Annotated in this window: 52 protein-coding genes and 3 tRNA genes (2 of these 55 only partly in view); 38 read left to right on the top strand and 17 right to left on the bottom strand. The window is 61.6% G+C overall.

What is annotated here, in order from left to right; all coding sequences use genetic code 11:
* The 6 genes in view from lptG to U3654_RS07200 are tightly spaced (each overlapping or abutting the next) and all read left to right on the top strand, a layout consistent with a single transcriptional unit that may run on beyond the window.
* Positions 1–1062: the 3' portion of an LPS export ABC transporter permease LptG gene (gene lptG / locus U3654_RS07225; RefSeq protein ID WP_324754664.1), read on the top strand. It extends 30 nt beyond the left edge of the window; only the last 1062 of its 1092 coding nucleotides appear in the window; its start codon lies off the left edge, out of view; its stop codon occupies positions 1060–1062.
* A complete protein-coding gene (locus U3654_RS07220; RefSeq protein WP_324754663.1) occupies positions 1059–3272 on the top strand; it encodes an LPS-assembly protein LptD in 2214 nt (737 codons plus the stop codon). The genes lptG and U3654_RS07220 overlap by 4 nt, the downstream gene beginning before the upstream one ends.
* A complete protein-coding gene (locus tag U3654_RS07215) occupies positions 3269–4561 on the top strand; it encodes a peptidylprolyl isomerase (RefSeq protein ID WP_324754662.1) in 1293 nt (430 codons plus the stop codon). Before U3654_RS07220 ends, U3654_RS07215 begins: the two co-directional genes overlap by 4 nt.
* Positions 4561–5526: a 4-hydroxythreonine-4-phosphate dehydrogenase PdxA gene (gene pdxA / locus U3654_RS07210; RefSeq protein WP_324754661.1), complete on the top strand. Its 966-nt coding sequence runs from the start codon at positions 4561–4563 to the stop codon at positions 5524–5526. Before U3654_RS07215 ends, pdxA begins: the two co-directional genes overlap by 1 nt.
* Positions 5523–6356, top strand: a complete 834-nt coding sequence (gene rsmA / locus U3654_RS07205; protein WP_324754660.1) for a 16S rRNA (adenine(1518)-N(6)/adenine(1519)-N(6))-dimethyltransferase RsmA — start codon at positions 5523–5525, stop codon at positions 6354–6356. Before pdxA ends, rsmA begins: the two co-directional genes overlap by 4 nt.
* A complete protein-coding gene (locus tag U3654_RS07200) occupies positions 6353–6940 on the top strand; it encodes a nucleotidyltransferase family protein (RefSeq protein WP_324754659.1) in 588 nt (195 codons plus the stop codon). Before rsmA ends, U3654_RS07200 begins: the two co-directional genes overlap by 4 nt.
* Before the next feature lie 329 nt (positions 6941–7269).
* Here the strand turns inward: U3654_RS07200 and U3654_RS07195 are convergent.
* A tRNA-Leu gene (locus U3654_RS07195) sits at positions 7270–7353 on the bottom strand.
* Between the two features lie 173 nt (positions 7354–7526).
* Between U3654_RS07195 and U3654_RS07190 the strand changes: the two genes are divergently transcribed.
* From U3654_RS07190 to U3654_RS07180, 3 genes are all read left to right on the top strand, one after another.
* On the top strand, positions 7527–8105 hold the full coding sequence (locus U3654_RS07190; RefSeq protein WP_324754658.1) for a YqaA family protein: 579 nt from the start codon (positions 7527–7529) through the stop codon (positions 8103–8105).
* Positions 8106–8107: 2 nt separating this feature from the next.
* Entirely contained in the window at positions 8108–8575 is a 468-nt protein-coding gene (locus U3654_RS07185) for a disulfide bond formation protein B (RefSeq protein WP_324754657.1), read from the top strand.
* Positions 8576–8643: 68 nt separating this feature from the next.
* The gene (locus tag U3654_RS07180) at positions 8644–9642 is read left to right on the top strand and encodes an aromatic ring-hydroxylating dioxygenase subunit alpha (protein WP_324754656.1); all 999 of its coding nucleotides are present in this window, start codon (positions 8644–8646) and stop codon (positions 9640–9642) included.
* Positions 9643–9660: 18 nt separating this feature from the next.
* On the opposite strand, the gene U3654_RS07175 is transcribed toward U3654_RS07180, so the two are convergent.
* Positions 9661–10089 carry an Lrp/AsnC family transcriptional regulator gene (locus tag U3654_RS07175; protein ID WP_324754655.1) on the bottom strand — a complete coding sequence of 143 codons (429 nt, stop codon included), beginning with the start codon at positions 10087–10089 and terminating at the stop codon, positions 9661–9663.
* Positions 10090–10204: 115 nt separating this feature from the next.
* On the opposite strand from U3654_RS07175, the gene rocF reads away from it, so the two are divergent.
* Genes rocF through U3654_RS07160 form a run of 3 tightly spaced genes read left to right on the top strand, consistent with a single transcriptional unit; the run spans position 10205 to position 13124 of the window.
* Positions 10205–11134, top strand: coding sequence for an arginase (rocF, locus tag U3654_RS07170; protein ID WP_324754654.1), 930 nt, complete (start codon positions 10205–10207; stop codon positions 11132–11134).
* Positions 11131–12069: a citrulline utilization hydrolase CtlX gene (gene ctlX / locus U3654_RS07165; protein ID WP_324754653.1), complete on the top strand. Its 939-nt coding sequence runs from the start codon at positions 11131–11133 to the stop codon at positions 12067–12069. Before rocF ends, ctlX begins: the two co-directional genes overlap by 4 nt.
* A complete protein-coding gene (locus tag U3654_RS07160) occupies positions 12069–13124 on the top strand; it encodes an ornithine cyclodeaminase (RefSeq protein WP_324754652.1) in 1056 nt (351 codons plus the stop codon). The genes ctlX and U3654_RS07160 overlap by 1 nt, the downstream gene beginning before the upstream one ends.
* A gap of 242 nt (positions 13125–13366) precedes the next feature.
* Here the strand turns inward: U3654_RS07160 and U3654_RS07155 are convergent, their stop codons facing one another.
* Positions 13367–13618 (bottom strand): EF-hand domain-containing protein, encoded by a 252-nt coding sequence (locus U3654_RS07155; protein ID WP_324754651.1) that lies wholly within the window; start codon positions 13616–13618, stop codon positions 13367–13369.
* A gap of 263 nt (positions 13619–13881) precedes the next feature.
* On the opposite strand from U3654_RS07155, the gene U3654_RS07150 reads away from it, so the two are divergent.
* On the top strand, positions 13882–14418 hold the full coding sequence (locus tag U3654_RS07150; protein ID WP_324754650.1) for an RNA polymerase sigma factor: 537 nt from the start codon (positions 13882–13884) through the stop codon (positions 14416–14418).
* Here the strand turns inward: U3654_RS07150 and U3654_RS07145 are convergent.
* The 3 genes from U3654_RS07145 to U3654_RS07135 form a co-directional block, all read right to left on the bottom strand.
* A complete protein-coding gene (locus U3654_RS07145) occupies positions 14415–16478 on the bottom strand; it encodes an ABC transporter permease (RefSeq protein ID WP_324754649.1) in 2064 nt (687 codons plus the stop codon). The two genes, U3654_RS07150 and U3654_RS07145, sit on opposite strands and share 4 nt — an antisense overlap.
* The gene (locus U3654_RS07140) at positions 16475–17542 is read right to left on the bottom strand and encodes a betaine/proline/choline family ABC transporter ATP-binding protein (RefSeq protein WP_324754648.1); all 1068 of its coding nucleotides are present in this window, start codon (positions 17540–17542) and stop codon (positions 16475–16477) included. Before U3654_RS07140 ends, U3654_RS07145 begins: the two co-directional genes overlap by 4 nt.
* A 74-nt stretch (positions 17543–17616) precedes the next feature.
* The gene (locus tag U3654_RS07135) at positions 17617–18594 is read right to left on the bottom strand and encodes an ABC transporter substrate-binding protein (protein WP_324754647.1); all 978 of its coding nucleotides are present in this window, start codon (positions 18592–18594) and stop codon (positions 17617–17619) included.
* Positions 18595–18690: 96 nt separating this feature from the next.
* Here U3654_RS07135 and U3654_RS07130 point away from each other — a divergent pair, with 96 nt between their 5' ends.
* The 5 genes from U3654_RS07130 (at position 18691) to U3654_RS07110 (ending at position 23476) form a co-directional block, all read left to right on the top strand.
* Positions 18691–19698: a GlxA family transcriptional regulator gene (locus tag U3654_RS07130; protein ID WP_324754646.1), complete on the top strand. Its 1008-nt coding sequence runs from the start codon at positions 18691–18693 to the stop codon at positions 19696–19698.
* Between the two features lie 160 nt (positions 19699–19858).
* Complete coding sequence (locus tag U3654_RS07125) at positions 19859–21007, top strand: ring-hydroxylating oxygenase subunit alpha (RefSeq protein ID WP_324754645.1); 1149 nt, start codon at positions 19859–19861, stop codon at positions 21005–21007.
* Positions 21004–21795 (top strand): SDR family NAD(P)-dependent oxidoreductase, encoded by a 792-nt coding sequence (locus tag U3654_RS07120; protein WP_324754644.1) that lies wholly within the window; start codon positions 21004–21006, stop codon positions 21793–21795. The genes U3654_RS07125 and U3654_RS07120 overlap by 4 nt, the downstream gene beginning before the upstream one ends.
* Positions 21792–22544: an SDR family oxidoreductase gene (locus U3654_RS07115; RefSeq protein WP_324754643.1), complete on the top strand. Its 753-nt coding sequence runs from the start codon at positions 21792–21794 to the stop codon at positions 22542–22544. Before U3654_RS07120 ends, U3654_RS07115 begins: the two co-directional genes overlap by 4 nt.
* Positions 22544–23476, top strand: coding sequence for a 3-hydroxyacyl-CoA dehydrogenase NAD-binding domain-containing protein (locus U3654_RS07110; protein ID WP_324754642.1), 933 nt, complete (start codon positions 22544–22546; stop codon positions 23474–23476). Before U3654_RS07115 ends, U3654_RS07110 begins: the two co-directional genes overlap by 1 nt.
* Before the next feature lie 70 nt (positions 23477–23546).
* Here the strand turns inward: U3654_RS07110 and U3654_RS07105 are convergent, their stop codons facing one another.
* From U3654_RS07105 to U3654_RS07095, 3 genes are read right to left on the bottom strand one after another with little or no spacing between them, the layout of a single operon-like run.
* Positions 23547–24374, bottom strand: a complete 828-nt coding sequence (locus U3654_RS07105) for a substrate-binding domain-containing protein (protein ID WP_324754641.1) — start codon at positions 24372–24374, stop codon at positions 23547–23549.
* 35 nt (positions 24375–24409) lie between these two features.
* On the bottom strand, positions 24410–25126 hold the full coding sequence (locus tag U3654_RS07100; RefSeq protein ID WP_324754640.1) for an ATP-binding cassette domain-containing protein: 717 nt from the start codon (positions 25124–25126) through the stop codon (positions 24410–24412).
* Positions 25120–25824: an ABC transporter permease gene (locus U3654_RS07095; RefSeq protein ID WP_324754639.1), complete on the bottom strand. Its 705-nt coding sequence runs from the start codon at positions 25822–25824 to the stop codon at positions 25120–25122. The genes U3654_RS07100 and U3654_RS07095 overlap by 7 nt, the downstream gene beginning before the upstream one ends.
* A 270-nt stretch (positions 25825–26094) precedes the next feature.
* On the opposite strand from U3654_RS07095, the gene U3654_RS07090 reads away from it, so the two are divergent.
* The 4 genes from U3654_RS07090 to U3654_RS07075 are packed head-to-tail and all read left to right on the top strand — an operon-like array spanning position 26095 to position 29926.
* A complete protein-coding gene (locus U3654_RS07090) occupies positions 26095–26958 on the top strand; it encodes a xanthine dehydrogenase family protein subunit M (protein ID WP_324754638.1) in 864 nt (287 codons plus the stop codon).
* Positions 26955–27431: a (2Fe-2S)-binding protein gene (locus U3654_RS07085; RefSeq protein ID WP_324754637.1), complete on the top strand. Its 477-nt coding sequence runs from the start codon at positions 26955–26957 to the stop codon at positions 27429–27431. Before U3654_RS07090 ends, U3654_RS07085 begins: the two co-directional genes overlap by 4 nt.
* 1 nt (position 27432) lies before the next feature.
* Positions 27433–29676: a xanthine dehydrogenase family protein molybdopterin-binding subunit gene (locus U3654_RS07080; RefSeq protein ID WP_324754636.1), complete on the top strand. Its 2244-nt coding sequence runs from the start codon at positions 27433–27435 to the stop codon at positions 29674–29676.
* A gap of 4 nt (positions 29677–29680) precedes the next feature.
* A complete protein-coding gene (locus U3654_RS07075) occupies positions 29681–29926 on the top strand; it encodes a MoaD/ThiS family protein (RefSeq protein WP_324754635.1) in 246 nt (81 codons plus the stop codon).
* Between the two features lie 169 nt (positions 29927–30095).
* On the opposite strand, the gene U3654_RS07070 is transcribed toward U3654_RS07075, so the two are convergent.
* From U3654_RS07070 to U3654_RS07045, 6 genes are all read right to left on the bottom strand, one after another.
* Positions 30096–30674 (bottom strand): hypothetical protein, encoded by a 579-nt coding sequence (locus tag U3654_RS07070; RefSeq protein ID WP_324754634.1) that lies wholly within the window; start codon positions 30672–30674, stop codon positions 30096–30098.
* 450 nt (positions 30675–31124) lie between these two features.
* On the bottom strand, positions 31125–33632 hold the full coding sequence (locus tag U3654_RS07065) for an FAD-dependent oxidoreductase (RefSeq protein ID WP_324754633.1): 2508 nt from the start codon (positions 33630–33632) through the stop codon (positions 31125–31127).
* Positions 33633–33742: 110 nt separating this feature from the next.
* Positions 33743–34426: a hypothetical protein gene (locus U3654_RS07060; protein ID WP_324754632.1), complete on the bottom strand. Its 684-nt coding sequence runs from the start codon at positions 34424–34426 to the stop codon at positions 33743–33745.
* 70 nt (positions 34427–34496) lie between these two features.
* Entirely contained in the window at positions 34497–35693 is a 1197-nt protein-coding gene (locus U3654_RS07055) for a hypothetical protein (RefSeq protein WP_324754631.1), read from the bottom strand.
* Between the two features lie 92 nt (positions 35694–35785).
* Entirely contained in the window at positions 35786–37522 is a 1737-nt protein-coding gene (gene ggt / locus U3654_RS07050) for a gamma-glutamyltransferase (RefSeq protein WP_324754630.1), read from the bottom strand.
* Position 37523: 1 nt separating this feature from the next.
* Positions 37524–38504, bottom strand: coding sequence for a D-glycerate dehydrogenase (locus U3654_RS07045; protein WP_324754629.1), 981 nt, complete (start codon positions 38502–38504; stop codon positions 37524–37526).
* 105 nt (positions 38505–38609) lie between these two features.
* On the opposite strand from U3654_RS07045, the gene U3654_RS07040 reads away from it, so the two are divergent.
* From U3654_RS07040 to U3654_RS06990, 11 genes are all read left to right on the top strand, one after another.
* Positions 38610–39104, top strand: a complete 495-nt coding sequence (locus U3654_RS07040; RefSeq protein WP_324754628.1) for an SH3 domain-containing protein — start codon at positions 38610–38612, stop codon at positions 39102–39104.
* Positions 39105–39221: 117 nt separating this feature from the next.
* A tRNA-Gln gene (locus U3654_RS07035) sits at positions 39222–39296 on the top strand.
* Positions 39297–39947: 651 nt separating this feature from the next.
* The gene (locus U3654_RS07030; protein ID WP_324754627.1) at positions 39948–41546 is read left to right on the top strand and encodes an ABC transporter substrate-binding protein; all 1599 of its coding nucleotides are present in this window, start codon (positions 39948–39950) and stop codon (positions 41544–41546) included.
* Entirely contained in the window at positions 41546–42613 is a 1068-nt protein-coding gene (locus U3654_RS07025; protein WP_324754626.1) for an ABC transporter permease, read from the top strand. The genes U3654_RS07030 and U3654_RS07025 overlap by 1 nt, the downstream gene beginning before the upstream one ends.
* Positions 42610–43521, top strand: a complete 912-nt coding sequence (locus U3654_RS07020; protein ID WP_324754625.1) for an ABC transporter permease — start codon at positions 42610–42612, stop codon at positions 43519–43521. Before U3654_RS07025 ends, U3654_RS07020 begins: the two co-directional genes overlap by 4 nt.
* Positions 43518–44351, top strand: coding sequence for an ABC transporter ATP-binding protein (locus U3654_RS07015; RefSeq protein ID WP_324754624.1), 834 nt, complete (start codon positions 43518–43520; stop codon positions 44349–44351). Before U3654_RS07020 ends, U3654_RS07015 begins: the two co-directional genes overlap by 4 nt.
* Entirely contained in the window at positions 44348–45106 is a 759-nt protein-coding gene (locus U3654_RS07010) for an ABC transporter ATP-binding protein (RefSeq protein ID WP_324754623.1), read from the top strand. The genes U3654_RS07015 and U3654_RS07010 overlap by 4 nt, the downstream gene beginning before the upstream one ends.
* A gap of 1 nt (position 45107) precedes the next feature.
* Positions 45108–46175: a dipeptidase gene (locus tag U3654_RS07005; protein ID WP_324755245.1), complete on the top strand. Its 1068-nt coding sequence runs from the start codon at positions 45108–45110 to the stop codon at positions 46173–46175.
* A 529-nt stretch (positions 46176–46704) separates the two neighbouring features.
* The gene (locus tag U3654_RS07000) at positions 46705–47547 is read left to right on the top strand and encodes a PRC-barrel domain-containing protein (RefSeq protein WP_324754622.1); all 843 of its coding nucleotides are present in this window, start codon (positions 46705–46707) and stop codon (positions 47545–47547) included.
* A gap of 725 nt (positions 47548–48272) precedes the next feature.
* Complete coding sequence (locus tag U3654_RS06995) at positions 48273–49508, top strand: putative DNA modification/repair radical SAM protein (protein ID WP_324754621.1); 1236 nt, start codon at positions 48273–48275, stop codon at positions 49506–49508.
* Positions 49508–50926, top strand: coding sequence for a UdgX family uracil-DNA binding protein (locus U3654_RS06990; protein ID WP_324754620.1), 1419 nt, complete (start codon positions 49508–49510; stop codon positions 50924–50926). Before U3654_RS06995 ends, U3654_RS06990 begins: the two co-directional genes overlap by 1 nt.
* Before the next feature lie 274 nt (positions 50927–51200).
* Here U3654_RS06990 and U3654_RS06985 read toward each other — a convergent pair whose 3' ends face one another.
* The gene (locus U3654_RS06985) at positions 51201–51758 is read right to left on the bottom strand and encodes a hypothetical protein (protein ID WP_324754619.1); all 558 of its coding nucleotides are present in this window, start codon (positions 51756–51758) and stop codon (positions 51201–51203) included.
* Positions 51759–51860: 102 nt separating this feature from the next.
* Positions 51861–51935: transfer RNA gene (locus U3654_RS06980), tRNA-Asn, on the bottom strand.
* A gap of 400 nt (positions 51936–52335) precedes the next feature.
* On the opposite strand from U3654_RS06980, the gene U3654_RS06975 reads away from it, so the two are divergent.
* The 5 genes from U3654_RS06975 to U3654_RS06955 form a co-directional block, all read left to right on the top strand.
* Positions 52336–53535, top strand: a complete 1200-nt coding sequence (locus U3654_RS06975) for an aromatic ring-hydroxylating dioxygenase subunit alpha (protein ID WP_324754618.1) — start codon at positions 52336–52338, stop codon at positions 53533–53535.
* A gap of 64 nt (positions 53536–53599) precedes the next feature.
* A complete protein-coding gene (locus U3654_RS06970; protein WP_324754617.1) occupies positions 53600–54463 on the top strand; it encodes an ABC transporter permease in 864 nt (287 codons plus the stop codon).
* On the top strand, positions 54460–55296 hold the full coding sequence (locus U3654_RS06965; protein WP_324754616.1) for an ABC transporter permease: 837 nt from the start codon (positions 54460–54462) through the stop codon (positions 55294–55296). Before U3654_RS06970 ends, U3654_RS06965 begins: the two co-directional genes overlap by 4 nt.
* Positions 55297–55298: 2 nt before the next feature.
* Positions 55299–56402 carry an ABC transporter ATP-binding protein gene (locus tag U3654_RS06960; RefSeq protein WP_324754615.1) on the top strand — a complete coding sequence of 368 codons (1104 nt, stop codon included), beginning with the start codon at positions 55299–55301 and terminating at the stop codon, positions 56400–56402.
* Positions 56403–56408: 6 nt separating this feature from the next.
* A protein-coding gene (locus U3654_RS06955) for a methyltransferase domain-containing protein (RefSeq protein WP_324754614.1) crosses the window boundary here: on the top strand, positions 56409–56623 show its start. 559 nt of this gene lie beyond the right edge of the window; 215 of the gene's 774 nt are visible here — the first part of the coding sequence; it begins with the start codon at positions 56409–56411; its stop codon lies beyond the right edge, outside the window.

Raw genomic sequence — 56623 nt, 5'->3', positions numbered from 1 at the left:
TTCCTGTGGACCTACCTCGGCATTTCCTTCGTGTTCGTCGTGCTGCTGGGCCTTATCGACATGGTCGATGAGTTGCAGGATTTCCCCGAATTGCCCGTCTGGGACGTGGCTGAGATCGTGCTGCTGAACATCCCTCACGCCAATTACGAGATACTGCCACTGGTGATGATCCTCGCCTCTGTCGCCCTGTTCGTGCGCCTTGCCCGCTCGTCCGAGATGGTGGTTGTGCGCGCGTCGGGCCTGTCGGGGATTCGTGGAATCGGCGCGCCGGTGCTGATGGCGGCGCTGGTTGGATTGGTGTCGATCACGCTCTTTAACCCGATGGTTGCCGCATCGTCCAAGCGCTACCATGACCTTGTCGCCAGCTATAGGGACGACGGCACCAGCATCCTGGCGCTATCATCCGAGGGTCTGTGGCTGCGTCAGGGCAGCGCGCGGGGCCAGACCGTGATCCACGCGGTTTCTGCCAGTGCGGACGTATCAACGCTCTATGAGGCAACGTTCATCTCATTCTCGCCCGAGGGCGAGCCGATCCGCCGCATCTCGGCGCGCCGCGCGACGTTGGGCATAGGCCAGTGGGAACTGCAGGACGTCAAGCGCTGGCAACTCTCGGACCAGATCAATCCAGAGGCGGGCGCCGAGCGGATGGATTTTCTGGCCGTGCCGTCCGCCCTGACACGCGAGGGCATCGTCGACAGCTTTGGCAAGCCGGAATACATTCCAATCTGGGATTTACCCCGCTTTATATCGCAGCTTGAGGCGGCGGGATTTTCCGCGCGCCGCTACGCGGTCTGGTTCCAGATGGAGCTGGCGCGTCCCATATTCCTCATGGCGCTGGTGTTGATCGCTGCCGCGTTCACCCTGCGCCATGTGCGCACCACCAATACTGGCGTGTCGGTGCTGATTGCGATCATGCTGGGCTTTTCGCTGCATTATGTCCGAAATTTCGCGCAAGTGCTGGGCGAGAATGGACAAATTCCTGTCATCCTCGCGGCTTGGGCGCCGCCTGTGGCGTCATTGATGCTTGCACTTGGCATCGTGCTGCATATGGAGGACGGATGACATTGCGGTTTCGCCCCTTTGCCTTGGTTCTGGCCTTGCTGCCATTGCTCGCCACAGCGCTCGCCCCCGCGGCGCTCGATGCGCAGGTGCGCCGCCCGCCTGCGCGCGGCGCGGGCCCCGCGCTACTGATTGCCGACGACGTGCTGATCGAGGGCGACAAGACGCTAATCGCCAGCGGCAATGTCGAGGCGGTCTATGACGGCCAGCGCCTCAAGGCGCAGCGCATCACCTATGACCGCACCTCGGACCGGTTGGTGATCACCGGGCCGGTGACCCTATATGACGGGAACTACACCGTCGTTCTCGCGGACGCCGCCGAACTGGATCGCGATCTGAAAAACGGTATCCTGACCGGCGCGCGCGTCGTGATGGACGACCAGCTGCAACTGGCGGCCAATCAGGTCAGCCGCACGGATGGGCGCTATTCACAGCTCTACAAAGCAGCCGTCACCTCGTGCCAAGTCTGCGCCGACGGCAAGGCGCCGCTGTGGCAGATCCGCGCGCGCCGCGTGATCCATGACGCCGAGACGCGGCAGCTATTTCTGGATGGCGCGCAGTTCCGGGTCGGGAACGTGCCTATCGCCTATTTTCCGCGCCTGCGCCTGCCCGATCCGACGGTGACGCGGCTGACCGGGTTCCTGACCCCATCGCTCTATAATTCGACGCTGCTCGGGTTCGGCGTCAAGGTGCCCTATTTCATCCGCATCGGCGACAGCAAGGATCTGAAGCTGACGCCCTACTACACGACCAAGACGCGCACGCTGGAGTTCCGCTATCGCCAGGCGTTCGCCAATGGCGGGATCGAATTCGAGGGCGCGCTCAGCCGTGACGATCTGGCCCGGCGCGAAAATCGCGCCTATGTGTTCGGGCGTGGTGTGTTCGCCCTGCCTCAGGACTACGTGCTGCGCTTTCATATAGAGGCGGTCAAGGACGACGCCTATCTGGTTGATTACGGTTATTCGAACAAGGATCGCCTCGACAGCGAAATCTCGGTCGAGCGGGTTCGCCGGGATGAGTGGCGACACGCCGCGTTGACATATTTTCACACTCTGCGCGCGAGCGAGGACAACACGACCCTGCCAACCAGCGTCGCCAATTTCGACTACGAAAAGCGGTACTTTCCCACCCGCATAGGCGGCGAATTACGGTTTTCCGCTCAGGCGCATGGGCACTACCGCACGTCCTCGCTGCGCACTGACGGGCCGGACGTGGACCTCTTTGCCGACGGGCGCGATGTCGCCCGCCTGACCACCAGTGCCGACTGGCTGCGCAGTTGGACGCTGGGCGGCGGTGTTCGCGCCGCGGTTCAGACCGGCGTCGCGGTGGATCACATCAACGTAAGCGGCGCTGGCACCACGCCGCGCAGTCAGATCACCGAGGCAACACCCAGCGCCGCGCTGACGCTACGCTATCCGCTGGCAAAAACCACCGCGCGCGGCACCGTCCACATGATCGAGCCACTGATGCAGCTGGCCTGGATCGGCGGCAGCACGCCCTATATCGCCAATGACGAAAGCACGCGCACCGAATTCGACGAGGGAAACCTGTTGTCTCTTTCGCGCTTTGCCGCTGCCGATCGGCGCGAGCGGGGGGCGAGTGCGGCTTATGGCATCAGCTGGACGCGCTTCGCACCGGGCGGGCTGCGCAGCACGCTCAGCTTCGGCCAGATCGTGCGCGACCGTACCCAGCGCGAGGCGACGGGCGGACAGACGTTTTCGCTGTCGTCGGGCCTGCGCGGCAAAACATCGGACGTTCTTATCGCTGGCCAGATCGCGTCGGCAAACGGACTGACCCTCGCCGCACGCGGCCTCTTTGACGGCGCGTTCGACACCACCAAGGCCGAGGCTCGCGCCAGTTGGCGCAACGCCGCGCTGGATCTGGGCGCGACCTATATCTGGTTGCGCGCGGACCCGCAGGAGCAGCGGTCCAGCACGATCTCGGAATTTGCGATCGACGGATCCTACCGCCTGTCGCGACACTGGACCAGCAGCGCCGAATGGCGCTACAACATGGCCAGCGATCGCAGCGTCAACGCTGGTGTTGGCGTGACCTATACGAATGAATGCGTTGATGTTACGCTTTCGGCCTCGCGCCGCTTCACCTCTTCCACTATCCTTGAACCGTCGACGGATTTTTCGCTGACCGTCGGCCTGCGTGGCTTCAGTGCCCGCGCCGAGGACAAAAGCTATGTTCGGGAATGCAAGAAATGAACTCACTTACGACCTCCGCCACCTCTGCCTTTCGCGGGCTCAGCCTTGCCCTTGCCTTGTCGCTGGCCGTGCCAGGCATCGCCCATGCGCAGGGGCTCTTTGACCCTGTGGTCAAGGTTAACGGCACCGCCGTCACCCGCTATGAGCTGGACCAGCGCACCAAGCTTCTCAGGCTGTTGCGCGCGCCCGCCGATCCTGCGCGCCTCGCACGTCAGCAGCTGATCGAGGACCGGCTCAAGGCCGAGGCGGCCGACGCCCAAGGCATCACCGTCGACGAAGAGCAAATCCGCGCCGGGATGGAGAATTTTGCGGCCCAAGGCAAACTCAAGGCCGATCAGATGATCGCCCTGCTGGAACGCGGTGGCGTGTCCGAGGAAACCTTCGCCGCCTTCATCCGCTCGGGCCTGATCTGGCGCGAAGTGACGCAGACACGGTTTGGCGCGCAAGTTAAGGTCAGCGAGGCCGATCTGGCCCGCGCCCGCGCCGCCATAACGGACGGGACCGGCGTGCGCGTTCTCTTGTCCGAGATTATCATCCCCTTTCAAGGCCGCGGCGAACAGCAGGTGATGGCAAAAGCCCGCGAAATCGCGGACCTGACATCGACCTCGGCGTTTAGCGCGCAGGCGCGGCAATTCTCGGCGACGCCCACGCGCGATGCGGGGGGGCACCTGCCATGGCAACCAGTGACCAAACTGCCGCCGGTCCTGCGCCCGCTGGTATTGGGCCTCGCGCCGGGCGAAGTGACCGATCCGCTGCCGCTGGACGGCGCGGTCGCCCTGTTCCAGCTGCGCGACATCGAAGAGACGGACGTGGCGCAGCCCTCCTACAGCGCCATCGAATATGCCGCCTATTACATCCCCGGCGGTCGCACGCAGGCAGCGCTAAGCCGCGCGGCGCAGATCGATGCACAGACCGACACCTGCGATGACCTCTACGGCATTGCATACGGCCAGCCCCCCAGCGTGCTGGAGCGTGGCACCAAGGCACCGGGCGAGATCCCGAACGACATCGCCATTTCGCTGTCGCGCCTTGATCCGGGCGAAGTGTCCTATGACGTGACTCGCGCGAACGGTCAGACGCTGGTGCTGCTGATGATGTGCGGGCGCAGTGAGACGGGCGCGGATGCCCCCCTTGTGGCCACCGAGGGTGGTGAGTCTGCGGACGGCGAGCCCGCTGCGCAGGACGACACAGCGCAGCTGTCACAGCAGATCGCTGCGCGCCGCCTCGAATCCTTTGCCAATGGCTATCTCGAGCGGCTCAAATCCGAGGCGCGGATCATCGAATACTGATGCCCGCGCGCGCCATCGCCCTCAGCTGCGGTGAGCCTGCGGGCGTCGGCCCCGAACTGGCGCAAAAGGCGTGGGAGGCGCTGGGACCGTCCCTGCCTTTTTTCTGGATCGGCGATCCGTCGCACCTGCCGCAGGGATGCCCCGTGACTATGATCGAGCGGCCGGATCAGGCCACCGGCGCGGCTGGCCTGCCCGTTCTGGCGCATCCCATGCCCGGACCGCTGACCCCCGGCACACCCAATCCGGCACATGCTCAGGGTGTCATCGACGCCATAGCGCGCGGAGTTGATTTGGTGCGATCGGGCGCGGCGTCCGCCCTCTGCACCGCGCCGATCAATAAAAAGGCGTTGCAGGATGGCGCGGGCTTTGCCCATCCTGGTCATACCGAATATCTTGCCGCGCTGACCGGCACGCCGCGCGTCGTGATGATGCTGGCCAGCGACCAACTTCGCGTCGTGCCTGCCACCATCCATCTGCCGCTGCGCGACGTGCCCGACGCGCTGACCCGCGAGTTGCTGAGCGATACAATCCGCATCACCTATGCCGGACTGATCCGTGATTTCGCCATTCCGGCGCCGCGCATCGCCATTGCCGGACTGAATCCACACGCAGGCGAAGGCGGCAACATGGGTCACGAAGAGCTGGACCTGATCGCGCCGCTCGTCGCCGAGCTGCGTAGCGAGGGAATGAACCTGACCGGCCCGATTTCCGCCGACACGATGTTTCACACAGGCGCGCGCGCGCTTTATGACGCAGCAATTTGTATGTATCACGATCAGGCCCTCATCCCGATCAAGACGCTGGATTTTGACCGGGGCGTCAACGTCACACTGGGCCTGCCCATCGTGCGCACCTCGCCCGATCACGGTACGGCGCTGGATATCGCCGGGCGCGGCGTAGCCAACCCCAATTCGCTGATCGAGGCGCTAAAAATGGCCGCTCGCATGGCCGAAGCACGGACATGAGCATCGACGCGCTGCCCCCGCTGCGCGCAGTGATCGCGGCACATGACCTCAGTGCCCGCAAGTCGCTGGGCCAGAATTTCCTGCTGGATCTGAACCTGACTGCCAAGATTGCGCGGCAGGCCGGTGATCTGAGCGCATGTGACGTGCTGGAAATTGGCCCCGGCCCCGGTGGCCTCACACGCGGTCTGCTGGCCGAGGGTGCGCGCCATGTGCTGGCCATCGAAAAGGATCCTCGCTGTCTGCCTGCGCTCGATGAGATCGCCGACGCCTATCCCGGTCGCCTGACCGTAATGATCGGCGATGCATTGAAACTTGATCCCCTTCAGCACCTCACCCCACCCATCCGCGTCGCCGCCAACCTGCCCTATAATGTCGGAACCGAACTGCTGGTGGGCTGGCTGACGCCCGATTCATGGCCGCCCTTCTGGCAATCTCTGACCCTCATGTTTCAGCGCGAAGTGGCCGAGCGGATCGTGGCGATCCCCGGCTCGAAGGCCTATGGCCGCCTTGCGCTGCTGGCACAATGGCGGGCGGACGCACGCATCGTCATGCACCTGCCGCCCGAAGCATTCAGCCCGCCGCCTAAGGTATCGAGCGCGGTGGTCCACCTGACCGCCCTGCCCCAGCCGCGCTATCCAGCCCAGCCAAAGCTGCTGGAACGCACGGTTGCTATGGCTTTTAATCAGCGGCGCAAGATGCTGCGCGCCGCGCTCAAGGGCCTTGCCCCCGATATCGAGGACCGACTGATCGCGTCCGGCATAAAACCCACCGACCGCGCCGAGACCGTCGGGCTGGAGCAATTCTGCGCGCTGGCCCGCACGCTGGAATGACGCTGGCAATCCTCATTCCCGCCGCTGGTGCATCGTCCCGCATGGGTGGGCGCGACAAGCTGATGGAGGATATCGACGGCCAGCCGCTGCTGTTGCGTCAGGTGACACGCGCGTTGGCAACAGGCGCGCCGGTCTTCGTCACCACACGGCAGGATCGCCCCGCGCGTATCGCAGCACTACGTGGCACGACCGTGCAACTGGTGCCAGTCGAGGCGCCTCAAGAGGGCCTCGCCGCCTCGATCCGCGCCGGGATCGCTGCATTGCCGCAGGAAACCAGCGCCGCGATGATCCTGCTGCCCGATCTGCCTGATATTGAAACCGATGACATGACAACCATGATCAAAGAGCATTTGCGCCAGCCAAACCTAGTTTTGCGCGCGGTGGCCGAGGACGGCACACCTGGCCATCCCACGCTCTTCCCTGCCAGTTTCTTTGATGAACTCGCGCAGATCACTGGCGATCATGGCGCTGGCCCATTGCTGAAAGAAATTGGCTTTGCGCCTGTTCCCCTGCGGGGCAAGCGCGCCGTGACCGACCTAGACACGCCCGAGGCATGGGAAGCGTGGCATAAAGCCAATGGTTGATTGTTTCGTGGAATGAAACAGTTCTAGCGCAGCGGCGGGATCATCGGCTTTTTTTAGCCAAGATGGTCCCCAAAACGCAAACTAGGGTCGTTGCAAAATGCCAACGACAATCCGTGATCAGCAAGCAACCCCCACCAGACCCGAGGACGAGACGAGAGAGAAACGCGTCAACAGCGGCAAAATTAATGGCTAACGGTGATCGTCAAAATCAGAACAATCAGTGACGTAAGGCCGGATCGGCACAATATAGGAAACAAAAATACTCAAATCGAGGCGGACAACGCCCATTCAGGTCGTGGTTTCTGCCTCTGATTCGTGAAAAGTGCGCTTGGTACCCAAGGCCGGACTCGAACCGGCACGCCTTGCGGCGGGGGATTTTGAATCCCCTGCGTCTACCATTCCGCCACTTGGGCGCACTGGGGCAGACGTCTAGCGAATGCGCGCCAGCGCGTCCAGCCCTGCCTGCGCGTGGGTTGCATTTTTTCATCGCGCGCCGCGCGGCACTGTCAAAGCGGCGTCAGGGCTTGACCGGCCCTGCCCTGCCGTGGTCTGAGCCAATCGACCATAGCCGGAGCGCCCAACGCAAATGATCAGACGCCTTTATGACCGCACCATCGCTATGGCCGAACATCCTCATGCATTGTGGCTGCTGGCGCTGGTCGCCTTTGTCGAAAGCTCGGTCTTTCCCATCCCGCCCGACGTGCTGATGATCCCGATGATAATTGCGCGCCCGTCGCGCGCGTGGCTGATCGCGGGCGTCGCCATGTTGGCATCGGTGCTGGGCGGCATGGCAGGCTATGCCATCGGTGCGCTGGCGTTCGAGCAACTGGGCCAACCCATCCTGCAATCTTTGGGCAAGGCGGACGCCATGGCCGAATTCAGCGAGCGGTTCAACGATCTGGGTTTCTGGGCCGTTTTGATGGCGGGGGTCACGCCCTTTCCCTACAAGGTCATCACCATCATGTCGGGCTGGACGGGGATGCCGTTGGCCACCTTCATCGCAACCTCGATTCTTGCGCGGGGGCTGCGGTTCTTTATCGTTGCTGCGTTGCTCTGGCGGTTCGGTGCGCCGGTTCGCAATTTCGTCGAGCGGCGGCTGGGCCTGATGTTCGTGCTGTTCTTTGCCTGTCTCGTCGGCGGGTTCCTCTTGGTAAAGGTGCTCTAGACATGAGCCGCAACGCATATATCGCCCTCGCCGCCCTCGGGTCGGTTGCGCTTCTGGCAGGCGCCTACGCGTTCCAGCATATCGGCGGGCTGGCCCCGTGCCAGTTGTGCCTGTGGCAACGCTGGCCGCATGTCGCTGCCGCGCTGATTGGCCTGTTCGCCCTGGCGCTTGGGCGTTGGTCGCATGGTCGCTTTATGCCGTGGCTGGGAATGCTGGCAGCGCTGACCAGCGCGGGCATCGCCGCCTACCATACCGGGGTCGAGCGTGGCTGGTGGCAGGGGCCGACATCCTGCACCGGCAGCAGCCTTACCACAGGGTCAGGCGCAGACCTGCTCAGCTTGGATGGCCCCTTGGGTGTGGTCATGTGCGATCAGGTCGCGTGGCAAATGGCCGGCCTGTCGATGGCCAGCTGGAACATGCTGGCCTCGCTGGGGCTGGCGGTGTTGTGGGGTATGGCAGCACGGCGCTGAGCGACGCTTGACCGGGGCGCATGTCGTAGCCTAGCGTTCTGGCGATCCACGCACAGTCAGGTGCCGCCATGCGCAATCTCGATCCCGTTAACTACACGTCGCCCGACATTCACGCCGAGGATGTGCAGCGGATCTTCAGCGCGACTTGGCAGTTGATCGGCCCTGCATCGCAGCTGGCCGAGCGGGGCGATTACATCGCGACCGAAATCGCAGGCCAGAAAGCCTTCGCCCTGCGCACGCGCGACGGCATCAAGGCCTACCGCAACGTCTGTCGCCACCGCGGCGCACGCCTGCTGCCCGAAGGGTCCGGGCGCTGCAACACCATCCGATGCCCCTATCACCAATGGGTCTGGGGCGAGGACGGATCGTTGCTGAACGTGCCGTTCTGGGGTGACGACGCTGATTTCGACAAAAGCGAATGGGCGCTGGACCGGGTTGAGTGGCATATCTGGCGCGGCCTTCTGTTTGTCGCCATCGCGCCCGAGCAATCCTTTGAGGCGCAGCTGGGCCATATCGCCGCCGAACTGGAGGGTGAGCCCATTGAAAACTTTCAGTGGGTTCACCAAGAACGCCTGATCTTTGATGCCAACTGGAAAATCTACACCGACAATTTCGTCGAGGGCTATCATATCCCCGGCATCCACCCCGAATTTCACCGCTCGATCGAGTTCGAGGCGTTCGAGACAGTGGCGCTGGACGGCATGGTGCGCATGACCGCGCCGCCGCGTGAGGGGCTGTTTTACCGTGGTAAATGGATGTGGATGTGGCCCAACTGGACGCTGTCGCTGTTCAACGGCGGTATGAACACGTCGCGCATCAATCCTATCGACCACCAGCGCACTGAATTGATCTATAACTTCTATTTCGCCGATACATCCGAAGCGACGGCAAACGCGCGTGCGCAGACCATCGAGGACAACATGCAGGTCGTGCGCGAAGATTTCGAGGTGTGCATTGAGACGCAGAAAAACTACGCGAGTGGTGGCTACCGTGCCGGGCCCCTCTCGCCCCGGCACGAACAGGGGGTGGCCTATTTTCAGGAGAGGCTGCGCGCGGCGCGCGTTTGACGTTGGCCACGGCGACGCTTACCCCGCTGACTTACGCGTACTCAACAGCAGGCTCGTTTCGCTGCTCACGATCCCGTCCATGCGCCTGACCTGCGCCAAAACGCGGTCCAGCTCTTCCAGCGTTGGCGCGCCGATTTCCACGATGATATCCCAGCGCCCGTTGGTCGTATGGCTGGCGCGCACCGCACTCAGCCCATTCAGCTGGCGCAGGATTCGATCAGTGCCACGCCCCTCAATGCCCAGCATCATCAACCCACGCACCGGATCGCGCGCCGCGTCGCCCTTCAGCACGACCGAAAAGCCGACGATCTCGCCGCTGCGCTGCAAACGCTCAATGCGCGAGCGCACCGTGGTGCGCGACACGCCCAAGCTGGCCGCAAGGTCAGAAAGCGACGCGCGCGCGTTATGGCGCAGCGTTGATATCAGGGATTGGTCAATATTGTCCATTTCGCCAGCCTATCCTTCCGTTTCGAGCAATCTTATTCCCATTTGTGCAAATTGCACTATTCCATTCGCCCCATTTGCGCAACAGATTGCACTCAAGCCCAAAGAGGAGACTATCATGACCGCCAAAACCTGCATCCTGATCGGCGCACCAATGGACAGTGGCAAACGCCGCCAAGGCTGCCTCATGGGCCCCGACGCGTATCGTGTGGCCGGAATCGGCCCGGCGCTCGCCGATCTGGGCCATGATGTGGTCGATATCGGCAATATCGCGCCCGACGCGGCCGAGGCGCATCCGGACCTGCCCGACCATCTGCACGAGCCGGCCGAGATGATCGGCTGGACCGCCGCCCTCGCCCGCGCCGCCGAAGAGGCACTGCCGCGCGGCCTCCCGATCTTCCTCGGTGGCGATCATGGTCTGGCGCTGGGATCAGTGCTGGGTGCCGCGAACCATGCGGCGCGGCAGGATCGCCCTCTGTTTGTTCTGTGGCTGGACGCGCATACCGACTACCACACTCCGCAGAGCACCGAGTCGGGCAATCTGCACGGCGCACCCTTGGGCTATGTGACAGGGCGCGCGGGTTTTCACGGTTTTCCCAAGGTCGCGCATCCGATTCCGCATGAAAATATCTGCCTGCTGGGCCTGCGATCCGTCGACCCAGAAGAGCGCGAGGCGATGCAATTGACCAACGTGCGCTATCACGACATGCGCAGCATCGACGAGACGGGCATCGCCCGCCCCCTCACCGAATTCCTCGCGGATGTGCAAAATGCGAACGGGATGCTGCATGTCTCACTTGATGTCGATTTCCTCGACCCCAGCTTTGCGCCTGCCGTCGGCACCACCGTTCCCGGCGGGGCGACGATGCGAGAGGGGCATTTGGCGATGGAAATAATCTGCGACTCGGGCCTCATGACCTCGCTGGATCTGGTCGAGTTGAACCCGTTTCTGGATGACCGGGGGCGCACCGCGCAGGTGATGGTGGATCTGGCGGCCTCGGCCCTTGGACGACGCGTATTCGACCGCCCGACGCAGGCCTTTTCATGACGGTTCAAGCCCCCTCCAGCGTGGTGATGATCCGCCCGAACAGGTTCCATCCGAACCCCGAGACGGCGACCGACAACCGGTTCCAATCAACCCCGGACCTGACCGTCGATGAGGTCGCCGCAAACGCCTGCGCCGAGTTCGATGGCGCGGTCGCCCGCCTGCAGGACGAGGGCGTCGGGGTGCACGTCTTTCAGGACGAGCGGGATGACACCCCCGACGCCGTATTCCCGAACAACTGGTTTTCGACCCATCCGGGCGGGCATGTCGCAATCTACCCGATGTTCGTGCCCAGCCGCCGCCGCGAAAGGCGCAGCGATGTGATCGAGATGTTGAAGGCCGAATACCGCGTGCAGGCCGTCACCGACTATTCGGGGCTGGAACCGGACGGAATGGCGCTGGAGGGCACCGGCGCGATGGTCATCGACCATATCGGGCGCATCGCCTATGTCGCGCGCTCGCACCGCGCCGATCCGATCCTGCTGGAGCGGTTTTGCACCAACTTCGGCTATGAGCCGATGGTGTTCGCCGCCGTCGACGAAAGTGGCGCGCCCGTCTATCATACCAACGTCATCATGACGATTGGCACGCATTTTGCTATGGTCAGCCTCGACATGATAGAAAACGCCCCCCGCCGTCTGGAAATCGCCGAACGTCTGGCCGAGCCGGGCCGTGACGTGATCGACCTGACGCATCACCAGATCGCCGAATTCGCTGGCAACGCCATTGAACTCAGCACACCTGCCGGCCTGATGACCGCCATGTCATCGCGCGCACTGGCCGCGCTGGACAAGCGTCAGATCGCCCTGATTGAGCGGTCCACCCGCATCGTTCCCCTCGACATTCCCACGATCGAGAGCGCCGGAGGATCGGTGCGCTGCATGATCGCCGGTCTGCACCTCGCCAAACGCAACACAAACATCGAAAAGAGCCTGTGATGAGCAACCTGTCCCCGTCCCACAAGGCCTATGTGCCCTTCGTCAGCGTCGATAATATGATGAAGCTGATCCACCATATCGGCATTGAGCCGATGCTGACCGGCCTCGCCGACTACATCGAAGAGGACTTCAAGCGCTGGGAGTTGTTCGACAAGACGCCCCGCGTCGCCAGCCACTCCGAAGAGGGCGTGATTGAGCTGATGCCCACCTCGGATGGCGAGGTTTATGGGTTTAAATACGTGAACGGCCACCCCAGCAACACCAAGCAAGGCCTTCAGACGGTCACTGCCTTTGGCCTCTTGGCGAATGTCGGCAACGGCTATCCCGTGCTGTTGAGCGAAATGACGATCCTGACCGCGCTCAGGACCGCTGCCACATCGGCGCTGGTCGCGAAATACCTCGCCCCCAAGGGCGCGGACACGATGGCGATGATCGGCAACGGCGCGCAATCGGAATTCCAGAGCCTCGCGATGAAGGCCATTGTCGGCATCAAGACTGTGCGCCTTTACGATATCGACAAGGCAGCGACCGCAAAGGCCGCGAAAAACCTCGCCGGGCTGGGCCTGAACGTAATCGAGTGCGATTCAGCCGAGGCCAGCATGGAAGGTGCGCAGATCATCACGACCTGCACGGCCGACAAGCAATATGCGACGATCCTGACCGACAACATGGTCGGCGCGGGCGTGCATATCAACGCCATCGGCGGCGACTGCCCCGGCAAGACGGAATTGGCCCCGGCCATATTGGAGCGCTCGGACGTCTTTGTCGAATTCCCGCCCCAGACCCGCATTGAGGGCGAAATTCAGCAGATGGCCGAGGATTTTCCCGTGACCGAACTGTGGCAAGTGATGACCGGCACAGCCAAAGGCCGCACAAGCGATGCGCAAATCACGCTTTTTGACTCGGTCGGCTTTGCCACCGAGGATTTCAGCGCGCTGCGGTATGTGCGTGCCAAGATCGAGGGCACGGATTTTCACCAGGACCTGGACATGCTGGCCGATCCCGACGATCCGCGCGACCTGTTTGGCATGGTACGGCGGGCTGCGCCCAAGTAATACTTGTGACGGGCCGAGCCTAAATCCACTGGCCTGGCAATATCACCCAAACAAATGCATGCGGCGCGGCACCATGATGGGCCGCGCCGCATGGGTTTCAATCGATGGCACCGCAGGGCGGCCCTAATGAGGGGCCACCCTGCGACTACTTTTCCCATGACTATCAGTGTCTGCTGGAGAAGAATGGCGGCCCGGGAAAACCGTTAGCCCGGCGCCACATGGCCGCCGGGCGTCTTTTAGGTTTAGCCTTCGTCGGCGGAGGCTGCGGGCATCAGGCCATTGGCCTGTGCTTCCCCCATCTCGGCGTCGTCGATTGCGCCGTCGCCGTTCACGTCGATCTGGCTGAACTGGTCAGCAGTGACTTCGGGATAGGCTGCCTGAACCTCGTCCACGGTCAGCATGCCATCTCCGTTGGCGTCAAGGGCGCTGATGTCTGCGAACGCGCTGGTTGCCAGTGCGCCCATGCCGAGTGCGAGTACGATGAATTTAGTCATTTAGTTTCTCCTTAAGTCTCTTGTCGTCTTGGGAAGTGGCATCATTGCCCGCTTCACCTCACAAGACGCGGGCGGGGCGGTTTGCGTCCATCAGGTGACGTCGAACGCCGCCATCCGGCGGCACATTGCCGATATGGGGTGTGGCGGGCGGCGCACCTCCGCGCAAAAAGGGGCATTGCGCGGAATGGGCGGAAAACCCCCGGATTGCAGTGGCTTAAAAGGATGCCACATTTAATAGACCCGACACGATAAAGGCCTGTCCAATGAATCATCCGCTGCCCCAAATCACCCAGTCGCCACCTGCTACTGCCTGTGTCACCCATAATATCGTCGAGCTACACCCTGACCTCATGCGTCTGGCGCGCCGCCTCGCCGGAAGTGAGGCCGAGGCGCAGGATCTGGCGCAAGAGACGCTACTGCGGCTTTGGCGGCGCAGGTACGACGTGGAGGGTGTCGACGATCTGCGCGCCTATGCACGCGCCGCCTTGCGCAATTTATTCCGTCAGGGATTGCGTCGCGCGCCGATGATGCAACTGGACGAGGCCGACGGCCCCAGTATCGAGCCGGAAGTCTTTGCCAGCCTCGCGCTCAGCGATCTGCAAGGCGCTATCGCCCGCCTGCCCGCCGACCAAGGTGCGCTGATTGCGCTGGTCATGGCTGGCGAAACCAGCCCAGCGGCGCTGGCAGGCCAGACCGGTTGCGCCAAAAACACGGTGATGTCGCGCCTTGCCCGTGCCCGCGCGCAACTGCGCCGCGACATGGACCTTGCCCCCGGCGCGCCGGTCTCCAGCCTATTCTAAAGCCCCAACACCCGCCGTCTCTCTGCAGCAAAACCCTGCACGAGGCGATCCGCCACTAGCGCAAGGATCGCCATGCACGCCCCCGCAGTGATGCCAAGGCCCACATCGGCCTGCCCCAGCGCGAGGAAAATAGACTGACCCAGCCCAGTAGTGCCAATCAGCGCCGCAATCACCAGCATCGCGAAAGCATATAGGATCGTCTGGTTCAGCCCCAAAAGAATCGTCGGCGCGGCATAGGGCGCACGCACTTCGCGCATGGTCTGCCATGTGGTCGCGCCGGATGACACGGCCGCCTCGATCAACTCGGGCGGCGTGGTGACGAGGCCGTGGCGCGTGTAGCGGATCATCGGCACGATGGCGTAGAGAATGATTGCGAGAAAGGCCGAGAATTCGCCAATCTGAAAGAACATCAGCACCGGGATTAGGAACACAAACAGCGGGATGGTCTGCAGCATGTCGCAGATCGGCTGCACGATGCGCCACGCCAGCGGGCTGAGCGCGCAAACGAGGCCGATCGCACCGCCTAGGACCGCACAGGTCAGAACAGCAGCGCCAGATAGGTACAGCGACCACAGCGCCTTGCCCCAGAGGCCCGACAGCAGCACTGCAGTCAGCATCAACACCGAAAAAAGCGCCAGTTTGCGCCCGCCCGCAACCCAGCCGATGGCGCCCGCGCCGACCAGCACAAAAGGCCATGGTAATTCGGCGATGCCGGTTTCGATCACGCCAGCCGCGATCACCAGCATCAGACCCGCTGCCAAACGGCCCGTTGCCGCCAGCCCTGCGCCGAGGAGCGCGGCGACGGCAAGGAACGCGGCGCTCATGCCGCCGGTCCACTGAAATCCCCAGGTGAACGGCAGAACCGCCCCGTCGAGGCCGATCCTGAGCGGCAGCAGGCCGTAGAACATCGCACCGTTCTTGATCGCGTCCAGCGCGCTGCCATTGGCGCGCACAAATGCCGACAGCGCGCCATCAACCCAATCGGCCACCGGCACCAGCAGCGTCAGCCGGCCCGCCGCCGGCAGATAGAGCCACGCCAGAACGGCCAGTGCCCCGCCCACTGCGATAATCCCCAGCGTCACACGCCCATCATGGCGCTCGCGCTCATGCGCCATGCGACTGCTGATACGGTCGATCACGATGGCAAAGGCGACGATCACGAGCCCTGCGAGCAGTGCCGCGCCGAACTGCGCCTTGCGCATGGTCAGCAGCACTTCCCAGCCGATATCGTCAAATCCGCCGATCACGGCGGCGATGATCACCATGCTGAGCGCGGCCATGAGGCACTGATTGACCCCAACCATAATCTGGGTGGTCGCCGACGGGATCTCGACCAGAAACAACTGCTGCATGCGGCTGCCGCCGGACATGATCGCGGCCTCCTTGATGTCGGTCTCGATCCGCTCCAATCCGAGGATGACGTTGCGCGCCATGGGCGGGGCGGCATAGATTGCCGACGCGATCAGGCCCACGACGGGGCCAAAACCGAACAGCAGCAGAAGCGGCGTGAGATAGGCGAAAGTCGGGACCGTTTGCATGACGTCCATGACGGTTTGCACAGCGGATTTCACGCGCGGCACCTCATTGGCGAGGATACCCGTCGCCCCTCCCAGCAGCAGCGCCAGCGGCACTGACACAGCGACGAGGCTGAGGGTATTCATGCTCTCGACCCAATAGCCCGAGGCAACGACAAAGCCGAGGCCCACGATGCTGAGCGTCGCAAGTTTCCAACCGCCAACATGCCAGCCAAGCGCCGTGACCAACGCGATCAGCAACGGCCATGGCGTACCCAGCAGCAGCGCCTGCGCCCAGTCCATCGGATAGGCCAGCGCATGGGAAAAGGCGCGCGCGGCGGGCTTGATGAGGTTCAGGAACCACGTCAGGACGACGTCGATCCAGCGCGAGGCAGGCAACGCCCATTCCGCCGGAAACTTCACCAGCCACGGCATGTAGGGCGCCAGCACCATGCAAAGCGCCCCGACGGCCAGCGCCACCAGCGCGGCGATGGCACCGGGCGTCAGGAGGCGCTGATCAGAGCCGGGCAGATCGGAAGCGCTCATGTGGCCTCGACCTGCAATGCATTGGCCAGATCGGCAGGATCAACGGTTCCGACGATCTTGCCGTCCCTGCCCCAGACCGGCACAGGCTCATAGAGCGACATGCAGGCCAACAGCGCCTCTTCCAGCGTCATGTCCTCGCGCAGACCGGGATCGTCGGCTGTCTTGACCTCATCCCCGTCTGCCGGGTTCAGGACCGACGCCAGACGCGCATGGCGGCCTTTGGCGACGTCCTTGGCGAATTCGCGCACGTAGTCGTCGACCGGGTTCAGCACGATATCTGTAGGCGTGCCGATCTGCACGATCTGGCCATCACGCATGATCGCAATGCGGTCCGCAATTTTCAGGGCCTCGGTGATGTCGTGGGTGATGAAAACGATGGATTTCTTGAGCCGCCTCTGGATGTCGATGAATTCATCCTGAAGCTGGCGGCGGATCAGCGGGTCAAGCGCGCTGAAAGGTTCGTCCAGAAACCACACGTCGGGGTTCACGGCGAGGCTGCGGGCGATACCGACGCGCTGGCGCTGGCCACCAGACAGCTCGCGCGGATAGGATGCCTCGCGACCCTTGAGGCCGACCAACTCGATCACCTCGCGCGCCCGCGCCAGCCGCTCAGCGCGCTTGGCACCCTGCATTTTCAGCGGAAAGGCGACGTTTTGCAGTGTGGTCATGTGCGGAAACAGGCCGAAATGCTGGAACACCATGCCCAGCTTGCGGCGACGCAGCTGGGTCATGCGCGTTTTCGGCGCGTTCAGGATATCCTCGCCGTCAATTTCGATCTCGCCCGCCGTCGCCTCGATCAGGCGGGCGATGCAGCGGATGATAGTGGACTTGCCCGACCCCGAAAGGCCCATGATGACGAACAACTCGCCGCGCTGCACATCAAAGCTGGCATTCTGAACCGCAGGCACCAGACCCTCGCCGCGCAATATATCCGCAGCCCCCGACGCGTCGCCGCCCGACTGCTCCAACGCGGCGGCCAGTCTTGCCTTCGGCTCGGCGCCAAAGACCTGCCACACGTTGTGGCAGCGGATCGCAGGATGGTCCGCGTCGGACGGTTCTGTCATGGAATTCTCCGCGCGGGGGTGCCGCAATGCTGAGGCCCGCCCCCGACGCCAATTGGCCGGGGGCGGCGCGCGCTTTACTTGGTGGCGGCCTCAACGACGGGCATCCACTTGTCCTTATTGGCGTCCATCCACGTGGCGACGGTCTCCTCGACCGACTGGCCATCGACGTCGATCTTGCCCATCATCGGCTGCTGGTCCTCGACGCTCAGTTCCATGTTCGTCAGGATCTCGGCGGCGGCGGGCCATTTGTCGGCCATACCCGACCAAGCGGCCTTAAAGACTCGGGTGGGCGCGAAATCGCAGTCATGCGTCGCATCGGGGTTCGAACCCCAGCTGGGGTCCTCAAAGCATGCCTCTTCGCCCACGGGCAGATCGACAAATTTGACGTCATAGGCCGACATTGCCCAATGCGGCTGCCAGAAGGTGATCAGCAGCGGCGATTTCTTTTCAGTCGCGGCGCGCAATTCAGTGACCAGCGCCCCTTCGGAGCCAGCCGGAACTGCCTTGAACGGCAAGTCAAAGCCTTTGACGCGCTCCGCGCCCGGTGTGCCCCAATCCGCCGGATAATCAACGAGGCGGCCAGCCGGCAGCGTCTCGGCTGTGGCGAACTGACCGGCGCAGTCCTTGAGCGCCTCCCAGGCAGGCAGGCCGGGGCAGATTTCGGCGACATGCGCGGGGTATGCAATGCCCTCCTTGGCCTCGAGGCCCAGATCGCCCAACTCGGTGATACCGCCGGATTCAACATGCTTGGCGTAATCGTCGGACACGTTGGACGACCAGATTTCCACCGCGGCATCAATTTCACCATCGGACATTGCCTGATACATGTTCATGTAACCGGCCGTGACATAGTCCACCTTGTAGCCCGCCGCCTTGAGCATTTCGCCCGCAATATGTGTGGTGACGTGCTGACCGGTCCATTCATTGACCGCCAGCTTGATCGGTTCGTCCGCAGCACCCAGTTCAGCGGCCTGAACGCCACCGGCGGCCATCGCCAGCACGCTTACGGCACCAAGACACGTCCAAGGCATTGTTTTTATGGTTTTTTTCATCGTTATCTCCCTGATTTTGTTATTATTGACCGAGTATTGCACGGAGTCACTGCCTAATTTGCTTGTTTCGGACCTGATTTGTGCATCAATGGTCACATGCCCAAGATCGTGCAAACCCGGTTGACGCTGATCGTTACGCCGCATTTTAATCTGGCCGCGACGACCGCGTTCATCGACCCGTTCCGCGCAGCCAACTATCTGGACGGCGCGGCGCATTTCGCATGGGATATCGCATCGGGCGCGGGTGGGCCATGCCTTGCCAGCAACGGCATGAGCATCGATACGCTGCCACTGGCGGATCTGCGCGCGGCGCCGCGCGACATGGTGCTGGTATCATCCAGCTGGACGCCCGAGGCGCATTTCACCCCGCAGCTTTCCAGCGCCTTGTGGCGGTGGGCGCAGGCGGGGACGACGCTGGGCGGGATCGACACCGGCGCATTTCTGCTGGCGCAGGCAGGGCTGTTGGATGGGCGCCGCGCCACGGTGCATTACGAGCATATGGATGCCTTTGGCGAACGGTTCCCGGCCTGCACGCTCAGCGAAGAGCTCTATGTTTTTGACGGCAATCGGGTCAGCTGTGCGGGCGGCGCTGCGTCATTCGACTTCGCGCTTCAAATCATTCACATGGCACGCGGTGACGCGCTGGCCAACGCTGCTGCGCGATACCTCTTTCACGGCGCGGTGCGCCCGCCCGGCACCGCCCAGAACGACGCCCCGCTAGAGCCGCTGGGCAACACCGCGCCCAGCGCCGTCAAGCGCGCCATCGCCCTGATGGAAAGGAACCTTGAAACGCCGCTGCCCATCGCCGAAATCTGCACGCAGATCGGCATTTCGCACCGCCAGCTGAATCGTCTGTTCGCCACCTTCGTGCGCAAGACACCCGCACTGTATTATCGCGATATCCGCCTTGATCGTGCGCGTGGGTTGGTCACGCAGACCGAGCTGGCGATGTCGGAGGTGGCGCTGGCGTCGGGTTTTGCAAGTCAGGTGCATTTCAGCCGTGCCTATCGCGAACGGTTCGGCCTGCCACCCCGCGCCGACCGGATCGAGGGGCGCGTTCCGTTCGAATTTCGCGCCTGGCCGATGCATCGGAAGATGCGATAGGGCGCGTCTTTCGCCCGGCTCACCCGTACTCTTGTCCGGCGCGTCCATTCACGCTAAGTGAACGGCTATCCCTGCACATATCTGGCGCGCCATATTGCCATGCTAAACGTCAAGCGCCGCAAGCCGGCGCATCCCACCCGCATCACCCCGGAGAGCCGACATGACCCAGTTCCCCTCAGCAGGCGATTTTGCCGCTATCCGCCACGGCTATGACGCCGACAGCAGCCGCTCGCTGTCCCTGCGCAGCGATGCCTATACCGAGCAGAAATGGTTCGACGCCGATCTGCGCGCGATCATGGCAAAGCACTGGCAGTGGGTCTGCCATGTCGAAAAGCTGCGCGAGCCGGGCAGCTACTTTGCGCTGCAAATCGCCGGTCAGCCTATCGCCATTGTGCGCGATCGCGACGGCACGCTGCGCGCCTTCTACAACGTCTGCAAGCACCGCGCGCATGAGTTGCTCAGCGGCGAGGGCGTCACCAGTCGCATCATGTGCCCGTATCACGCGTGGGTCTACAAGCTGGACGGCCAACTAGTCCGCGCGCCGGAAACCGAGCATCTGGAGGATTTCACCCCCTCCGAGATCTGCCTCGACGAGGTGCAGGTCGAGGAGTTCTGCGGCTTTGTCTATGTCAATCTGGACCCGTCGGCGAAATCGCTGGCCGAACAGACCGGCAATCTGGAAACCGAAATTCGCCACTGGGCGCCCGATATCGAGAACCTGACCTTTGGCCGCCGCATGAGTTACGAGATCAAGTCGAACTGGAAGAATGTCGTCGACAATTTCCTTGAGTGTTACCATTGCCCGACCGCGCACAAGGATTTCTGCGATCTGGTCGATATGGACACCTACAAGGTCACGACCTACGGCATCTATTCCTCGCACATGGCCGAGGCAGGCACGTCGCCCAACAGTGCCTATGACGTCTCAAACGCCACGGTCAAAACCCACGCCGTCTGGTGGATGTGGCCAACGACCTGCCTGATGCGCTATCCGGGCCGATCATCCATGATCGTGCTGAACGTGATCCCGATGGGGCCTGATCGCACGCTCGAGACGTATGATTTCTACTTGGAGACGTCCGATCCCGACCCGATGGAGGTCGACGCGATGCGCTATATCGACGAGGTGCTTCAGCCAGAGGATATCGGACTGGTCGAGAGCGTTCAGCGCGGCATGAGCACGCCCGCCTTTATCCAAGGGCGCATCGTCAACGATCCCTCCGGCTCGGGCAAATCCGAACACGCGGTGCATCATTTCCACGGGCTGGTGCTGGACGCCTATGCCAAGGCCGCCGAGGAAGCCGCATGAAGCTGCAAGGCAAGACTGCCCTCGTCACCGGCGGGCGGGGCGGCATTGGGCGCGCAATCTGCGCAAGGTTTCTGGCCGAGGGCGCACGGGTCTATGCGGCTGATCTAAGGGAGGGTGGCTCGCTGGAGTTGCCCTGTGGCGCGGCAGAATTCATCCGGTTGGACGTAAGTAGCGAAGACGAAGTGCGCGCTGCGATGACCCGCGTCGAAAGCGAGGCTGGTAAGCTGGATATCCTGGTAAACGCAGCGGGTATCGAGATTGAGAAAACCATCGAGGACACCACCCTTGAGGAATGGAACCGCAGCTTTGCCGTCAACGTCACCGGCACCTTCCTGACCAGCAAATATGCCCTGCCCCTGATGCGCAAGGCGGCGCAGAATGGCACCACCGCATCGTTGATCAATTTCGGCTCCTATGATGGATTCATTGCCGACCCCGGCCTTGCCGCCTATTGCGCGACCAAGGGTGCGGTGCATGCGCTGACCCGTGCGATGGCCTGCGACCACGGGCCTGAGGGCATCCGCGTCAACGCCATCTGCCCCGGCTATATCGACACTCCGATGCTGCAAAGCTTCTTTACCGGCGACGGCTCGGGCGGGGGTGGCAAGGATATTAGCGAGCTGCAACAGGCCGTGCGCGATGTGCATCCGATGCGCGCCTATGGCACGCCCGACGACATCGCGAACCTCGTCAACTGGCTGGCCAGTGACGAGGCGCGCTATGCATCGGGCCAGCTATGGGTGCTGGACGGTGGGCTAAGCGCGCAAGTCCAGCAGATGAAACTATGAGCCCGGCGGGCCGCGTCGCAATCGTCACCGGTGCCGGGCGTGGCATCGGTCAGGCCATCGCTCTGCGCCTCATGGCCGACGGCTATACCGTCCTTGGCTGTGGTCGTAATGCCCGCGCGGATGATTTCCCGAAGGCCGCGCACTGGGTTCAAGCCAGCGTGGCAGAAACATTAGGCGCAAGCGAGATCGCCGATGCCGCCCAAAAGCTGGGCCGCGTTGCCCTGCTGGTCAATAACGCGGGCGTGCAGGTGGAAAAAACCGTGGCGGACAGCACCGATGCCGACTGGGATCTGGTGATTGGTGCCAATTGCCGGGGCGTGTTCAACATGTGCCGTGCAGTGTTGCCGCAGATGCAGCAAACCGGCGGCGTTATCATCAATATCGGCTCGATCTCAGCCAGTGCTGCGGACCCTTCGATGGCGCTTTATAACGCCAGCAAGGCGTTCGTGCATGGCCTCACCCGCTCGATCGCTGTCGATCACGGGCCGAACGTGCGCTGCAACGCCATTGCGCCCGGCTGGATCCTGACGGAAATGGCCGACGACGCCTTTGCGCTGGCGGATAACCCCGAGTCTGCCAAGCGCGACGCCCTCGCCCGCCATCCCGTGGGCCGCATGGGCGCGCCCGAAGATATTGCCAACATGGTGTCGTGGCTGACCTCGGATCAGGCAGCTTATGTCAGCGGTGCCAACTTTACCGTGGATGGCGGGATGACCGCTGCCTCCCCTATCAATCCGGGACTGTTTTGATGAATTATACACACACGGCCTGCCTTGGCGCAGGTGTCATCGGTGCCAGTTGGACGGCGCTGTTCCTCGCGTCTGGTCGCTCGGTCGCCGTCTATGATCCCTCACCTGAGGCGGAAAAAACCGTCCGCGAATATGTCGAAACCGCATGGCCCACGCTGACGCGCATGGGGCTGACCGAGAATGGCACACCTGATGCGCTGACATTCCATGCCAGCGCCGCTGCCGCCGTGGAAGGCTCCGATTTCGTGCAAGAGAACGTACCTGAGCGACTGGCGATCAAACACGCCCTCTTTGCCGAGATTGAACCGACGTTGAAGCCCGGCGCAATCGTCGCAAGTTCAGCTTCGGGCCTGACGCTGGGCCAGATGCAGGGCGGCTGGACGGACCCGTCGCCGCTGGTTCTGGGTCATCCGTTCAACCCGCCGCATCTGGTGCCGCTGGTCGAGGTCATGGGCAATGAGCGCACCGGTGCCGGTGTCGCCGATGCCGCCGCCGCATTCTACGAGAGCATCGGCAAAGTGACCGTGCGCGTCCACAAGGAAGTGCCGGGCCATGTCGCCAACCGCCTGCAAGCCGCCGTCTGGCGCGAGGCAATCCATCTGGCGAAGGAGGGCGTCGCCAGCGTCGGCGACATCGACAAGGCAATGTGGGCCGGTCCCGGCCTCAGGTGGGCTGCGATGGGACCGACTGCGTGTTTCAGCATGGGCGCTGGTCCCGGCGGGCTTCAGGCTTTTTGCGATCATTTTCGCGATACGTTCAATGGCTGGTGGGACGATCTGGGTCAGCCTCATCTCGATGACGAAACGATTGCGCTGATCGTCGAGGGTGCCAATGAGGCGGCGGGCGATCTAAGCCACGCCGATATGCTGGAGCGACGCGACGCGATGATCGTCGCCATGCAAGAGGTATTGCGTCCATACCGCAAGGTGTGACGTTACCCCAAATCAAAAACGGCGCACCCCGGAAAGGGTGCGCCGCGTTCGTTCACAACCGATCAGAAGATCACTCGGCAGCTTTGGACATGTCCGTCATCTCAGCGTTGAAGGTGAACAACTGCTCGCCCGCGATGCGGTAGCCGTCGATCAGATCCTTGGCGCGGACGCTGGTCAGCCAGCCTTCCAGTTCTGCGGCCAGATCGCTCTTGATGTAGTCGCCCTTATCGGGGTTGACCGGAAGGTAGGCGTATTGGTTAAACAACACCGGATCGCCCGCGAACAGCAGCGCCAGATCGCCCTTATTGCCGAAATTCAACCAGCTTGCGCGATCCGACATGATGTAGGCGTCCATGCCCGACGCCGTATTCAGCGCCGCGCCCATACCCGCGCCGACGGGTTTGTACCAATCTCCGGCAGTGCTGGCATCAATGCCGGCGGCGTCCCACAGGCTAAGCTCTTTCTTGTGAGTGCCACTTTCGTCGCCGCGACTGACAAAGGGCGCCTCAGCCGCTTCGATGGCGCTAAGCGCACCGGCGGCATCATCGGCGGATTTCACGCCTGCCGGGTCGGCGTTGGGGCCGATGATTACAAAGTCGTTATACATGATCGCGCGGCGATGCGTGCCGTGCCCGGCCTCGACGAATTTCTCTTCGGCGGCCTTGGCATGGACCAGAATCGCGTCGACATCGCCCGCTTCGCCCAGCTTGATCGCCTGACCGGTGCCAACGACCAGCAGTTGCACGTCAATGCCGGTATCCTTCTTGATTTCGGGCAGCAGCACCTCGGCGAGGCCGGAATTGTGGAAGCTGGTCGTCACCGCCATCTTCATTTCCTCGGCATGAGCTGCCGCACCACCTGTCAGCGCAATAGCCATGGCTAGGGTGATTTTACGCATGTCAAAGACTCCTTTTAGTCAAAGCGTATCGGGGGTTATTCTACGATGTCGCCAGCGAGGAACGCGGTAGCCGCATTCGTGGTGGGGGCATCGAAAAAATTGATCGCGGGGGCGTTTTCATGAACGTTGCCGCCGCGCAGAAAAATTACCTCTCGGGCCAGACGCCTTGCCTGTCCCATGTCGTGGGTCGCCATAACGATACGTGTTCCAGCGCCGGTTGCAACCGCCAATAGCGCCTCGATCTCGCGCGTTGCACGACCGTCCAGCGAGGCCGACGGCTCGTCCAGAAAAAGCAGAGCGGGCTCTATGATTAGCGCGCGCGAGAGGGCCAGCTTTTGCTTTTCGCCGCCCGACAGAACCGTGGCAGGCCGCCCCTCCATCCCGGCAAGGCCGATGCGTGCGCACCATTCCTCGGCGGCGGCGCGGGCAGCAGCGCGGGGCGTGCCGCTGAGGCGGAGCGGATAGGCCAGATTGTCCAGAACCGAGCGGCGCAGCATGACCGGCGTCTGAAAAACGAAGGCCTGCCTGCGCCGCGCCTCATCTCGCGGGCACGCCCACGTGATCGTTCCTTGGCTCAGACGCTCAAGACCATGCAGCGCCTTGAGAAGGGTTGATTTTCCCGCGCCGTTTGGACCGATGAGGGCCGTGATCCCCTGTCCCTCAAGCGTCAGATTAATCGGCCCGATCAACCGCTTGCCGCGCCGGTGGACGCTTGCGCCCTTCATGGTCATTGGCAAAAGAGCGCTCACCACCTGCCCCCCGTTTCGGTCCGGCTAAGGGCATGAATGGCGAGGTTAATCGCGATGGACAGCGCGATCAGGATAAACCCAAGGCCAAGTGCCAGCGCAAAATTGCCCTTGCCCGTTTCCAGCGCGATGGCGGTGGTCATGACCCGCGTCGCGTGGTCGATATTCCCGCCGACAACCATGATCGCGCCCACCTCGCCGATGCCTCGACCAAAGCCTGCCAGTGCCGCCGTCAGTAATGCGCGCCGCCCGTCATGCAGCAGCGCCCCGATCCGCTGCGCCCGCGTGGTATTCATTGAAATCAGCAGATCGTGATACTCGGCCCACAGCTCGCGCAGCGACTGGTGTGCGATAGACGCGATCAGCGGCACGATGATGACAATCTGCGCGATGATCATCGCCGTCGGCGTAAAGAGCAAGCCCAGCACGCCGAACGGACCAGACCGCGACAACAGCACATAAACAATCAGACCGACCACCACGGGCGGCAGGCCCATCATCGCGTTGAGGATCGCAATGGTCCCGCGCCGCCAGCGAAAGCGCTGCACCGCCAGAAAAGCCGCAAGGGGCAGCGCAATGACACAAGCGATAGCTAGCGCGGCGCCGGTGACGCAAAGGCTGCGCCACGCGATCTCATAGAGGTCGGGATCAAGGCTGACGATCAGCCACGCCGCCTGCGCAAAGCCGTCCCACAGATCGTTCATGCGCCTGCGTCCGCCATGGATGCACCCTGTCACCGCCGCCCCGCGACGGGACCGATTGAGGCGCAAGGTGCCTTTGCACGCGCCGGGCTGCAACCCTTGAAATGCACAATAGCGCAGCGTTCTGCGATGAAAAATATGATCGCGAATTCCTGCCACTGCGCATTGCAGGCGCGGACCGATTGGGGTTTAATCCCGGCCAATTGCCAGCCAAAGCTGAGAGGTCCGCCGCGCGGCGTGATCCTCATCAGCCTGCAAGCCATGGAGCGTCATATGCAATACATGAGACCGCAAACTGCGGCGGAAGTTTCGGACATTCTCGCCCGCTCCGAGGGCGCTGCGCGCATCCTCGGGGGCGGCACCGACCTGCTGGTGCAACTACGCTCGGGGATGATCGAGCCTGAGACGATCGTCGATATCAAGCATCTGAGCGGCATAAATGAGATCACGTCCGAGGATGGCGGCCTGCGCATCGGCGCCGCCGTGTCCGGCCTGCGTCTGGGTGAACATGAGGGCGCGCGCACAATGTGGCCCGGCGTGGTCGAGGCCTGCGAACTGATCGGCTCGACTCAGGTGCAGGGGCGCTGCACCATGGCCGGCAACCTCTGCAACGGATCGCCCGCTGCCGACAGCGTTCCGGCGATGATCGCGGCGGGTGCAATCGCACGGATCGAAGGGCCGGACGGCCCCCGTGACTGCCCGGTCGAGGATATTCCCATCAGCCCCGGCAAGATTTCACTCGGTAAAGGCGAATTCGTCAGCTCCATCTTCCTGCCTGCGCGCCCCAAGGGCGCGGCCGATGCCTATCTTCGGTTTATCCCGCGAACGGAAATGGACATTGCGGTCGCGTCAGCAGGTGTGAATATCGAGCTGGCCGATGACGGCACGATCAAGGCCGCGCGCGTGGCATTGGGCGCGGTCGGCCCCAAAATTGCACTGGTTCCAGATGCTGCTGATGCGATCATCGGATCGAAGCTGGAGGATCCGGCCATCGCCGCGCTGGTGCGCGCCTGCGAGGCCGCCTGCAACCCCATCGACGACAAGCGCGGCACAGCCGAGTTTCGCACCACCGTCGCAGGCGTGCTGGCCAAGCGCGCCGCGCGCATCGCGATGACCCGCGCGGGAGAGAGAACATGAAAAACATCCACGTATCCACCACCATCAATGGCGACGAGGCCGAATTCGTCTGCGCCCCCGAGGAAACGCTGTTGGACGCCCTGCGCAACCGCCTTGGCCTAAGCGGCGCCAAGGAGGGCTGCGGCACCGGCGATTGCGGCGCTTGCACGGTCGAGATGGACGGGCGGCTGGTCTGCTCGTGCCTCGTGCTGGGGGCCGAAGCGCAGGACGCCCGGATCAAGACGGTCGAAGGCATGGCCATCGGCGAGGCGCTACATCCCTTGCAGCAGGCCTTTATCGACCATGCCGCCCTGCAATGCGGTATCTGCACCCCCGGCATTCTGGTCGCGGCGAAAACCTTGCTAGAGCGGAACCCAGACCCTACCGATACCGAAATCCGCTATTGGCTGGCTGGAAACCTGTGCCGCTGCACGGGCTATGACAAGATCATCAAGGCTGTCCAGATCGCAGCCGCCGACATGAGAGGCGCATGATATGAACTTCGTTTCCAAGACTAGAATGGACTTCAAGGTTGTCGGCACCCGCGTTCCGCGCCCCGATGGCGTCGACAAGGTGACGGGTCGCGCGCTCTTTGGTGCGGATTTTTCCGTGCCGGGGATGCAGGTCGGCCTGATCCTGCGCAGCCCGCACGCCCACGCAACAATCAACAGCATCGACACGACCGATGCGGCGGCCCTGCCCGGCGTCAAAGCGGTCGTGACCTCCGCCGATCTGGGTATCCCCGAAGACGACGCGCTGCGCGACGTGCAGGACAACTGCCTCGCGCGGGGCAAGGTGCTTTATGATGGGCACGCTGTCGCCGCCGTCGCCGCCAAGGACATGGCGACGGCCAAGGCCGCGCTGAAGCTGATCAAGGTCGACTACACTCCCCTGCCCCATGTCACGGATGTCGACGCGGCGATGCAGATGGACGCGCCCGTCGTTCAAGAGGCCCGCGCAGATGAGAGCGTGCCAGAGGGCAGCGGCCCCAACGTCACGCATTATTGCGAATTCGGACATGGCGATCTGGAGGCTGGATTTGCCAAGGCTGACACAATCATCGAGCGTAGCTTTACCACCGCCGCCACCCATCAGGGCTATATCGAGCCGCACGCCTGCCTTGCCTCCTACGGCAACGACGGCAAGGCCGACCTCTGGTGCTGCACCCAAGGCCAGTATTTCGTGCGCGAGCTGTGCGCTGGCATCATGGGTATTGAGGCCAGCCAACTGCGCGTCACCGCCTCCGAAATCGGCGGCGGCTTTGGTGGCAAGACGACCGTGTTCATCGAACCCGTCGCGCTGGCCCTCAGCCGCAAGGCAGGCCGCCCGGTCAAGATCGTGATGAGCCGCGTCGACGTGTTTCGCGCCACTGGTCCGACCGTGTCGTCGTCGATGGACGTGCGCATCGGCATGACCAAGGATGGCCGCATTACCGCAGGCGACGCCAAGCTGCGCTATCAGGGCGGCGCGTTTCCGTGCGGCACCGTCGATATGGGCGCGCAGGCAGCGTTTGCTGCCTATGACATGGAGGCCGTGCGCACCCAAGGCTGGAACGCGCTGACCAACCGCCCCAAAGAGGCGGCGTATCGCGCCCCCGGCGCGCCGATGGCGATCTACGCGGTCGAAAGCGTCGTCGATGAGTTGTGTCAGCAATTGGATCTGGATCCGCTGGATGTGCGCCTCAAAAATGCCGCCGATGCTGGCACGAAATCCTCCTATGGGCCAACGTTTGACCAGATCGGCCTGCGCGCGACGCTGGAGGCGGCCAAAGAGCATGACCACTATCACGCGCCTCTGGGCAAGAACCAAGGTCGCGGCCTCTCCTGCGGGTTCTGGTTCAACTTCGGCGGTAATACTTGCGTGTCGCTGAACATCAACAACGACGGCACGGTCGGCATCACCGAGGGCAATCCCGATATCGGCGGCAGCCGCGCGTCGATCTCGATGATGGCCGCCGAGGAACTGGGCATCCCCTATGAAAAGGTGCGCACAGTCATCACCGACACCAACAGCCTTGGCCATAACGACGTAACCGACGGCTCTCGCGTGACCTTTGCCGTGGGTCTGGCCACCATTGAGGCCGCGCGCGCTGCAATCCGCGTAATGTGCGGGCGCGTGGCGAAAATCTGGGGCATCGACGAGGATGCGGTCGTTTGGGAGGATGGCACCGCCAAACCCTCTGGCCCGAACGCGGGCGATTTCGAGCCGATGACACTGGCCGATATCGCCGCCATCGCGTTTGAGACCGGCGGGCCGATTGCGGGCCATCACGAGGTCAACGCCGAGGGCGCGGGCGTCAGCTTTGGCGTGCATCTGGCTGATGTCGAAGTCGACCCCGAAACCGGCAGCACGCGCGTGCTGCGCTACACGGTGTTTCAGGACGCGGGCAAGGCCGTGCATCCCGACTATGTCGAGGGCCAGATGCAAGGCGGCGCTGTCCAGGGTATCGGCTGGGCGTTGAACGAGGAATACATCTATGGCGAGGATGGCCTGCTGCAAAACGCAGGCTTCCTCGACTACCGTGTTCCGGTCGCGTCGGACCTGCCCAATATCGACACGGTGATCCTGGAAATTCCCAACCCCGGCCACCCCTACGGCGTGCGCGGCGTGGGCGAAACGCCGATTGTGCCGCCTCTGGCTGCCTTGTCGAACGCCGTCAGTCGCGCGGTGGGTGTGCGTCTGCACGAATTGCCCATGTCGCCGCCCAAGATCCTCAAGGCGATCACGGCGAAGGGCTGAGGCTATGGTGTCGGTAAAACTCTGGGGGTCATTGCGCGATCTGGCCGATGGGCAAGAGATGGTCGAGGTCGAAGCCAGCAATTTCAAGGAATTGCTGGACGTTTTGGCGGCCAAGTATCCAGGGTTGAAGCCACAGATCGACCGCGGGGTGAGCCTCGCGGTCGATGGGCTGGTTTACCGCAATTCGTGGTTTACTGAGGTGCAGCCGGATAGCGAGGTTGTGCTGATGCCGTATATGAAGGGGGGGTGAATGGAAGCGGTATTAGATTCCGTGCTGACATCTGCAAAGAACCATGTGTTGGCGCAGACGCACGGAAGACGGGAACGATTTGCATCGCATCCCCCAAACCCACCATTGTCGACAAACCAAATATGGTGCCGGTGGATAGAGTTGCACATCAGATCGCGAACTCTGATCGTTAGAAATGCTCCCTATCTAACAAAATAGTCCCATTGAGGATTTTGCCGATATACGTGCACGGGTCGTCGCGCTGTGAAAGATGTGCCCACGATTTCTGGGCGAACACGTTCGGCACCATGAAGAGTGTGATCGAATTCAATTCATCGCGTGAAATTCGCCGATCCAATTCAGATTTCAGTGAAAAAACTGCTTGTTGCTCTGGTGTCAGGGACATGACCTGCATGACAGAAGCGACATATTCATCCGCGACAATGCATGCCTCAAATGGGCACGAAGCGTCATCAAAGAGGCCATGGGACAATTCATGCACGATGATGCTCTGGAAATAGCTTTCCATTGGAAGGAATGCGAAAGCACCCTTCGGATTGCGCCTGACCGCCATCATGGATGGCTCAAGCACCTCGATCGATCCTTTACCGCAATGGTATTGGCCCATACATCCGGGTTTAAGGTCGGTGACAATCTCTGTCGTCAGAGGGCCAGAAAGTGGCGGCATACCGCATTCATCAAATAACGCCTCTGCATCCTCTATCGCGTCGCAAATCAGGTCAACATGGGCCGATTGGTCTGAGTTCACACTGACCCCTGTTTGTCCGCACGACGTCATCTCTGACCAAACCGGAGATACCAGACACGTCAGAAGGAAAGACGAAACCAAGCATATTCGCATTCCATACCCTGATCGGTTTGAACGCCATTTTATGTGGCGTCTTTTTGTTTCCGTGATACTTTCTTGGATTTACTCCAACCTACTTCGATCACGCTTCTAGGGTCGTCCATCAATTATACCAGTAAGGATGATGAATCGCATTGCCCTATGTCAAAGCTGCATAGATGAGCGTTGATTGTGCCTCCGATAGTCAGGCAGAGGATGTCGAAGTGAGCTATCCTTTTAAGAAAACGAGGCTAGGCTTTTGAATAGAGTTATGAAAGTTGCATGTGGCTCAATGCGTCTTTCTTGTATCTCTGTCCGAATCTTGCCCAAATCAACCCGCCGCGTCCCGCCCAAAGCGCGGCGGCCCTGCCCTCACCCGTCCTTGCGAATAACCATGTTCTTCGGGTCATACGGGCTGTCCTCGGTCACGGTCGCGTCCCAGAGCTTGTCCATGATCTTGACCTTCAGCACAGTGCCCGGCACCACCAAATCAGGCTTGATATAGCCCATGCCGATGCTCTTGGCGAAGGCCACCGAGTAGCCGCCCGAGGTCAGGCGGCCGACGCGCTCGCCGCCTTCGGTGTATAGCACTTCGCGGCCCCATGGGTCGGCATCGTCCGGGCCGTCGATCAGCAGCGTGCAGCATTTGGCGCGCACGCCCGTCTCGACCAGCTTGGCCTTGCCGTGAAAATCCTTCTCCAGATCGACGAAACGCGGCAGATCAGCCTCCAGTGGGGTCGCGTCGCGGCCCAGTTCGTTGCCGAAGGCACGATAGGACTTTTCCTGCCGCAGCCAGTTTTGCGCACGAGCGCCGACCAGCTTCATGCCGTGCGGCTCGCCCGCCTTTTCCAGCAGGTCAAAGAGATAGTTCTGCATCTCCATCGGGTGATGCAACTCCCATCCGAGCTCGCCCGTATAGGCGACGCGGATGGCGTTAACGGGGCACATGCCCAGCTCGATCTGGCGGGCGGTCAACCACGGAAAGCGCTTGTTCGACAGGGCTGTTTCGGGGTCGGCATCAATGATGACCGACTTCAACACATCGCGTGATTTTGGACCAGCGATGGCAAAGACGCCCCATTGGGTCGTCACATCCTGGATCTCGATATAGCCGAAATCGCCCATCTTATCCTCGGCGGCCTTGCGCAGAAAATCGGAATCGTATTCCGTCCACGCACCAGCGGAGACGAGGTAATAACTGTTCTCGCCGTTGCGCACGATGGTGTATTCCGTGCGCGTCGTGCCGAACTCGGTCAGCGCATAAGTCAGGTTGATCCGGCCGACTTTCGGCAGCTTGTTGCAGGTGAACCAATCGAGGAACGCGGTCGCGCCCGGCCCCTTGACGATGTGCTTGCTAAAGGCTGTCGCGTCGATCAGGCCGGCGCCCTCGCGGATCGCCTTTGCTTCGTCCACCGCATGCTGCCACCAGCCACCCCGGCGGAAGCTGCGCGCGTCGTGGTCGAAATTATCTGGCGCATCCAGCGGGCCGAAATAGTTGGGCCGCTCCCACCCGTTAACGAAGCCGAACTGCGCACCGCGCACCTTTTGACGCTCATATGCCGGGGCTGTGCGCAGGGGGCGGCAGGCCGGGCGCTCCTCGTCGGGATGGTGCAGGATATAGACGTGCTCGTAGCTTTCCTCGTTTTTGCGCGCGGCGAACTCGGTAGTCATCCAGTTCGACGAATACCGCTTGGGGTCGAGGCTGGCCATGTCGATCTCGGCCTCGCCCTCGACCATCATCTGGGCGAGGTAATAGCCGGTGCCCCCCGCCGCCGTGATGCCAAAGCTGAAGCCCTCGGCCAGCCACATATTGCGCAGGCCCGGCGCCGGGCCGACCAGTGGATTGCCGTCGGGGGTGTAGCAGATCGGGCCGTTGAAATCGTCCTTCAGTCCGCAGTCCTCGCAACTTGGGATGCGGTGGTTCATCGCCATATACTGGTCTTCGATCCGGTCCAGATCTAGTTGGAACAGATCGGCGCGGAAGCTGTCCGGCACGCCATGCTCGAACCGCGCGGGCGCGTTTGGCTCATATACGCCCAAGATCCAGCCACCGCGTTCCTCGCGGACATAGCTTTGGGCGTCCGCGTCGCGGATGACGGGATGTTCCACATTGCCCTCGGCGCGGAATTTCACCAACTCAGGATCGCTGTCCATCACGATGAACTGATGCTCGACCGGGATCGCGGGCATCTTGATGCCCAGCATCTTGGCGGTGCGCTGTGCGTGGTTGCCTGACGCGGTCACGACGTGTTCGGCGGTGATCACAACCTGCTCATCCGAGGGCACCAGATTGCCACCCTTTTCGACCATCTTGGTTGCGGTCACTTCCCACGCGGTCCCGTTCCAATGGAACGCATCAGCCTGCCATTTGCGCTCGATCATCACGCCGCGCTGGCGGGCGCCCTTTGCCATGGCCATGGTGACGTCGGCGGGGTTGATGTAACCGTCAGTCTGGTGGTAGATCGCGCCCTTCAGATCATCGGTGCGGATCAGCGGCCATTTCGCCTTGATCTCTTCGGGGGTCATCCACTCATAGGGCACGCCGCAAGTCTCAGCCGTGGAGGCGTAGAGGCGGTACTCGTCCATCCGCGCGTCCGTCTGGGCCATGCGCAGGTTGCCGACCACGGCGAAACCGGCGTTGAGGCCGGTTTCCTCCTCCAGAGTCTTGTAGAACTTGATCGAATAGTCGTGGATATGAGTCGTTGCGTAGCTCATGTTGAAATAAGGCAGAAGGCCGGCAGCGTGCCATGTACTGCCCGATGTCAGCTCGTCGCGTTCCAGCAGCATGACGTCATCCCAACCTGCGCGCGCGAGGTGATAGGCGATCGACGTGCCGACGGCACCGCCGCCGACGACAAGGGCTTTGACATTGGTTTTCATGCGCTGCGACTCCGATAGGCATTTGTTGCCACGTTTCTATCACGTTCACACCTGCGCGCGCGGCCCATCCGACCAAAGCACGCGCAAAACCGACAAGCGCCGTCCGCGCGTTAGTGACCCAATGCCGCGTCCAGCCGATCCAGCGGGAAATAGGGGGCCAGCAGGGGGCGCAATTCGGCCCGCCGGGGCGCGGCAGGATCGTAAAGGGCGTGGCAGAGGTAATCCTCCATCAAGGCCGCCTGTTGCTCGAACCCGAACTTGAGGAATGTGGCGTCGGGTCCGGGCCGGTAAAAATACGGGTCCATGTTCAGGACGTTTTCCAGCGCGGCGCGCGCGGGGCGATAGCCGGTGACCTCACGGTGCTGCCATTGCCAGACATGGATCAGCTCGTGCGCCAGAACCAGCGCCTGAGGAAAGCGCGCCGCATCTGGCCAGTGAGGGGCAAGGTCCGTGCGATAGAACTCGTGGCTGAAATGCACGCGGTTCCACAATGCCCAGCCCGGTGGTGGGCCGCTGCGCGGCTCGGGCGCGGCGCGCTCGCACAGACCGGTGATCGTGTTTTCTCGGCTGACGGGGTAGAGATCATCGATGTCCGGCGTTTCGGGCGCTGGCGGTAGCGGGGCGAAACCACGCGCGATGCGCACCTTTTGCACATCCAGCGTCGGCCCGATGATATCGGCAGCAAAGCGGCGCTCGTTTTCGCTTAGCGGGCGCGTGCAGGCTGCCAGCGCAGTAAGGCAGAGCGCCGCAATAGCCGCCCTGCGCATCAGTTTACCTGCGCGTCCCTGCCCCATCTTCCCTGCCCCAATCCGCTTTCGGCGGCCATACTTACGCGTTCGCGCGCAAAGGCCAAGGGGGCGCGCGTCAGTCGCGGCAGAAACGTCCCGAAGACCCTTCGAGGCAGCTGGTCCCGCCAGAAAGGGTCAGGCGTCCCGGCTTGGGCGTGTCCTTGGCCTTGGCCTTGGCTGTTTCCTCTGCATCGGGGGTATCTTTGGCACCCCCAAAGAGCGACCGGGCGAATTCCGCCACCGCTGCCACGCTTGGGGCTTGCGCGGTTTCGTCATTGGACGGTGTCGGTGCGGGCGGGTCGTCCATGTCGAGCTGCACGATCCCATCTGCGCCCCAGCCGTGGGCCAGTTCGTTCAGAATCATCTCCATCGCGTTTTCAGGCGATGTCGCGCGTTCCATCCAAGCCTGCGCCTCGGCGCTGCGGCGCGACAACAGATCGCTGTGCATTTCCAGCATGATCTCTGCTATGCGCGGCTGGGCCTCAAGCGGGACATCAGGCGCGGTCGCGCCGACGTACGGCAGCGGATAGGCCAGCAGCGCGTTCAGCCCGTCATAGTCGATCGCCGCCAGCACCGCCCGCAATTCGTCATCGTCGGCATTGGTGAGCACGCTCAACTGCACTGCGTCGTGAAAGCCCAGCGGTGCCTCAAACGCACGAAACGGCGTGCCAGCCTGTGAGATCAACGGCGTTTGCGAATCCTGCAGGCTGGGCGGTGTCTGGCCATAGGCGACGCCGCCGATCACGGCCCAACCCTGCGTGTTGAAAAAGCCGCTGGCGTTCAATGTGTCGGCCACAGCGCCGGTGAGCGAGCGGCCCTCCTTGCGTGGTTTATACTCGGCCCGCACCGCTATGACGCGCTCAGCTTGCTGATAGACCCATGTTTCGGATTCGCGGCGCTCTTCTGCGGCGCGGGCGCTTTTTGCGGCCAAGTTCTTGAGCAGATCTTGCGCGTCTGCGCGCATGTCGTCCTCTTCGGGCATCAAGATGGCGCTGTTATCACCCTCAAGCCACGCACGGCGAATCCAGCCCTCGGGCGCGTCGGGCAGGTAGGCGCGCGCACCCGCACGGCGGTGCAGATCACGCTCCTTGTTGGCAGCTGCATCAGCGCGCGCCTCGCGCACGCCGTCGACACGCGCGCCGAAGGTCGAAAAATAGGCCCCGGCCGAGAATCTGCCCGGCGACTCGCCTGCCGCGCTGGCCTGATTGGCATAGTCGATCGCGCCAAGCGCCGTGAGGGCGACGGCGCCGAATCCGATGGCGTAATAATTCATGAGGCTTCTCCCGCAAATGCCGTGTTGCGCATTGAGTTAGGCGGCAACCTTGGCATTTTCGGGATGCGCGGGGGGCGCTTTCGCGGCAGGCGTCATTCGCCGATGGCCAGCCCTTCACGGCGCGGGTCGGCGCCGCCTTGCAATTGCGCGCCGATAGAGATGGCATGAAGCCCCGAATTGAGGCCGCGCAACTCTACCTCATAGCCCAAATCCCGCAGAGGCTGCGCCAGCGCCTCGGCGCCTGTCCCCTCCTCAAGATCATAGGTGCCGAAGCGGTTCACCAGATGCGGCATAGCCGTCATCGCCTGCACGTCCATGTCCCAGTCGATATGGGCGATGATGGCGTTCGTCACATATGGGATGATCCAACTGCCACCGGGGCTGCCCAGCACAAGGCGCGGCGCGCCGTGCTCCATCACGATCGTCGGCGCCATGGACGAGCGTGGCCGCTTGCCCGGAGCGGGCGCGTTGGCGATGGGCACGCCGTCCTCGTGACTGGCAAAGCTGAAATCCGTCAGCTCGTTATTGAGCATAAAACCGGCGGCCATAAGCCGCGAGCCAAAGGCGTTCTCGATGGTGGTCGTCATCGACAGCGCGTTGCCGTAGCTGTCAACGATCGAAATATGCGAAGTCGAAGGCAATTCGATCGCGCTGTCGTGCGCCCAGAGCAGCGCATGATCGAACTCAGGCTGGCCCGGCAATGCCTCGTCCAGCGCGACCTCACCGCTCAGCAGCGCGCCGCGCGCGGCCAGATAGGCGGGGTCCAGCATCCCCTCGGTCGGCACAGGAACGAAATCGGAATCGGCGACGTAGCGCCCCCGATCGGCAAAGGCGAGGCGGCTGGCATCGCCGATCAAACGCCGCGCCTCGGGCGACGTTGGTCCCAGCGCTGCCAGATCGTATTGCTCCAGCGCGCCCAAAATCTGACCCACGGCGATAGCGCCAGACGAGGGCGGCCCCATGCCACAGACCTCATGGCCGCGGTAGGGCGCGCAGACCGCCGCGCGCTCCTTTACGCTATAAAGCGCCAGATCCAGCAGGCTGAGCGTGCCGGGGTTGCCGGGCGCGGATTGCACTGCGCGGGTAATCTGGCGCGCAATATCGCCGGTATAAAACGGCGCGGGGCCGTCCTTGGCGAAGGTTTCGAGAGTCTGCATGTAGGCAGGATTTTTCAGCGTATCGCCCGCCTTTAGCGTGCGACCCTCAGGCATGAAATAATCCCGCGTCGCGACAAACCGGTCTAGCGTATCGGCATTGGCAGCAATGGAGGTTGCCATACGCGGGCTGACCTCAAATCCATTCTTGGCAAGGTCCAGCGCCTCGTCAAAGAGCCCCGACCAGTCCAGCCGCCCCCAGCGCGCATGCGCCTCGCCCAGCAGCATCGGCGTGCCCGGCACACCGACCGAGCGGCCCCCTACGACCGCATCGAAAAAGTCCATCGACTGGCCATTTTCGTCTTGAAACAGCAACGGCGTCGCGCCTTGCGGCGCAGTCTCGCGCCCGTCGAGCGTCGTCAGCGTGGCGCTGGCCGCGTCCCACCAGACCAGAAACGCACCCCCGCCAAGGCCCGAGCTTTGCGGTTCGACCAGACCCAGCACCAGCTGCACGGCGATCATCGCATCGGCAGCACTACCGCCTTGCCGCAGTACCCGCGCCCCTGCCCGGCTGGCCAGCGGGTTTGCGGCGACGACCATCCATTTGTTTGACGTTACCGGGGCCTGCACCTCGGCCACCTGGAACGCGCCAATTTCGGGCGCGACCGCATCTGCGGCCTGCTGCGCCGCCGCGCCAGAGGCCGACAGCATAAGGGCGAGGAGCAGCGCGCGCATTCTACAGCATCGCCGGGACGACCTGATCAGGCGGACGATGGCCGTCCTGAAAGGTCTTGATGTTCACCAGCACCTTTTCGCCCATCTCGATCCGCCCCTCGATTGTGGCCGACCCCATGTGCGGCAATAGCACAACGTTCTTCATCTCACGAAGACGCGGATTGGACGCGTCCTCATAGACGTCAAGGCCCGCGCCTGCGATCTCGCCCGTGCGCAACATCCGCGTCAGCGCGTTCTGGTCGATGACTTCGCCGCGCGAGGTGTTGACGATGACCGCATCGCGTTTCATCAGCTTCAGGCGCCGCGCGTTCATCAAATGAAAGGTCGAGGGCGTGTGCGGGCAATTGACCGAGATCACGTCCATCCGCGCGACCATCTGATCGAGGCTCTCCCAATAGGTGGCCGACAGCGATTCTTCGGTCTCGGGGCGCAGACGCTTGCGGTTGTGGTAATGCACCTGCATCCCAAAGGCCGCCGCGCGCCACGCAACCGCCTGCCCGATCCGGCCAAGCCCGAGAATACCCAGACGGCGCCCCGAGACCCGCCCGCCCATCAGCGCAGTCGGCGACCAGCCGGACCACTCGCCGGTTTGCATCATGGCGAGCCCCTCGGGGATTCGGCGCAGGGTGGCAAGAATCAGCGCCATGGCCATGTCGGCAGTATCGTCCGCCGAAACGCCCGGCGTGTTCGACACCAATATGCCGCGTTGGCGCGCCGTCGACACGTCGATATGATCGACGCCGGCACCGTAATTCGCGATCAGCTTTAGGCGATCCCCCACCTGTCCGATCAATCCTGCATCAATCCGGTCGGTCAATGTCGGCACCAGCACATCGGCACCGCGCGCCGCCTCGACCAGCTCATCGCGGCTCATCGGCGTGTCGCACGGCCTCAGGGTCGTATCGAACAACTCGCATAGTCGCGCCTCGACCGGATCGGGCAAGCGCCGCGTTACGACAACACTCAGACGTTGAGATGACATGGGACGCCTCCTTGATCTTCCATATTCCGCGCTGAGGTGCCATGGTGGCGCAGGAACGGGCGAGGCACAAGAACCCCGCAGACGAGAACGGGCAGAAATCCTGACATGGGCAGACTATCCAACCTGTTATCCGCGCTGGCGCTCAGCATCGCGCTTCCCGCCGCCGCGCAAGAGCGTGGGCCGGTGACAAACCTGCCGTTGCCGCGCTTTGTGTCGATGAAGGCCGCCGAGGGCAACGTGCGGCGCGGCCCCAGCCGCACCCATCGCATCGACTGGATTTTCAAGCGGCGCGATATCCCGCTCGAAATCACCGCCGAGCATGGCCATTGGCGGCGCGTGCGCGACCGCGACGGTGCGGGCGGCTGGATGCACTATTCGCTACTGTCGGGCGTGCGCACGGTCATTGTCGAAAAGGACATGCTGCAATTACGCGCCACGCCGGACCCCAAGGCGCTGGTCAACGCCCAGCTAGAGATGGGTGTGATCGCCCGCCTCGATGAATGCCTGCCCGACTGGTGCGATTTGCACGTCGGTGGCTATGGCGGCTGGGTCCGCAAGTCGGCGATCTGGGGCGTCGGCGCGGCCGAAACCCTGGACTGAGGCGCGCGGTTGGACCCGCTGCGCACCAGCCCTGCGCAGAGATACCAAAATTCGACCGAGTTTTTCGCCATTCGGTCTTGCACCCCAAAGCGCGCCGGAGTAATCACCACGCCACGTTGGGGTGTAGCCAAGCGGTAAGGCATCGGTTTTTGGTACCGTGTATCGTAGGTTCGAATCCTACCACCCCAGCCACTTCTCTTTCAGATGCAAGACCATGGGCCTCAGGGCCTGTATGGGCCAGAAATGCCCCTGTTTATGCCCCCGTCAGGGGTGGCTGGCTAGGGCTTGCTGAGGAGAGGCAGCCTCCGCTCCCAACCGCCAGAGGCAGGTTAGAGGCTGAGACCGCTAGCGGGGTTGCAAAGAGCTGTGCGCCATAATCCTCAGCGTGACTGAACGTTACGTGATTGACACCCTCGGTTGGCTCCGTGCTGGCCGGGGCCGCACCGCTACATGAACCCCGGCCCGACCGACACCGAGGTAATTTGGCGATCACGCCGCCAGCTATTGAATTTGAAAACGCGCGCGCCCCCACGGCTTTGATGATGTAACCGTTCCCCCACGGCATCAATGTGCCAAGGTGGATCTACTATGCTCCACAAAGGAGAGCGGTCATGTCGGCGGCAGAGTTACATCGCCATTGCCTTCCAAAACCACTAAAATTGATAGCAGGTTCTGCTGGTTCCGACAGTAATTCGGGGTCGGGCGGAACGTGGGCGCCACTGCCCGCGTATTCCGATATCTCTTGACAGAACTGCCCTGCTCGGACCGAATGAATGCACGATTTAAGAGCGCCGGACCAAAAAGACGCTCAAATCTCTGTAATTTCAAAAATGGGAGTTCAACATGAGACACGTCCCCGGATTGATCGCCTCGGCTGTCGTAAGCGCAACTTTTGGCATCATGACAACACCGACATTTGCCGAGACGCCGCCCGATACACTGATCCAGGCATGGCAGCTCGACGACATTATTTCACTCGATCCGGCGGAAGTGTTCGAATTCACTGCCTCCGAATTACTGGGCAACAGCTATCAGCCGCTTGTCGGGTATAATGTCGAGGATGTCTCGGACGTCTTCGGTGTCATCGCCGAAAGCTGGGAAGTCTCTGAAGATGGCAAGACCTTCACCTTCGTCATCAGGCCGGACCTGGAATTTGCCTCCGGCAATCCGATTACAGCCGCCGATGCGGTGTTCTCAATTCAACGCGCTGTGAAGCTGGACAAGTCACCGGCGTTTATCCTGACACAGTTCGGCCTGAGCGCCGAGAACGTCGAAGAGAAGGTGCGACAGACCGGCGACATGACGCTCGAACTTGAGATGGACAAGGCCTATGCCCCTACCCTTCTGCTCTATTGCCTGACGGCGACCGTCGGCTTCGTCGTCGACAAAGAGCTGGTCATGAGCCACGCAGCGGGCGACGATTTGGGCTATGAATGGCTCAAGACGAACTATGCCGGATCCGGTGCCTTCACCATCCGAGACTGGCGCGCCAACGAGGTCGTCGTGCTGGAACGTAATGATGGATTTTCGGGCGATGCGCCCGCCATGGCACGTGCGATCTACCGCCACATTCCCGAAGGCTCCACCCAGCGTCTGCTGTTGGAAAAAGGCGACATTGATATTGCGCGCAACCTCGGGGCCGAAGAGATGACGGCGATGGCGGACAATCCCGACCTGAAGATCGAGAGCGGGATCAAAGGGTCGATCTATTACATGGGTTTGAATCAGAAGAATGAAAACCTGATGAAGCCGCAGGTCCGCGAGGCGATGAAATATCTGGTGGATTACCAGACCATTGCCGACACTATTATGAAGGGCAAGGTCAAGGTCCATCAGGCGTTCCTACCCGAAGGTTTTCTGGGCGCTCTGAACGACAACCCCTATGAGCTGAACGTCGAAAAAGCCAAGGAACTTCTGGCCGAAGCGGGATTGCCTGACGGGTTTAGCGTGACGATGGATACGCGCAACACGCCCGAGATCACTGCCATGGCCGAGGCCATCCAGCAGACGATGGCGCAGGCCGGCATCCAGATGGAGCTGATCCCCGGCGACGGCCAGCAGACGCTGACCAAGTACCGCGCGCGCAACCACGACATCTATATCGGGCGCTGGGGTCCGGATTATCAGGACCCGCACACCAATGCCGATACCTTTGCGCGCAACCCCGACAACAGCGACGACGCCGAGAGCAAGCCGCTGGCGTGGCGCAACGCGTGGGACATTCCAGAAATGACAGCCCAGGCCGACGCCGCCGTGCTTGAGAAAGACGCGAAGAAGCGTGCGGAGCTGTATCTGGCGCTTCAGGAAGAGCATCAAAAGGTCTCGCCCTTTGTGATCATGTTCCAGGAAATCGAGGTTCTGGGTATCCGTGACAACGTGAACGGATTCATCATCGGACCGTCGTTCAACGACAACTCGTTCCGCAAAGTGACCAAGGACTGATGGTGGCAACGTCCCCTGCAAACACGGGAGGGCGCTGGCGCGCCCTTTCGTTCTACGGCATGAAAACCGGCAAGCTGATCGCGACAGTGGCGGTTACGTTTCTGGGCCTGCTTGTCGTTACCTTCCTGATCGGCCGCGTGGTGCCGGTTGATCCGGTTCTGGCCGTGGTCGGGGACCGCGCGTCCCAATCGACCTACGATGCGGCCTATCTCGCGCTTGGGCTAGACAAACCGCTCTATCATCAATTCTGGATTTATCTGAAGGGTGCGCTCAGCGCCGATCTGGGCACCTCGATCCTGACCAAGAAGCCCATTATCGAAGACATTGCGCGCGTATTCCCCGCCACTCTGGAACTGGCGACGGCGGGCATCATTCTGGGCACGATCTTTGGCATCCCATTGGGCATCTGGGGGGCCGTGCGTCAGGGCAAGCTGCCCGATCAGATCATCCGTGTCGTCGGGCTGGTCGGATACTCTGCGCCGATCTTCTGGCTCGGCCTGTTGGGGCTGCTGGTGTTTTACGCCAAGCTGGGCTGGGTTGCCGGACCGGGGCGCATCGACATCGCTTATGAATATACGGTGACGCAGATCACCGGGCTTTTGCTAATCGACACCGCGATTCAGGGCCAGTGGGACGCATTCCAGAATGTGCTGGCTCATCTGGCGCTGCCCGCGATGTTGCTGGGCTATTTCTCCATGGCCTATATCAGCCGCATGACGCGGTCTTTCATGCTGGCCGAATTGGCGCAGGAATACATCATAGCCGCCCGGGTCAAGGGCGTGGCCGAATGGCGCATCATTTGGATACATGCCCTGCGCAATGCCGCCGTGCCGCTGGTGACGGTGATCGCGCTCAGCTATGCGGGGCTGCTTGAGGGATCGGTGCTGACCGAAACCGTCTTTGCCTGGCCGGGTCTGGGCCAATACCTGACCAACAGCCTGCAGAACGCGGACATGAACGCCGTGCTTGGCGGGACGCTGGTCATTGGCATCATATTCGTCGGGCTGAACCTGCTGTCCGATCTGCTCTACACCGTGCTCGATCCGCGCGTCAGGCGGCGCGGATGACGCAAGTATCCACACGCGATTGGCTGCTAAGCGATCATCCGGCCTCGCGCCGTCAGGCGAAGCTGGGGCAGGCCTATCGCACTTGGTCGCAGCTGCGCCGGAACCGGCTGGCGATGCTGGGCCTTGGTATCGTGATCCTGCTGATCCTGATGGCCATTTTCGCCGATATGATCGCGCCATACGATCCCCTGCGCGGGGGAGACTTGCGCACCGCGCGGCTGCTGCCCCCCTCGTGGGAGCATCTGATGGGCACCGATGATCAGGCGCGCGATATCTTCAGCCGGATCGTGCATGGATCGCGGCTGACGTTGATGGTGGTCGCCATGGTGGCGATCATCGCAACGCCCATTGGGCTGGCCGTCGGCACCACTGCGGGGTATTTCGGAGGTTGGGTCGATACCGTGCTGATGCGGATCACTGACATCTTCCTCGCCTTCCCGCGCCTGATCCTTGCGCTGGCCTTTGTTGCCGCGCTTGGCCCCGGAATCGAGAACGCGATCATCGCTATCGCGATCACGTCATGGCCGCCCTATGCACGCCTTGCGCGGGCCGAAACGCTAACCATCCGCAACACCGATTACATCGCGGCGATCCGGCTACAGGGCGCGCGCAGCCCGCGCATCATCTGGGGGCATGTGGTGCCGCTGTGCATGTCCTCAGTCATCGTGCGGGTCACGCTGGACATGGCAGGGATCATCCTGACAGCAGCAGGTCTGGGGTTTCTGGGCCTCGGCGCACAGCCACCACAGCCCGAATGGGGCGCGATGATCGCCAGCGGCCGTCGGTTCATCATAGATTTCTGGTGGGTCGCGACCATGCCGGGGATTGCCATTTTCGTAGTCTCACTGGGCTTTAACCTGCTGGGCGACGGGCTGCGCGACGTGCTCGACCCCAAAGGTGAAAAATGACCGATATGCTTCAGGTGCAAGGGCTAAACGTGGCCTTTCCGTCGCGCGAAGGGCCGGTTCGTGTGGTGCGCGACGTGTCCTTCACACTGGGCCGGGAACGGCTGGGGATTGTCGGCGAATCCGGATCGGGCAAATCGCAGACCGGACGGGCCATCCTTGGGCTGACGCCGCCCTCGGGTCGAGTGACCGCCGAGCGGCTGGAATTTGACGGAATCGACCTGCGCGGCGCATCGAGGAGGACCTGGCGCAGTTTGCGCGGGCGGCGGATGAGCATGATCATGCAGGACCCGAAATACTCGCTCAACCCGGTGATGACCGTTGGCCGGCAAATCGTCGAAGCCTATCGCAGGCGCGGCGACGCCACCCGCGCAGATGCCCGCGCCAAGGCCGTCGACATGCTGGACGCCGTGCAGATCCGCGACCCGGAAAGGGTGTTCAACGCCTATCCGCACGAGCTGTCGGGCGGCATGGGGCAGCGGGCGATGATCGCGATGATGCTGATTGCCGAGCCGGACCTCCTGATCGCGGATGAGCCGACATCGGCGCTGGACGTTACGGTGCAACTGGACGTGCTGAAGATACTGGACGATCTGGTACGGGATCGCGGCATGGGCCTGATCTTCATCAGCCATGATCTGCGGCTTGTGTCGTCGTTCTGCGACCGCGTGCTGGTGATGTATGCCGGCCGCGTCGTCGAGGAAATCGCGGCAAAGGATCTGCGCGCGGCGAAACATCCTTACACGCAGGGCCTGCTGAACTGCCTGCCCCGGATCGAGGGCGGGCAGCGCCCTCTGAAGACCCTGACCCGTGATCCGGCGTGGCTCGAATGAAGGTGCTGGTGGAAATAGACGATCTGACCGTCACCTTCGGCCATGGCGCCAATGAGGTGCAGGCCGTTCGCGGGCTCACCGTGAATGTGATGAAGGGTGAAAGCTTTGGCATCGTTGGGGAAAGCGGGTCGGGCAAGTCCACCGTGCTGCGGGCGATCTGCGGGCTGGCGCCGATCACGCGGGGGGAAATATCCATCGACGGTGCCCCCCTGAAGGCGCCGCGGGATCGCGCGTTCTACCGCAAGGTACAGATGGTATTTCAGGACCCATACGCCTCGCTCCACCCGCGTCACACTGTCGATAAGATATTGTCCGAACCTCTGGCGATCCACGGTTTCTACAATCGCGAGGCCCGCGTCGAAAAGGCGCTGGAGGATGTGGGTCTGGCCAAAGGCTTCCGCTTTCGGTTTCCACACCAGTTGTCCGGCGGGCAACGCCAGCGCGTTGCGATCGCGCGCGCATTGATCCTCGAGCCACAGATCCTGTTGCTGGATGAGCCGACGTCCGCGCTCGACGCCTCCATTCAGGCCGAGGTTCTGAACCTGCTGGATGCGCTGCGCGCGGAGCGTGGGCTGACCTATATTCTGGTCAGCCACGACCTTGCCGTGGTGGGGCACATGTGTGAACGCTTGCTGGTGATGCAGCATGGTGCCCGCGTTGAAGAACTGACGCGCGAGGCGTTGCAGAACCGGGAGGCACAGACCGACTATACCAAGGATCTTCTGATCGCGAGTGAAGGTTTCAAAAATGTCTGACATGACGAAAATCCCCCTAATATTTGACGGACACAACGACTTTCTTCTGCGCCTGCTGCGCGATCCCGACAATCGAGAGGCAACCTGGCTAACCGATACCGGAAAGGGCCATCTGGACCTGCCGCGCATGCAGCAGGGCGGATTTGGCGGCGGCTTTTTCGCGATCTATATCTCGTCGCCCGACCTGCCCCATGACATCGACGACGAAATGGAGAACCCGCCTTATTCCCTTCCCCTGCCACAGCCGATTGACGTGACCACGGCACAGCCGGTGGCTTTGGCCATGGCCGGGCATCTGAAATGGATGGAGCGCGCGTCCGAAGGTCGCTTCAAAATCTGCCGCAGCGTCATGGAACTGCGTGACTGTCTGGCGACCGGCATCATCGCCGCGATCATGCATCTCGAAGGGGCCGAAGCGATCGGCACCGACCTTGATGCGCTATACCTGTTTCACGACATGGGCCTGCGGTCCATCGGCCCTGTTTGGAGCAGGCCGACAGTGTTTGGCCATGGAGTGCCGTTCGCCTTCCCCTCCTCGCCCGATACCGGGCCCGGCCTCACTCAGGCGGGCAAGAATCTTGTTCAGCTTTGCAATCGCATGGGGATAATGGTCGATCTGTCGCATCTGAACGAGGCAGGCTTCAATGATGTTGCTTCGCTCAGCGATTCGCCACTGGTGGCCACCCATTCCAACGCCCATGCCATCACACCGTCCTCGCGCAACCTCACCGATCGGCAGCTGGCAATGATCCGCGATAGCGGAGGCATGGTCGGTGTCAACTTTGCTACTGGTTTTCTCAATTCCGATGGTAAAAAATCTGCCGACCGGGGCTTTGATCCGATCTTGCGGCATCTGGATCATCTGATGAGCCATCTGGGCGAGGATCACGTCGGTTTCGGCTCTGACTTCGACGGCGCGCAAGTGCCAGCAGCCCTGCGCGATGCTGCGGGATTGGGTGCGCTGCGCTCGGCGCTCTCGCAACATGGGTTTGATGAGGCATTGTTGACCAAGCTATGCCATGAAAACTGGTTCAAACTGCTGGAGCGCACCTGGAAACCGGAGAATTGACACCACGTCTCGACCAGTTTTTCAACTACCGGATTGCGCACCTTAGGCCCGGGCATTGCCTGGCGGCATAGTAAGAACTCCATTCGATAAAGCTCTTGGCTTCTTGAGAATGAATTCAGCTGATGGCGCGCCCTTTCCCTCGATCTTGCCGGTTTGGAAAACGAAAGCCCGATGACCGCAAGTCAACGCTGGATGCATCGAAAATCGGAAGGATGCTGTTCCGCGTGCAAAGGGAATATGCGCGCGTTCGCTGTGCCCGTCTCTTTGCACTGAAGACCGATGATCTAGCCGCGGTCTATCGGCGCGTTTTTGACGTCGTGATCGTCGGTGTCGATCGGGTTTTCCGGCTTGCTGGTGGAGTAGGACGATCACCCCTTCGGCGTAGCCGGTCGGTGCGTTCTTCGGCGATGCAAGAGGCAAAGCAGGGTGCAAGCAGATGAACACAAAAGAATAAATCTTGTCTGGAACCGATTGCGATGAGCGCCGTTATCTAGCCACACCAAGACTAGCAACTAACAAAGGATTAACAATGAAACGTCTTCTTAGCACCACCGCCCTCGTCATCGCCATGACAGGCGCCGTCCATGCTCAAACCGAAACTGCGGGCTTTGGTCAGGTCGAGATGCAGCAAGGCGATTTTTACGCCTCCGACCTGATTGGCATGCGGATCTATAACTCCGAAAACGCCGTCGCAGCAGATTCGACTATCGCCGATGGCGGCGAAGTTGAGTGGGACGACATCGGCGAGATTAACGATATCATCGTCACCCAAGACGGCAAAGTCAGCGCAGTAATCTTGGGCGTTGGCGGCTTCCTCGGAATGGGCGAGCGCGACGTCGCAGTACCGATGAATGAAATCACCGTCGTGCGTGAAGACGGCGATAGCGATGACCGGTTCCTGGTCGTCTCGACAACCAAAGAAGCGCTGGAGCAAATGCCCGCGTTCGAACGCGACATGGATATGGACGCCGAAGCCGACGTCGATATGGACGACAACACGGCTGCAGTCGACACGGACGCTGTCGGCACCGAGCGCGAAATGCTGACGCGCCCCGCAGTTGAGCGTGATGGTTATGCCGAGGCCGATATGGCAGCCGTTCGTCAGATGACGTCGGAAGACCTAGAAGGTACCACCGTCTACGGCGCAAATGACGAAAGCGTTGGTGAAATCGACGCTCTGGTAGTGGGCGACGATGGCACGATCAGCGAAGTCGTCGTCAATGTTGGCGGATTTCTGGGACTGGGCGAAAAGCCGGTCGCAGTGACGTTCGACGAACTCCAGATCCTTCAGGAGCAGGACGGCGACGATCTGCGCATCTACATCGACAGCACCCAGGAGGCGCTGGAAGCACAGCCGGAATACAACCAGTAATCTGATTGCCCGTTGTGACCATCAAGGCCCATCCGTCACTGGATGGGCCTTTTTCAATTTCCGCATTCTGCTTGGCGATTGTCGGTGTAGTGGATAGCTGCGCTGCCTTCGCAGAGGCCTGTGATCATGCTTCGGCTTCTCGGTTCGACAAGGCTTGCGCCCCTTTACTCTATTACTTGCTCTTTGCAGCACGATGACAGGCCTGTCAGCGCAACAACAACGTGTGCCATGGTATGAGAGGTCAATGGGTCCGCGTTGAATTTGGCCGAAGCGAAAGGCGCCATTCAACGACGCCGCACATTGCTCGCGGCGGGCAAAGGAACACCGCGCTGACGGCCTGCTGCTATGGGAACGGATACTGCTGCTAGTGAAGCTGACGCCACTCTTTGGTCTGGGCCCGTGAGCCGGATTGTCGGCTGAACGGGGCGCACGGAAAGGCGCTGGACCGTCGTGCCCGTTGGCGCGACCGGTGAAATCGTCCACACGCGCAGTCTGGATCAGCGCGAGCTTTGCCCCGCGATATGCGCGATCAGCCGGATAATCAGTGGTGCTGATGGTCGGCATCGCAGTGGTCAAGGTGTTGCTACGGCTGGAATAGACACGCGTATCGCGTTCCAAAGGCGATGGTCGAGATATTTCGAGTGAGATGACTGACATTCGCAAATAGTCGCCGCTATCAATTTAGATTGATGACAAGTGTCGTGAGCAGAACATATACAGAACACATGGCCAAACATACCCTTGAACAAAAACTAGCGATTCTCAGCGATGCGGCGAAATATGATGCTTCATGTGCCTCCTCTGGGTCCAACAAGCGCAATTCTCGCGACGGCAAGGGACTGGGATCAAACGAAGGCACTGGCATCTGTCACGCCTATGCACCGGACGGTCGCTGCATCAGCCTGCTGAAGATCCTGATGACGAACTTTTGCATCTACGATTGCACCTATTGCATAAACCGGGTGTCCTCAAACGTGACACGTGCGCGGTTCAGCGTCGATGAGGTGGTCAAGCTGACCATCGAATTTTACCGCCGCAACTACATTGAGGGGCTATTCCTGTCATCCGGCGTGATCCGCTCACCGGACGCCACAATGTCGGACATGGTGCAGATTGCACGAAAACTGCGGCACGAAGAGAATTTTCGCGGATATATCCACCTCAAGACCATCCCAGATGCCGCACCCGAACTGATCGCCGAGGCGGGGCTTCTGGCGGACCGCTTGTCTATTAATGTCGAACTGCCCACCGATGCGGCCGTGCAGCAATACGCGCCAGAAAAGAAACCCGAGCAGATCCGCAAGGCAATGGCGGACGTGCGTCTGCACAAGGAAGCGGCCAAGGAAACTTCTTTCACCGGCAAGAGGCCTGCGCGCTTTGCACCTGCGGGGCAATCCACGCAGATGATTATCGGCGCGGATGGCTCAAATGATGCGACGGTGTTGGGGCAATCCACCCGGCTCTACTCCAGTTACAAGCTAAAGCGGGTATATTATTCGGCGTTCTCGCCCATACCCGACGCCTCATCGAAACTACCGCTGATCCCCCCGCCCTTGCAGCGAGAACACCGGCTATATCAGGCCGACTGGCTGCTGAGGTTCTATGATTTTCAGCTGGATGAGATCACGTCGGTCACCGCTGACGGCAACCTCGATCTGGAGGTCGACCCCAAGCTGGCATGGGCGTTGGTTCATCGCGAGGTATTCCCCCTCGACGTTAACCGCGCCAGTCGCGAGATGCTGCTGCGGGTGCCGGGGTTCGGGATCAAGACCGTGAACCGAATTCTATCAACCCGGCGGTATCGAGCCCTGCGCTACGACGATCTGATGCGCATGGGCGCGTCGATGAAAAAAGCGCGCGCCTTTGTTACGGCAAGGGGTTGGTCGCCGGGTGGATTGATCGACACTGCCGACTTGCGCGCGCGTTTCCTGCCGCCGCCACAGCAACTTACGCTATTCTGATGCAGCGGGCAATCATTCCCCAGATCGGTGCAGCAGCCGCATGGCGCGATGCAGCGCGGCGGTTTCTGGCGGCTGGTGTGCCGCCCGGCCAGATCGCATGGGGCGATCAATCTGCCGTGCCGGACCTTTTCGCCAGGGACACCCCCCTACCCGTTGGCATCGCGCCCACAGTCCCCCGCAGCTTTGTCACGATGGCGCGAACCGTTGTCTGGCACAGCGATCCTGAACGTTTTGCGCGGCTTTACGCGTTTCTTTGGCGATTGCGGGCCGGGCCGCAATTAATGGCGGATCGCGGCGATCTTGACCTCGCGCGCTTGCGCAAGATGGAGAAGAATGTGCGGCGCTGTCAGCACAAGATGAAGGCTTTTGTCCGGTTTCGCGAAATCGGCGCACCGGATGCCGCGCGCCGCTCGTTCGCCGCGTGGTTCGAGCCGACACATCACACGGTGGAGCCTACGGCGGATTTTTTTGTAGGTCGCTTCAACGATATGGACTGGAGAATTGTAACGCCCGACGTATCCGCGGTTTTCGAGAACGGAACGCTGTCCTTTCACAAAGGCATGGCCAAGCCCGATCTGCCAGATGATGCCAGCGAGCAGCTTTGGGTGACTTACTTTCGCAACATCTTCAACCCTGCCCGCCTGAAGGTAAAGGCGATGCAATCGGAGATGCCCAAGAAATACTGGAAGAACATGCCAGAGGCGGCGGCCATACCCGACCTGATCGCGCAAGCCCCCGCCCGCGCCCAAGCCATGGCAGAGGCCGCGCCCACCCTGCCGCCCACCCGCATGCCGCAGGTGCAGGCGCAGCTGGCAAGCTGCACGTCGGCTTGGGATGGTCCCGAAGGCGCGCTGCCCGGTGCAATAGCGGCCTGCACCCGCTGTCCACTTTACCGAACTGCAACGCAAGCCGTGCCGGGTGAGGGGCCGCCGGACGCCGATCTGATGATCGTCGGTGAACAGCCGGGCGACCTCGAAGACCTCAGCGGGAAACCATTCATCGGCCCCGCAGGTCAACTATTCGACCGGGTAGCAACGGTTGCCGGGCTGGATCGCCGGGAGGCATACGTCACGAATGCAGTAAAGCACTTCAAATTCACGGCGCGAGGCAAACGCCGCATACACCAGCGGCCCAACACATCTGAGATCGATCACTGCCGATGGTGGCTGGATGCTGAGGTGGCACAGATCGCACCGAAACTGATCCTTGCAATGGGCGCGACAGCCGTCGAAAGCCTGACCGGGAAAGGCGGAGGAATTCTGTCGCGTCGTGGTCAGATTGAGCGGTCCTTGTCAGGTCTGCCCGTCCTGATCACGGTGCATCCCTCATACCTGCTTCGGCTGCAGGATTCTCAGGCCAAGGCCAGTACGACGGCACTATTCCAAAACGACCTGCGCCAGGCCGCAAGCTTGCTTTAGTAGATTCCCTCTACCGGCTTTTGGCGAAGTTCGCGTCGAGGCTCAGGCGGTTGCATTTGTCAAACCATCCTTGCCTGTAACGGTCGGCGCGGTGCGCGACCGCCCCCCTTGCGCATGGTGCGGCGCGGCTATCCAACCTGAAAATCGGCCCGACATTCGCCATTGCAATCACACCTGCGCAAATAGTTCCGACAACGCGGGTCGCGAGGGCCATGCCCTCCAGCATTCCCGTTAGTCCGAGAGTGAGGAGACCCCAACAATAAGGGCGCCTACACTATTTCGAGGTGCGGGGCGCTGTGACGGCACTAGCAAACTCTAGTCTGCTCCGCGTCGATTTCTGATAGCGCTTCAACTCTTCTCGTATGTCTATCAACTCGCGGAGAAGCAAATCAGCCTCTTCAACAGCTTCATCGATTTGTCGGTGAGAAATGTTTTCATCGACGTGCATCCACTGTTTCGCGTCGCCAACACGCTGTTGGAAATAGTGTTCAACTGATAGTGCACCTTTGCCATCGTTATGGAACCAAGCGCCGTGGGCCGCAAGGTTTCGATTAGTCATTCCTTGTTTAACCCGAATTGCTGCTAGTCGGATTCGTAGTTGAATGCCTACAGGGCCGTAAGAATTGGATCGCCTAAGCGCTTCTACAAGCTTCGAAGTGCTCATTTTCACCTTTAGAAAATGCTCAATCCGCGCAGGAGTGTATAACTCGTATCCTTGGGCGAGCTGGACGATATGCCAGGAAGCCAATTCGATGTGCGCGCACGATTGCATGTAGATTGCGTATCGAACAAGGAAAGTTGCTGGCAACATGCTTTCTACTACTGTGCGCACCTTTGCCTCCTCCTACTGTTACCCCAGATGTTACCCCTGACACAAAATCAGAGAACCCGCCAAAGCGGGTTCTGGGTAGCTATCTAATTCTATTGGTATTTTTGGCTCCGGCGGTAGGGATCGAACCTACGACCAATTGATTAACAGTCAACTGCTCTACCGCTGAGCTACGCCGGAACACGAGGTGCCGTATAGCAATGCGGTCTGAAGACGTCCAGTGGCATTGTGACAAAAATTCAGGAAGGTTGCGGGCGCGTGAATGATGATCCCTGCAGGAACGCATTGGAGTCAGATCTGCGGTGAAATATAGCTAGATAAACAGCCTCCCGGCATGCTCTTGCAGACTTGGGGAGAGAGTTTTGGCGTGATCAATGATGCCAAAACAAATGCCGGGCGAAAAACAGCATCCAAGGAGTATTCTTGCCCCTCATGTGCGCCGTCAGTGCCGTCGTCGATGCGTCGACGACACGGGCTTCGGCCAGTTCATTGCATACGCAATCACACATGCGAATATTTTTTGTTTGAGCGCTCAGTTAAATTACTTATACTCGCGACAATATCAGCAGGAGCAGCCGCTATGGAGACGCAAAACACCCAAGTCCCGAACCATTGGGATCGCAAGGGACTGCCCGCATGGAGTTTTTTCAGTTCTGAGATGTTGGAGGCTGAGAAAGAACAGCTGTTTCGCCGGCATTGGCAGGTCGTGTGCCATATCAGCGACGTCCCCGAGCCGGGCGACTTCATGGCCTCCGATCTGGTGGGCGAGCGAGCGCTGATCATCCGCGGTCGTGACATGAGGGTGCGCGCATTTCATAACCTGTGTCGGCATCGTGGATCGCGCGTGGTGGCCGAGAATTCTGGCAATTGCCGCTCGGCCATCGTCTGCCCCTTCCACGGTTGGGCCTATAACCTCGACGGCACGCTGCGCGGCGCATCACAGCCGCAATCGCTGCCCGATCTGGATCCGGTGAAAATGGGGCTGAAACCGATCGAGATGGAAATCTGGCAGGGCTTTATCTTTGTGAGGTTCAAGCCCGGGCCCCAGCCCTCGGTGGCCAAAGTCATGGCGCGCTTTGATCAGGAACTGGCGCAGTATGATCTTGAAAACCTCGTCCCTGCCCCCGACAGCTTCTGGGCAAGCGAGATCGTGGCAAACTGGAAATGCGTGCGCGACGTCGACAATGAAGGCTATCACGTGCCCATGGCCCATCCGGGTCTGCACGATCTATTCGGCACCCACTACCATGACGAGCCGTTCACGAACGGCACCTCCCGCTCGCTAGGGCAGTTTCGCGAGGGCAAGCATCGCCTGTGGAGCGTCGAGCAATACAAGACCATCCTCAAGGCGCCCGAGCGTCTGGATGACGATCACAAGGCCGCATGGCTTTATGTCGGGATGTTCCCGAACCTCGTCTTTGGCTTTTACCCTGACTCGGTGATTTTCTATCACGAATTTCCGGTTGAAAACGGCAAGACCATTCAGCGTGGCACCACTTACCGGCACCGTGATGAGGACCGCCAGATGCGCGCCGCGCGCTACCTGTCGATGCGCATCGACCGCATCACCAGTAAGGAAGACGAGCAGCTGATCGAATGGACATGGGAGGCCGCGTTTTCCAGTGGGTTTGACGGGATCATCCTGTCGGATCTGGAATATGGCGTGCGCACCTATCACGACGCCCTGCGCAAGATTTTCCCGGTGCTGGACGGCGATGAGCCGCCCCAAGGGACATTACGAAAGGCAAATGACGATCTGCTGGCAGCCGACGCTTCATGAGCGTACTTGTCTTGGACCCGGCGCCGTGTAACGCTCATCCAGTCCTTTCGGAGACTCTCCAATCGTGCCCAGCCTGAGCCAAGAGAGCCGTCGGGGCCTGACCCTCCTCAGCCCGACGCTGATCTATGCCCTTGTCATGCTGGCAGCACCTCTGACGATGGTGGTGATGTTCAGCTTCTGGACGCAGGATTACCTCGATCTGGACAAGACATTCACCTTTGCCAACTACCGCGAGGCGTGGACGCAACCGATTTTTCAGGTGCTGATGTGGCGCTCGCTGCGTATCTCGCTGGTCGTGACTACGGTGACGGTCATTCTGGCCTTTCCCATCGCCTATTACCTGTCGTTTCATGTCAAAAGCCGCAAGGCGCTGTGGCTGTTCCTGATCACCGTGCCGTTCTGGACCAGCTACCTTTTGCGTGTGTTTCTGTGGAAAGTGATCCTGGGCTACAACGGCGTGCTGAATTCATCCCTGATGGAGTTGGGGATCATCGAAAAGCCGCTGACCTTTATCCTCTATAACGCGAACGCGGTGGTGCTGACGCTGGCGCATGCATGGGCGCCCTTCGCGATCCTGCCGATCTTTGTCGCGTTGGAGAAAATCGACCGCTCGCTGCTGGAGGCGGCCGAGGATCTGGGCGATGGCCCGCTACGCCGGTTTTTCCGCATCACCCTGCCGCTGGCGATGCCGGGCGTCGTCGCCTCGACGCTGATCGTGCTGATCCCCACCGTCGGCGACTACATCACACCCAAGCTGGTCGGCGGCACTGACGGGCTGATGGTCGCCAACATGATCCAGATCCAGTTTGGCAAGGCCAACAACGCGCCCCTTGGCGCGGCGCTGGCGGTGTCCTCGATGGTCGTCGTCGCAGCGATCAGCGTCGGCATCTATTTTGCCGGCAAGAAATTCGGCGGAAAGGTGAAATGATGCGCAGCGTAGGGAATTTCATCTCGTCCAAATGGCTCGTGGTCTATGCCGTCGCCTACATGCTGTTTCTCTATGCGCCGGTCATCTTGCTACCCCTCTTTGCGTTCAATGACGCAACGGTGGTGGCCTTTCCGCTCAGCGGCTACACGACCAAATGGTTCAGCCTACTCTGGTCGACCGATGCGCTGCACGGTGCAGTGCGCAACAGCGCAATCGTCGCGATGACAACGGCACTCATTAGCACGCTGCTGGGCGCCTGTGCCGCGCGATCCGCCGCCAATTATTCGTTTCCGGGCAAGAAGGGCGTCATGGGCTTTATCATGCTGCCGCTGGTCCTGCCGGAAATCATCGTGGCCGTCGCCCTTCTTGTCATGTTGATGCAACTGGGCATGTCGCTATCGCTGTGGACAGTGATCGCGGGCCACGTCCTGATCTGCACGCCCTTTTCCATCGCGATCCTCAGTTCGGCCTTCGCCGGAATGGAAAACAGCCTAGAGGAGGCATCGTTTGATCTGGGGGAAACGCGCTGGGGCACGTTCCGGCGCGTGACGCTGCCGCTGATCATGCCGGGCGTGGTTTCCAGCCTGCTCATCACCTTCACCATCAGCCTTGATGAGTTCATCATCGCGTTTTTCCTGACCGGCACGGACGTCACCCTGCCCGTCTATATCTGGAGCCAGCTACGTTTCCCGTCCAAGCTGCCGTCGGTCATGGCGCTGGGAACGATCCTGCTGATTGTCTCGGTCGTGCTGCTGATCATCGCCGAAGTATTCCGGCAACGCGCGGCCCGGCGGCAAGGAATGGACGCCGGCGCAAAACAGGGACTTGTCTGAAAATGGCCAAAGACGATTACACCGCCATCATCGAAATCAAGGACGTCTCCAAGAGCTTTGGCGCCGTTCATGCGCTGAGCGGCGTGGATGCGACCATCCATGAGGGCGAGTTTTTCTCGCTGCTGGGTCCGTCGGGCTGCGGCAAGACGACCCTTCTCCGCCTCATCGCCGGGTTCGAGCAGACGACGGGCGGCACCATCACGATTGCTGGCAAGTCGATGAAGGATATCCCGGCCAACAAGCGCCCGACAAACATGGTGTTTCAAAGCTACGCAATCTTTCCTCACCTTAATGTAGCTGAGAATGTCGGCTATGGCCTCGTGCGCAAAAAACTGGGCAAGGACAAGATGGCCAAAGAGGTCGAGCAAGCCCTTACGATGGTCGACCTTGCCGGTTACGGCGAGCGCAAGGCACATGAGCTGTCGGGCGGCCAACGCCAGCGGGTCGCGTTGGCGCGTGCGCTGGTAATGCGGCCCAAGGTGATCCTGCTGGACGAGCCGCTGTCGGCGTTGGACAAGAAGCTGCGCGACCAGATGCAGCACGAGCTGCGCAGCCTGCAAAAATCGCTGGGCATCACCTTTATCCTCGTCACGCACGATCAGGAAGAGGCGCTGATCATGTCCGACCGGATCGCCGTCATTTTCGATGGCAAGATCGCACAACTCGCCTCGCCAGAAGAACTCTATCGCAGGCCTGTCACGCGCAAAGTGGCGTCGTTCATCGGCGTGATGAACTTTCTTGAGGCCACAGCGACGGGCGGCGGCGACGCGCCCTATCGCCTCAGCATTCCGGCCCTTGGCGACGTCGAAATTCCCACTGCGCAAGCCCCTGCGGGACTAAGCGCCGGGCAGATCAACGTCGTCGGCGTGCGCCCCGAGATGTTCACCATCGTCGACGATGATACCGGCGGATTCGAGCGCGAGGTGCAAGGCACCGTCACCGGCACCGACTACTACGGCGATATGACCTACTACACTGTCGCGCTGGAAGGCGCGTCCGATCCTGTCACAATCTCTATGCGCAACACCGCCGGGCGCGTTGTGGCCCGCGAGGGCGCCAAGGTGACCGTTGGATGGGGCGCAGATTCCATCGTCCTGCTTGAGTGATCCACAATGGCTGAGCCGCTTTATGACAACGGCCACATCTTATTCCTCGAAATGCTCTGGGGCGAAGGATACCTCTCGCCCGGCGGCCCTGAGGAAGTCGCGCGCGTATTGGACGGGTCGGACCTACACGGCAAGCGCGTGCTGGATGTCGGCTGCGGCTCGGGTGCGATCACTCTGTCGCTGGCCCGCGACCACGGCGCGGCCCAGGTCACGGGTATTGA

Origin of the sequence: Roseovarius sp. Pro17 (assembly GCF_035599575.1) — a bacterium.
GTDB lineage: Bacteria > Pseudomonadota > Alphaproteobacteria > Rhodobacterales > Rhodobacteraceae > Roseovarius.
Note: the sequence above shows the minus strand (reverse complement) of the source record. Positions and strands in the feature narration are given on the sequence as shown.

Excerpts from the sequence above, each read along its gene's own strand:
- U3654_RS07220 (WP_324754663.1), top strand. The coding sequence starts at position 1,059 with ATGACATTGCGGTTTCGCCCCTTTGCCTTGGTTCTGGCCTTGCTGCCA.
- U3654_RS07215 (WP_324754662.1), top strand. The coding sequence starts at position 3,269 with ATGAACTCACTTACGACCTCCGCCACCTCTGCCTTTCGCGGGCTCAGC.
- pdxA (WP_324754661.1), top strand. The coding sequence starts at position 4,561 with ATGCCCGCGCGCGCCATCGCCCTCAGCTGCGGTGAGCCTGCGGGCGTC.
- rsmA (WP_324754660.1), top strand. The coding sequence starts at position 5,523 with ATGAGCATCGACGCGCTGCCCCCGCTGCGCGCAGTGATCGCGGCACAT.
- U3654_RS07200 (WP_324754659.1), top strand. The coding sequence starts at position 6,353 with ATGACGCTGGCAATCCTCATTCCCGCCGCTGGTGCATCGTCCCGCATG.
- U3654_RS07190 (WP_324754658.1), top strand. The coding sequence starts at position 7,527 with ATGATCAGACGCCTTTATGACCGCACCATCGCTATGGCCGAACATCCT.
- U3654_RS07185 (WP_324754657.1), top strand. The coding sequence starts at position 8,108 with ATGAGCCGCAACGCATATATCGCCCTCGCCGCCCTCGGGTCGGTTGCG.
- U3654_RS07180 (WP_324754656.1), top strand. The coding sequence starts at position 8,644 with ATGCGCAATCTCGATCCCGTTAACTACACGTCGCCCGACATTCACGCC.
- U3654_RS07175 (WP_324754655.1), bottom strand. The coding sequence starts at position 10,089 with ATGGACAATATTGACCAATCCCTGATATCAACGCTGCGCCATAACGCG.
- rocF (WP_324754654.1), top strand. The coding sequence starts at position 10,205 with ATGACCGCCAAAACCTGCATCCTGATCGGCGCACCAATGGACAGTGGC.
- ctlX (WP_324754653.1), top strand. The coding sequence starts at position 11,131 with ATGACGGTTCAAGCCCCCTCCAGCGTGGTGATGATCCGCCCGAACAGG.
- U3654_RS07160 (WP_324754652.1), top strand. The coding sequence starts at position 12,069 with ATGAGCAACCTGTCCCCGTCCCACAAGGCCTATGTGCCCTTCGTCAGC.
- U3654_RS07155 (WP_324754651.1), bottom strand. The coding sequence starts at position 13,618 with ATGACTAAATTCATCGTACTCGCACTCGGCATGGGCGCACTGGCAACC.
- U3654_RS07150 (WP_324754650.1), top strand. The coding sequence starts at position 13,882 with ATGAATCATCCGCTGCCCCAAATCACCCAGTCGCCACCTGCTACTGCC.
- U3654_RS07145 (WP_324754649.1), bottom strand. The coding sequence starts at position 16,478 with ATGAGCGCTTCCGATCTGCCCGGCTCTGATCAGCGCCTCCTGACGCCC.
- U3654_RS07140 (WP_324754648.1), bottom strand. The coding sequence starts at position 17,542 with ATGACAGAACCGTCCGACGCGGACCATCCTGCGATCCGCTGCCACAAC.
- U3654_RS07135 (WP_324754647.1), bottom strand. The coding sequence starts at position 18,594 with ATGAAAAAAACCATAAAAACAATGCCTTGGACGTGTCTTGGTGCCGTA.
- U3654_RS07130 (WP_324754646.1), top strand. The coding sequence starts at position 18,691 with ATGCCCAAGATCGTGCAAACCCGGTTGACGCTGATCGTTACGCCGCAT.
- U3654_RS07125 (WP_324754645.1), top strand. The coding sequence starts at position 19,859 with ATGACCCAGTTCCCCTCAGCAGGCGATTTTGCCGCTATCCGCCACGGC.
- U3654_RS07120 (WP_324754644.1), top strand. The coding sequence starts at position 21,004 with ATGAAGCTGCAAGGCAAGACTGCCCTCGTCACCGGCGGGCGGGGCGGC.
- U3654_RS07115 (WP_324754643.1), top strand. The coding sequence starts at position 21,792 with ATGAGCCCGGCGGGCCGCGTCGCAATCGTCACCGGTGCCGGGCGTGGC.
- U3654_RS07110 (WP_324754642.1), top strand. The coding sequence starts at position 22,544 with ATGAATTATACACACACGGCCTGCCTTGGCGCAGGTGTCATCGGTGCC.
- U3654_RS07105 (WP_324754641.1), bottom strand. The coding sequence starts at position 24,374 with ATGCGTAAAATCACCCTAGCCATGGCTATTGCGCTGACAGGTGGTGCG.
- U3654_RS07095 (WP_324754639.1), bottom strand. The coding sequence starts at position 25,824 with ATGAACGATCTGTGGGACGGCTTTGCGCAGGCGGCGTGGCTGATCGTC.
- U3654_RS07090 (WP_324754638.1), top strand. The coding sequence starts at position 26,095 with ATGCAATACATGAGACCGCAAACTGCGGCGGAAGTTTCGGACATTCTC.
- U3654_RS07085 (WP_324754637.1), top strand. The coding sequence starts at position 26,955 with ATGAAAAACATCCACGTATCCACCACCATCAATGGCGACGAGGCCGAA.
- U3654_RS07080 (WP_324754636.1), top strand. The coding sequence starts at position 27,433 with ATGAACTTCGTTTCCAAGACTAGAATGGACTTCAAGGTTGTCGGCACC.
- U3654_RS07075 (WP_324754635.1), top strand. The coding sequence starts at position 29,681 with ATGGTGTCGGTAAAACTCTGGGGGTCATTGCGCGATCTGGCCGATGGG.
- U3654_RS07065 (WP_324754633.1), bottom strand. The coding sequence starts at position 33,632 with ATGAAAACCAATGTCAAAGCCCTTGTCGTCGGCGGCGGTGCCGTCGGC.
- U3654_RS07060 (WP_324754632.1), bottom strand. The coding sequence starts at position 34,426 with ATGGGGCAGGGACGCGCAGGTAAACTGATGCGCAGGGCGGCTATTGCG.
- U3654_RS07055 (WP_324754631.1), bottom strand. The coding sequence starts at position 35,693 with ATGAATTATTACGCCATCGGATTCGGCGCCGTCGCCCTCACGGCGCTT.
- ggt (WP_324754630.1), bottom strand. The coding sequence starts at position 37,522 with ATGCGCGCGCTGCTCCTCGCCCTTATGCTGTCGGCCTCTGGCGCGGCG.
- U3654_RS07045 (WP_324754629.1), bottom strand. The coding sequence starts at position 38,504 with ATGTCATCTCAACGTCTGAGTGTTGTCGTAACGCGGCGCTTGCCCGAT.
- U3654_RS07040 (WP_324754628.1), top strand. The coding sequence starts at position 38,610 with ATGGGCAGACTATCCAACCTGTTATCCGCGCTGGCGCTCAGCATCGCG.
- U3654_RS07030 (WP_324754627.1), top strand. The coding sequence starts at position 39,948 with ATGAGACACGTCCCCGGATTGATCGCCTCGGCTGTCGTAAGCGCAACT.
- U3654_RS07025 (WP_324754626.1), top strand. The coding sequence starts at position 41,546 with ATGGTGGCAACGTCCCCTGCAAACACGGGAGGGCGCTGGCGCGCCCTT.
- U3654_RS07020 (WP_324754625.1), top strand. The coding sequence starts at position 42,610 with ATGACGCAAGTATCCACACGCGATTGGCTGCTAAGCGATCATCCGGCC.
- U3654_RS07015 (WP_324754624.1), top strand. The coding sequence starts at position 43,518 with ATGACCGATATGCTTCAGGTGCAAGGGCTAAACGTGGCCTTTCCGTCG.
- U3654_RS07010 (WP_324754623.1), top strand. The coding sequence starts at position 44,348 with ATGAAGGTGCTGGTGGAAATAGACGATCTGACCGTCACCTTCGGCCAT.
- U3654_RS07005 (WP_324755245.1), top strand. The coding sequence starts at position 45,108 with ATGACGAAAATCCCCCTAATATTTGACGGACACAACGACTTTCTTCTG.
- U3654_RS07000 (WP_324754622.1), top strand. The coding sequence starts at position 46,705 with ATGAAACGTCTTCTTAGCACCACCGCCCTCGTCATCGCCATGACAGGC.
- U3654_RS06995 (WP_324754621.1), top strand. The coding sequence starts at position 48,273 with ATGGCCAAACATACCCTTGAACAAAAACTAGCGATTCTCAGCGATGCG.
- U3654_RS06990 (WP_324754620.1), top strand. The coding sequence starts at position 49,508 with ATGCAGCGGGCAATCATTCCCCAGATCGGTGCAGCAGCCGCATGGCGC.
- U3654_RS06975 (WP_324754618.1), top strand. The coding sequence starts at position 52,336 with ATGGAGACGCAAAACACCCAAGTCCCGAACCATTGGGATCGCAAGGGA.
- U3654_RS06965 (WP_324754616.1), top strand. The coding sequence starts at position 54,460 with ATGATGCGCAGCGTAGGGAATTTCATCTCGTCCAAATGGCTCGTGGTC.
- U3654_RS06960 (WP_324754615.1), top strand. The coding sequence starts at position 55,299 with ATGGCCAAAGACGATTACACCGCCATCATCGAAATCAAGGACGTCTCC.